General features: G+C 71.1%; 46 protein-coding genes, 2 tRNA genes and 2 rRNA genes (1 of these 50 running past the window's edge). 37 read left to right on the forward strand and 13 right to left on the reverse strand.

Translation table 11 applies throughout. The annotated features are described in order from the left end of the window. From P3T37_RS04590 to P3T37_RS04620, 7 genes are all read left to right on the forward strand, one after another. Positions 1–93 (forward strand): 23S ribosomal RNA (locus P3T37_RS04590); the annotation flags it as partial. Positions 94–183: 90 nt separating this feature from the next. Beyond that, positions 184–300: ribosomal RNA gene (gene rrf, locus P3T37_RS04595) — 5S ribosomal RNA — on the forward strand. 128 nt (positions 301–428) lie between these two features. Then, entirely contained in the window at positions 429–1,130 is a 702-nt protein-coding gene (locus P3T37_RS04600; protein ID WP_280722118.1) for an ABC transporter ATP-binding protein, read from the forward strand. Positions 1,131–1,542: 412 nt separating this feature from the next. Then, positions 1,543–2,583, forward strand: a complete 1,041-nt coding sequence (locus P3T37_RS04605; protein WP_280722119.1) for an ABC transporter substrate-binding protein — start codon at positions 1,543–1,545, stop codon at positions 2,581–2,583. Then, positions 2,580–3,413, forward strand: coding sequence for an ABC transporter ATP-binding protein (locus P3T37_RS04610; protein ID WP_280722120.1), 834 nt, complete (start codon positions 2,580–2,582; stop codon positions 3,411–3,413). Before P3T37_RS04605 ends, P3T37_RS04610 begins: the two co-directional genes overlap by 4 nt. Further along, positions 3,410–4,264: an ABC transporter permease gene (locus tag P3T37_RS04615; RefSeq protein ID WP_280722121.1), complete on the forward strand. Its 855-nt coding sequence runs from the start codon at positions 3,410–3,412 to the stop codon at positions 4,262–4,264. The genes P3T37_RS04610 and P3T37_RS04615 overlap by 4 nt, the downstream gene beginning before the upstream one ends. Positions 4,265–4,292: 28 nt before the next feature. Beyond that, a complete protein-coding gene (locus P3T37_RS04620; RefSeq protein WP_280722122.1) occupies positions 4,293–5,180 on the forward strand; it encodes a TauD/TfdA family dioxygenase in 888 nt (295 codons plus the stop codon). A gap of 60 nt (positions 5,181–5,240) precedes the next feature. On the opposite strand, the gene P3T37_RS04625 is transcribed toward P3T37_RS04620, so the two are convergent. Both P3T37_RS04625 and P3T37_RS04630 read right to left on the reverse strand, forming a co-directional pair. Continuing rightward, positions 5,241–6,563 carry an LLM class flavin-dependent oxidoreductase gene (locus P3T37_RS04625; RefSeq protein WP_280722123.1) on the reverse strand — a complete coding sequence of 441 codons (1,323 nt, stop codon included), beginning with the start codon at positions 6,561–6,563 and terminating at the stop codon, positions 5,241–5,243. A gap of 112 nt (positions 6,564–6,675) precedes the next feature. Beyond that, positions 6,676–7,890, reverse strand: coding sequence for an ROK family protein (locus P3T37_RS04630; protein ID WP_280722124.1), 1,215 nt, complete (start codon positions 7,888–7,890; stop codon positions 6,676–6,678). A 221-nt stretch (positions 7,891–8,111) separates the two neighbouring features. Between P3T37_RS04630 and P3T37_RS04635 the strand changes: the two genes are divergently transcribed. Genes P3T37_RS04635 through P3T37_RS04650 form a run of 4 tightly spaced genes read left to right on the forward strand, consistent with a single transcriptional unit; the run spans position 8,112 to position 12,606 of the window. Beyond that, a complete protein-coding gene (locus tag P3T37_RS04635; protein ID WP_280722125.1) occupies positions 8,112–10,712 on the forward strand; it encodes a sensor histidine kinase KdpD in 2,601 nt (866 codons plus the stop codon). Beyond that, complete coding sequence (locus P3T37_RS04640) at positions 10,709–11,389, forward strand: response regulator (RefSeq protein ID WP_035806260.1); 681 nt, start codon at positions 10,709–10,711, stop codon at positions 11,387–11,389. Before P3T37_RS04635 ends, P3T37_RS04640 begins: the two co-directional genes overlap by 4 nt. Positions 11,390–11,443: 54 nt before the next feature. Next, entirely contained in the window at positions 11,444–11,851 is a 408-nt protein-coding gene (locus P3T37_RS04645; RefSeq protein ID WP_280722126.1) for an OB-fold nucleic acid binding domain-containing protein, read from the forward strand. Further along, the gene (locus P3T37_RS04650) at positions 11,848–12,606 is read left to right on the forward strand and encodes a DUF3159 domain-containing protein (protein ID WP_280722127.1); all 759 of its coding nucleotides are present in this window, start codon (positions 11,848–11,850) and stop codon (positions 12,604–12,606) included. Before P3T37_RS04645 ends, P3T37_RS04650 begins: the two co-directional genes overlap by 4 nt. A 62-nt stretch (positions 12,607–12,668) precedes the next feature. Here the strand turns inward: P3T37_RS04650 and P3T37_RS04655 are convergent, their stop codons facing one another. Together P3T37_RS04655 and P3T37_RS04660 are read right to left on the reverse strand one after the other, a co-directional pair. Then, a complete protein-coding gene (locus tag P3T37_RS04655; protein WP_035806255.1) occupies positions 12,669–13,340 on the reverse strand; it encodes a TrkA family potassium uptake protein in 672 nt (223 codons plus the stop codon). Next, positions 13,340–14,005, reverse strand: coding sequence for a TrkA family potassium uptake protein (locus P3T37_RS04660; RefSeq protein WP_280722128.1), 666 nt, complete (start codon positions 14,003–14,005; stop codon positions 13,340–13,342). The genes P3T37_RS04655 and P3T37_RS04660 overlap by 1 nt, the downstream gene beginning before the upstream one ends. Positions 14,006–14,246: 241 nt before the next feature. Between P3T37_RS04660 and P3T37_RS04665 the strand changes: the two genes are divergently transcribed. From P3T37_RS04665 to P3T37_RS37010, 9 genes are all read left to right on the forward strand, one after another. Next, positions 14,247–16,304 (forward strand): APC family permease, encoded by a 2,058-nt coding sequence (locus P3T37_RS04665; protein ID WP_280722129.1) that lies wholly within the window; start codon positions 14,247–14,249, stop codon positions 16,302–16,304. A gap of 344 nt (positions 16,305–16,648) precedes the next feature. Next, on the forward strand, positions 16,649–17,947 hold the full coding sequence (locus P3T37_RS04670) for a class I SAM-dependent RNA methyltransferase (RefSeq protein WP_280722462.1): 1,299 nt from the start codon (positions 16,649–16,651) through the stop codon (positions 17,945–17,947). A 121-nt stretch (positions 17,948–18,068) separates the two neighbouring features. Further along, a complete protein-coding gene (locus P3T37_RS04675; protein WP_280722130.1) occupies positions 18,069–18,317 on the forward strand; it encodes a toxin-antitoxin system HicB family antitoxin in 249 nt (82 codons plus the stop codon). Further along, the gene (locus tag P3T37_RS04680) at positions 18,314–18,745 is read left to right on the forward strand and encodes a fic family toxin-antitoxin system, toxin component (RefSeq protein ID WP_280722131.1); all 432 of its coding nucleotides are present in this window, start codon (positions 18,314–18,316) and stop codon (positions 18,743–18,745) included. Before P3T37_RS04675 ends, P3T37_RS04680 begins: the two co-directional genes overlap by 4 nt. A 144-nt stretch (positions 18,746–18,889) precedes the next feature. Further along, complete coding sequence (locus tag P3T37_RS04685) at positions 18,890–20,140, forward strand: transposase (RefSeq protein ID WP_280722132.1); 1,251 nt, start codon at positions 18,890–18,892, stop codon at positions 20,138–20,140. A gap of 30 nt (positions 20,141–20,170) precedes the next feature. After that, positions 20,171–20,998, forward strand: coding sequence for a putative RNA methyltransferase (locus tag P3T37_RS04690; protein ID WP_280722133.1), 828 nt, complete (start codon positions 20,171–20,173; stop codon positions 20,996–20,998). 121 nt (positions 20,999–21,119) lie between these two features. Then, positions 21,120–22,439, forward strand: coding sequence for an ATP-binding protein (locus tag P3T37_RS04695; protein ID WP_280722134.1), 1,320 nt, complete (start codon positions 21,120–21,122; stop codon positions 22,437–22,439). Between the two features lie 89 nt (positions 22,440–22,528). Then, complete coding sequence (locus tag P3T37_RS04700; protein ID WP_280722463.1) at positions 22,529–22,840, forward strand: nucleotide pyrophosphohydrolase; 312 nt, start codon at positions 22,529–22,531, stop codon at positions 22,838–22,840. Between the two features lie 140 nt (positions 22,841–22,980). Continuing rightward, a complete protein-coding gene (locus P3T37_RS37010) occupies positions 22,981–23,838 on the forward strand; it encodes a DUF6099 family protein (RefSeq protein ID WP_348533210.1) in 858 nt (285 codons plus the stop codon). Positions 23,839–24,119: 281 nt separating this feature from the next. Here the strand turns inward: P3T37_RS37010 and dapD are convergent, their stop codons facing one another. Then, the gene (gene dapD / locus P3T37_RS04710) at positions 24,120–25,109 is read right to left on the reverse strand and encodes a 2,3,4,5-tetrahydropyridine-2,6-dicarboxylate N-succinyltransferase (protein WP_280722135.1); all 990 of its coding nucleotides are present in this window, start codon (positions 25,107–25,109) and stop codon (positions 24,120–24,122) included. Positions 25,110–25,220: 111 nt separating this feature from the next. On the opposite strand from dapD, the gene P3T37_RS04715 reads away from it, so the two are divergent. The 3 genes from P3T37_RS04715 to argF all read left to right on the forward strand — a co-directional run bounded on the left by P3T37_RS04715 (position 25,221) and on the right by argF (position 30,656). After that, positions 25,221–26,831: a 3' terminal RNA ribose 2'-O-methyltransferase Hen1 gene (locus P3T37_RS04715; RefSeq protein ID WP_280722136.1), complete on the forward strand. Its 1,611-nt coding sequence runs from the start codon at positions 25,221–25,223 to the stop codon at positions 26,829–26,831. Continuing rightward, positions 26,828–29,473, forward strand: coding sequence for a polynucleotide kinase-phosphatase (locus P3T37_RS04720; RefSeq protein ID WP_280722137.1), 2,646 nt, complete (start codon positions 26,828–26,830; stop codon positions 29,471–29,473). Before P3T37_RS04715 ends, P3T37_RS04720 begins: the two co-directional genes overlap by 4 nt. 181 nt (positions 29,474–29,654) lie before the next feature. After that, entirely contained in the window at positions 29,655–30,656 is a 1,002-nt protein-coding gene (gene argF / locus P3T37_RS04725) for an ornithine carbamoyltransferase (RefSeq protein ID WP_280722138.1), read from the forward strand. A 2-nt stretch (positions 30,657–30,658) separates the two neighbouring features. Here the strand turns inward: argF and P3T37_RS04730 are convergent, their stop codons facing one another. Next, positions 30,659–31,066, reverse strand: coding sequence for a type II toxin-antitoxin system VapC family toxin (locus P3T37_RS04730; protein ID WP_280722139.1), 408 nt, complete (start codon positions 31,064–31,066; stop codon positions 30,659–30,661). A gap of 298 nt (positions 31,067–31,364) precedes the next feature. On the opposite strand from P3T37_RS04730, the gene acnA reads away from it, so the two are divergent. From acnA to P3T37_RS04750, 4 genes are all read left to right on the forward strand, one after another. Further along, positions 31,365–34,013, forward strand: a complete 2,649-nt coding sequence (acnA, locus tag P3T37_RS04735) for an aconitate hydratase AcnA (RefSeq protein ID WP_280722140.1) — start codon at positions 31,365–31,367, stop codon at positions 34,011–34,013. 434 nt (positions 34,014–34,447) lie between these two features. After that, on the forward strand, positions 34,448–35,848 hold the full coding sequence (ngcE, locus tag P3T37_RS04740; RefSeq protein WP_280722141.1) for an N-acetylglucosamine/diacetylchitobiose ABC transporter substrate-binding protein: 1,401 nt from the start codon (positions 34,448–34,450) through the stop codon (positions 35,846–35,848). Positions 35,849–35,948: 100 nt separating this feature from the next. After that, a complete protein-coding gene (locus P3T37_RS04745) occupies positions 35,949–36,884 on the forward strand; it encodes a sugar ABC transporter permease (RefSeq protein ID WP_035806227.1) in 936 nt (311 codons plus the stop codon). Positions 36,885–36,897: 13 nt separating this feature from the next. After that, complete coding sequence (locus P3T37_RS04750) at positions 36,898–37,851, forward strand: carbohydrate ABC transporter permease (RefSeq protein WP_280722142.1); 954 nt, start codon at positions 36,898–36,900, stop codon at positions 37,849–37,851. Positions 37,852–37,910: 59 nt separating this feature from the next. Here P3T37_RS04750 and pepN read toward each other — a convergent pair whose 3' ends face one another. Both pepN and P3T37_RS04760 read right to left on the reverse strand, forming a co-directional pair. Further along, on the reverse strand, positions 37,911–40,493 hold the full coding sequence (gene pepN / locus P3T37_RS04755; RefSeq protein WP_280722143.1) for an aminopeptidase N: 2,583 nt from the start codon (positions 40,491–40,493) through the stop codon (positions 37,911–37,913). 107 nt (positions 40,494–40,600) lie between these two features. After that, positions 40,601–41,917: an amino acid permease gene (locus tag P3T37_RS04760; RefSeq protein WP_280722464.1), complete on the reverse strand. Its 1,317-nt coding sequence runs from the start codon at positions 41,915–41,917 to the stop codon at positions 40,601–40,603. 394 nt (positions 41,918–42,311) lie between these two features. Here P3T37_RS04760 and P3T37_RS04765 point away from each other — a divergent pair, with 394 nt between their 5' ends. Next, positions 42,312–42,911 (forward strand): biotin transporter BioY, encoded by a 600-nt coding sequence (locus P3T37_RS04765; RefSeq protein WP_280722144.1) that lies wholly within the window; start codon positions 42,312–42,314, stop codon positions 42,909–42,911. 44 nt (positions 42,912–42,955) lie between these two features. After that, on the forward strand, positions 42,956–43,441 hold the full coding sequence (locus tag P3T37_RS04770; protein WP_280722145.1) for a ribose-5-phosphate isomerase: 486 nt from the start codon (positions 42,956–42,958) through the stop codon (positions 43,439–43,441). Between the two features lie 25 nt (positions 43,442–43,466). On the opposite strand, the gene P3T37_RS04775 is transcribed toward P3T37_RS04770, so the two are convergent. Next, positions 43,467–44,729, reverse strand: a complete 1,263-nt coding sequence (locus tag P3T37_RS04775; RefSeq protein WP_280722146.1) for a GNAT family N-acetyltransferase — start codon at positions 44,727–44,729, stop codon at positions 43,467–43,469. Positions 44,730–45,004: 275 nt separating this feature from the next. On the opposite strand from P3T37_RS04775, the gene P3T37_RS04780 reads away from it, so the two are divergent. After that, a complete protein-coding gene (locus P3T37_RS04780) occupies positions 45,005–46,228 on the forward strand; it encodes a PP2C family protein-serine/threonine phosphatase (RefSeq protein ID WP_280722147.1) in 1,224 nt (407 codons plus the stop codon). A 563-nt stretch (positions 46,229–46,791) separates the two neighbouring features. Next, the gene (locus P3T37_RS04785) at positions 46,792–46,989 is read left to right on the forward strand and encodes a hypothetical protein (RefSeq protein ID WP_035806214.1); all 198 of its coding nucleotides are present in this window, start codon (positions 46,792–46,794) and stop codon (positions 46,987–46,989) included. A gap of 37 nt (positions 46,990–47,026) precedes the next feature. On the opposite strand, the gene P3T37_RS04790 is transcribed toward P3T37_RS04785, so the two are convergent. Continuing rightward, complete coding sequence (locus P3T37_RS04790) at positions 47,027–47,827, reverse strand: DUF6348 family protein (protein ID WP_280722148.1); 801 nt, start codon at positions 47,825–47,827, stop codon at positions 47,027–47,029. A gap of 101 nt (positions 47,828–47,928) precedes the next feature. Beyond that, a tRNA-Gly gene (locus tag P3T37_RS04795) sits at positions 47,929–47,999 on the reverse strand. 167 nt (positions 48,000–48,166) lie between these two features. Between P3T37_RS04795 and P3T37_RS04800 the strand changes: the two genes are divergently transcribed. The 5 genes from P3T37_RS04800 (at position 48,167) to clpX (ending at position 53,202) form a co-directional block, all read left to right on the forward strand. Further along, positions 48,167–48,243: transfer RNA gene (locus tag P3T37_RS04800), tRNA-Pro, on the forward strand. 368 nt (positions 48,244–48,611) lie between these two features. Then, entirely contained in the window at positions 48,612–50,003 is a 1,392-nt protein-coding gene (tig, locus tag P3T37_RS04805; RefSeq protein WP_280722149.1) for a trigger factor, read from the forward strand. A 302-nt stretch (positions 50,004–50,305) separates the two neighbouring features. Next, a complete protein-coding gene (locus P3T37_RS04810; RefSeq protein WP_280722465.1) occupies positions 50,306–50,929 on the forward strand; it encodes an ATP-dependent Clp protease proteolytic subunit in 624 nt (207 codons plus the stop codon). Positions 50,930–50,985: 56 nt separating this feature from the next. After that, positions 50,986–51,642 (forward strand): ATP-dependent Clp protease proteolytic subunit, encoded by a 657-nt coding sequence (locus P3T37_RS04815; RefSeq protein WP_280722150.1) that lies wholly within the window; start codon positions 50,986–50,988, stop codon positions 51,640–51,642. Positions 51,643–51,912: 270 nt separating this feature from the next. Next, entirely contained in the window at positions 51,913–53,202 is a 1,290-nt protein-coding gene (clpX, locus tag P3T37_RS04820; RefSeq protein ID WP_280722151.1) for an ATP-dependent Clp protease ATP-binding subunit ClpX, read from the forward strand. Between the two features lie 81 nt (positions 53,203–53,283). On the opposite strand, the gene P3T37_RS04825 is transcribed toward clpX, so the two are convergent. After that, entirely contained in the window at positions 53,284–54,174 is an 891-nt protein-coding gene (locus P3T37_RS04825; RefSeq protein ID WP_280722152.1) for a hypothetical protein, read from the reverse strand. A gap of 182 nt (positions 54,175–54,356) precedes the next feature. On the opposite strand from P3T37_RS04825, the gene P3T37_RS04830 reads away from it, so the two are divergent. Continuing rightward, positions 54,357–56,999 (forward strand): valine--tRNA ligase, encoded by a 2,643-nt coding sequence (locus P3T37_RS04830; protein ID WP_280722153.1) that lies wholly within the window; start codon positions 54,357–54,359, stop codon positions 56,997–56,999. Between the two features lie 45 nt (positions 57,000–57,044). On the opposite strand, the gene P3T37_RS04835 is transcribed toward P3T37_RS04830, so the two are convergent. Continuing rightward, positions 57,045–57,671 carry the end of a LuxR family transcriptional regulator gene (locus P3T37_RS04835; RefSeq protein WP_280722154.1) on the reverse strand. 2,364 nt of this gene lie beyond the right edge of the window, so 627 of the gene's 2,991 nt are visible here — the last part of the coding sequence; the start codon falls outside the window, past its right edge; it ends in the stop codon at positions 57,045–57,047.

A 57,671-nucleotide genomic window follows, 5' to 3' on the forward strand; every position in this document is an offset into this window, starting at 1 on the left:
GGCTCCCAGTAGACGACTGGGTTGATAGGCCGGATGTGGAAGCCCAGTAATGGGTGGAGCTGACCGGTACTAATAGGCCGAGGGCTTGTCCTCAGTTGCTCGCGTCCACTGTGTTGTTCTGAAACAACGACCCCACGTTTCCCCTTGGCCGGGATCGTGGTGCGGTTGACAGTTTCATAGTGTTTCGGTGGTCATAGCGTGAGGGAAACGCCCGGTTACATTCCGAACCCGGAAGCTAAGCCTCACAGCGCCGATGGTACTGCAGGGGGGACCCTGTGGGAGAGTAGGACGCCGCCGAACAATCATTCCAGATAAGCCCCCTTCCCTTCCGGGAAGGGGGCTTATCTGCATGTTTGGACACTGTCCAACGCATGACCCCGCGGCTACCGTACAGATCGAACAGGTACGTAGCCCGAGGGGGAGACCGTATGACCCAGCAGCAGAGCACCACCACACTCGCGCCCATGATCGAGATCGAGGACGTCTGGCGCAGCTTCGGCAGTGGCGCGACCGCGGTGCACGCGCTGCGTGGGGTCTCGTTCTCGGCCCGGCGCGGTGAACTCACGGCGCTGCGGGGTCGATCGGGATCGGGCAAGACCACGCTCCTCAACCTCGTCGGCGGTCTGGACTCGCCGACTTCGGGGCGGATCACGCTGGACGGTGCGGATCTGGCGGGCCTGGACGAGTCCGGCCGGCTGGCCATCCGGCGGGACCGGATCGGCTTCGTGTTCCAGTCCTTCGGCCTCATCCCGATCCTGACCGCCGCCGAGAACGTCGGTGTGCCGATGCGGCTGCGCAAGGTCGGCGCCGCGCGGCGCGAGGAGCGGGTGCGGACGCTGCTGGCGCTGGTGGGACTGTCGGACCACGCCGAGCAGCGTCCGTCCGAGATGTCCGGCGGCCAGCAGCAGCGGGTCGCGATTGCTCGGGCGCTCGCCAACGAGCCGGCGCTGATCATCGCCGACGAGCCGACCGGTCAGTTGGACTCGGAGACCGGCCGCTCGGTGATGCAGCTGCTGCGTGCGGTGGTGCGCAGCGAGGGAGCGACGGCGCTGGTGGCCACCCACGACCCGCAGTTGATGGTGCTCGCGGACCGGGTCGTCGAGCTGCGTGACGGTCAGATCGTCGAGTAGCACCCACCTCGGCCGATCCCCCCCTTCCGACCCTGAGGCCGGGCCGCCCACAACGGGCGGCCCGGCCTCAGTCGTTTCCGGGGGGCGGCAGTCAGATCCGCGCGCCTCGCGCCAGGTTTCTTGCGGCGCCGGAACATACGTTGACGCCTCCCCGCAGCGCTGGAAGCCTTTGTCAGGTGAGCCACCGAGCCGTTGCCCTGGTTGTTCGCCTGCACGTCGATCTGCGACGGCACGCGAGCGCCATCTGTGCTGCCTGCCGCTGACGCTGCCCGGCTCCCTCCTCTCGCGCAGCTTCCTTGCGCTCCCCTCCCGCTCATCACCTCTCCCCGGTTCGGACGCTGCCCAGCGCTGTCCGTGCGCTGACGCGTACCCGGGTCCGAGCCCTGCCACGCCGCCGCAAAGGACCTCCGCCATGCCCTCCGCCCTGCCCGTTTCGCTGCTGCCTGCCGCCTCCCGTCGTCAGTTCCTGGTCCTGGCCGGCCTCGCCGCCGCAGCCACCGCCTGCGGTACGGCCACCGCGTCGCCCGGCGGTGGAAAGGAGGTCACGAAACTCAGGTACCAAGGTTCGGTCGGGGCGGTAACGCTGCCCGAACTGGCCCAGGATCTGGGCTACTTCGGGAATGTGACGCTGGACTGGGTGGGAAACACGATCAGCGGCCCGCAGGACATCCAGTCCGCCGCGACCGGTCAGACCGACTTCGGCGGGGCGTTCAACGGCTCGGTGGTCAAGCTGATCGCGGCGGGTGCCCCGGTGAAAGCCGTGATCGGGTACTACGGCGTCGACCAGGCGTCGTACGAGGGGTACTACGTGCTGGAGGACAGCCCGATCCGCTCCGCCCGGGATCTGATCGGCAAGAAGGTCGGGGTGAACACGCTGGGGGCGCACTACGAGGCCCTGCTGGACATCTACCTTCAGCGCAACGGTCTTTCGCCGAGCGAGATCGCCAAGGTGGAGCCCCTGGTGCTGCCTCCGGTCAACACCGAGCAGGCGCTGCGGCAGAAGCAGATCGACGTGGCCGTGCTCGGCGGCATCCTGCGCGACAAGGCCGTCGCGGCCGGGGGCATCCGCCCGCTCTTCACCGACTTCGACCTGCTCGGGGCGTTCACCGCGGGCACCTACGTGCTGACCAACCGCTTCCTCAAGGCGAATCCGACCACGTCGCGGATCTTCGTCACGGGCGTGGCCAAGGCGATCGAGTGGGCCAGGACCACCCCGCGCGAGCAGGTGATCGCCCGCAGCGTGGACATCGTCCGCAAGCGCGGCCGCAACGAGGACACCTCGGCCCTGCAGTACTGGAAGTCGGCCGGGGTGGCCGAGACGGGCGGCCGGATCAGCGACGCGGAGTTCCAGCTGTGGATCGACTGGCTGGTCTCGCACGGCGACATCAAGGCCGGCCAGGTCAGGGCGGCCGACGTCTACACCAACAGCTTCAACGAGTTGAGCGCGCGATGACAGCGAGCATCAGCTTCCGCGGTGTCACCAAGACCTTCCCGGTGCGAGGCCCCGGCGGGGCCCGGCAGCGGACCGAGTTCACCGCTGTCGACCGGGTCGACCTGGACGTGGCCGCCGGCGAGTTCGTCGTCCTGGTCGGGCCCAGCGGCTGCGGCAAGTCCACCCTCCTCGACCTGCTCGGCGGGCTCACCAGGCCCACCGCCGGGGAGATCCTGCTGAACGGAACACCCGTCACCGGTCCGGGCCTTGACCGCAGCACGGTCTTCCAGCAGTACGCCCTGCTGCCCTGGCGCACCGCGCAGGGCAACGTCGAGTTCGGCCTGGAATCCATCGGACTGCCACGTCGTCAACGCGCGGCCAGGGCCCGCGAGTACCTGGGTCTGGTCGGCCTGGCGGGCTTCGAGGACCGGCATCCGCACGAGCTCTCCGGCGGCATGAAGCAGCGGGTGGCGATCGCCCGCAGCCTGGCCTACGACCCGGACGTCCTCCTGATGGACGAGCCGTTCGCCGCGCTGGACGCGCAGACCCGCGAGTCCCTCCAGGACGAGTTGCTGCGGATCTGGCGGCGCACCGGCAAGACCGTGCTCTTCATCACCCACGGCATCGAGGAGGCGGTCTACCTGGGCGGGCGGGTCGCCGTGCTGACCTCGCGTCCCGGCAGGGTCAAGGCGGTTCTTCCGATCGACCTGGGCAGCCGCGGCGAGGCCCAGGAGGCCCAGGACCTGCGCTCCAGCCCGGAGTTCGCCCGCCACCGGCACGAGATCTGGAGCCTGCTGCGCGACGAGGTGTCCCGGGCCCAGCAGTTGGAGAAGGAGGCAGCACCGGTATGAGTACCGATCTCAAACCACCCGCCGTTCAGCAGGAGTTGGAGCAGGAGCAGCCGCCCTCCCCGCCGACCCGCGCGCCCGGCCGGGTGCTCGGGCTGCTGCGCGACGGTGTCACCAAGTCGGTCGCGATCCTGGCTCTGCTGGCGCTCTGGGAGGTGGCTCCGCGTGCCGGCCTGGTCGACCGCACGTTCCTGCCGCCCTTCTCCGAGGTGGCCCAGGCCTGGTGGGGCCTGCTGACCAGTGGCCAGCTGGCGAGCAACACCCAGGCCAGCCTGACCCGTTCACTCGTCGGCTTCGGTCTGGCCGTGCTGATCGCGGTGCCGCTGGGCCTGCTGATCGGCTGGTACCGTCCGGTCGCCGACCTGCTCAGCCCGCTGCTGGAGCTGTTCCGCAACACCGCGGCACTCGCTCTGCTGCCGGTCTTCATCCTGATCCTGGGCATCGGCGAGACGTCAAAGATCTCGATCGTGCTCTACGCCTGCGTCTGGCCGATCCTGCTCAACACGATCAGCGCGGTACGCACCGTCGACCCCACCCTGCTGCGGCTGGCCCGTTCGCTGAACCTGCCACCGCTGCGGCTCTTCCAGAAGGTGATCCTGCCGGCCTCCGTACCGGCGGTCTTCACCGGGATCCGGCTGGCCGGATCGGTCTCGATCCTCGTTCTGGTGGCGGCCGAGATGGTCGGAGCCAAGGCCGGTCTGGGCTACCTGATCAACGCCTCGCAGTTCAACTTCGCGATCCCGCAGATGTACGCGGGCATCGTCACCATCTCCGTCCTCGGCCTGCTCTTCAACCAACTGCTGGTCGCGCTGGAACGCCGCTTCACCCGCTGGCGCGCCCCGCTCTCCGCCTGAACAGCCCCTTCCCCGAAAGGACTTCGTCATGACCCTGGAGATTCACAAGATCGGCGGCCGGATCGGCGCCGAGGTCAGCGGCCTCGATCTCTCCGGCGCACTCCAGCCGGAGGTGGTCGCCGAGCTGAACGCCGCGCTGGTGGCGCACAAGGCGCTCTTCTTCCGCGGCCAGACGCTCGACGACGACGGCCAGACCCGGTTCGCCGAGCACTTCGGTCCCCTCACCACCGCCCACCCGACCGTGGCCGCCCTCGACGGGCAGCCCAACGTGCTGGCCGTGGACAGCGCCGAGGGCGGTCGGGCCAACCGCTGGCACACCGACGTCACCTTCGTCCGCACCCCGCCCAAGGCCAGTACGCTGCGCAGCCTGGTCGTCCCGCCCTACGGCGGCAACACGCTGATCGCCGACACGCAGGGCGCCTATCGTGATCTCCCGGACGCCCTGCGCGAGTTGGCCGACCGGCTCTGGGCTGTGCACACCAACGACTACGACTACGCCCAGGGCCGCGAGCTGGACGCCAAGGAGGCCGAGCGCCGCGCGGTCTTCACGGCGAGCAAGTACCGCACCGCTCATCCGGTGGTCCGGGTCCACCCGGAGAGCGGTGAGCGCGGGCTCTTCATCGGGGGCTTCGCGCAGAGCATCATCGGCCTGTCCTCGCACGAGTCGCACGACCTGCTGCGCAGCCTGCAGGCGTACGTCACCCGCCCGGAGAACGTGGTCCGCTGGCGCTGGGCCGTGGGTGACCTGGTGCTCTTCGACAACCGGGCCACCCAGCACTACGCGCCCGACGACTACGACGGTCTGCCGCGCCTGCTGCACCGGGTGACCGTGGCCGGGGACGTCCCGGTGGGCGTCAGCGGCGAGTCGAGCCACGTCCTGGAAGGCGACGAGGCGGCGCACTACACGAGCCTCTGAACCAAAAGGAGCGCCGCGAGGTCCGGGAGGACCTCGCGGCGCTGTCGCGTGTGGGGCGGGTCAGCCCCAGCGGCCCGCCGGCCGCGGCAGTCCGTAGTGCTCGCGCAGCGTGCTGCCCTGGTAGCCGTCGCGGAAGAGCCCGCGGGCGCGGAGCAGCGGGACCACGTGCTCGACGAAGTCCTCGAGTCCGCTCGGCAGCAGCGGCGGCATGACGTTGAAGCCGTCCGCCGCGCCCTGTGTGAACCAGGTCTCGATGTGGTCGGCGAGCTGCTCGGGAGTCCCGACGACCACCTGGTGCCCGCGTCCGCCGCCGAGCCGCCCGACCAGTTGGCGCAGCGTCAGCCGGTCGCGCTCGGCGAGGTCGCGGATCAGCTCGAAGCGGCTCTTCGCGCCGTTGATCGCGGCGAGCGGGGGAAGTGGGGGCAGCGGCTCGTCCAGCGGGTGGTCCGTCAGGTCGACGCCCAGCACGGTGGAGAGCACCCCGACCGCGCGGGCCGGGCTGATCAGCTCGTCCAGTTCGCGGTCCAGCGTCTTGGCCTCCGCCTCGGTCGAGCCGAGCACCGGTACCACGCCGGGCAGGATCTTCAGCTGCGCCGGGTCGCGCCCGGCCGCGGCGGCCCGGCGCTTGAGGTCGGCGTAGAAGGACTGCCCCTCCTCCAGCGTCTGCTGCGCGGTGAAGACCGCCTCGGCCCAGCGGGCGGCGAAGCCCTTGCCGTCCTCCGAGGACCCGGCCTGGACCAACAGCGGGTACCCCTGCGGGCTGCGCGGGATGTTCAGCGGCCCGCGCACCTGGAAGTGCTCACCGACGTGGTCGATGTCGTGCACCTTGCCCGGGTCGGCGAAGGAGCCGCTCGCCCGGTCGAGCAGCAGCGCGTCGTCCTCCCAGCTGTCCCAGAGCGCGGTGGCCACCCGCAGGAACTCGTCGGCCCGCTGGTAGCGCACCGCGTGCTGCTGGTTGGCGCTGCGGTTGAAGTTCTGTGCGGAGCGCTCGCCGGCCGAGGTGACGATGTTCCAGCCGGCCCGGCCGTGGCTGATGTGGTCGAGCGAGGCGAACTGCCGGGCCAGGTTGTACGGCTCGGTGTAGCCGGTGGAGACGGTGCCGATCAGGCCGATCCGGGTCGTCACCGCGGCGATCGCGGCCAGCAGCGTGAAGGGTTCGAAGCTGCTGATCAGACCCCAGCCGCCGTCGGACCGCGCCTCCACGCCGTCGGCCAGGAAGACCGAGTCGAAGGAGGCGGCCTCGGCGGCCTGGGCCAGACGTTGGAAGTGGGCGATGTCGCGGGCCTGGGCGGGATCGGTGCGCGGGTGGCGCCAGGCGGCCTCGTGGTGGCCGACACCCATCAGGAAGAGGTTGAAGTGCAACTGCCGGTCGGCGGTGGGCATGGCGGGACACTCCTCGGGCGAGGGAAGCGGTGGAATTGGTGATATGTCAACAATTCTCGGCCGCTCCCGCCGCCCCGGCCACGATTTCTGACGCGGTGGAAGAAACCCGGCGTCAGCCCGCGGCCCGGGCCGTCCGCAGATCCATCGGCCGCTGGTACGTCGCGTCCAGCACCCCGGCGCAGGCCGCCACCGCCAGGACGTCCCGGCCGAACGAACCGACGGTCACCAGCTGGGTCGGCTCCGACCGGGCCCCGATCTGCTCGGCGAAGTACTCCCGCAGCCCGGGCACGGTCAGCATCCCGACCTCGACCACCACCAGCACCTCCGGATTGAGCATGTCCAGCAGCAGCGAGGCCGCCGGCGCGAGCAGCCGAAGCCGTTCCTCGAAGAGCCGCCGCGCCGCCGGGTCGCCGGCGGCGGCCAGCTCCGCCAGCAGCGTGATGTCGGCGCGCGGGATCAGCCCCTGCGCCCGGGCGCTGCGCGCGAGGGTCCGCTCCGAGACGGTGGCCTGCAGGCAGCCGAGCCGTCCGCACGGGCAGGGCTCGGTCGATCCGGGGACGGGCAGGTGCGCGATGCCCCCGGCCCGCGAGCGGCGCCCGCGCAGGACCGCGCCGCCGGTGGCGATCGCGGCGTCCACCACGTTGCCGACGAAGAGCTCGACCAGCTCGGTGCAGCCGGTGCCCGCGCCGAACAGCAGCTCGGCCTGCGCCAACGCCCGGGCGTGGCCGTCCACATGGGTCGGCAGCCGGCTGATCCGGGCGTCCGGTACGCCGACCAGCAGTTCGCGCAGCGGCACGTCCCGCCAGCCCAGCACGGTGTTCTCCACGACGCTGCCGCGCTCGCTGTCCACCCAGCCGCCGGTCACCACCCCCAGGCCCAGCAGCGAGCGCCCGGCGGCACGTCGCGCCAGGAAGCCCGGCAGGTGGCGGCGCACGGTGGCCAGTACCGCTTCGGCGTCCCCCGTTCGGGGGACCCGCTCGTGCGCCACCACCCGGCCGCGCAGGTCCAGCAGGGCGAAGGTCAGCCACGGCACGCCGATGTGCACGCCGCAGGCCAGGTGATGGCCGGTGTCGATGTCCAGCGGCAGTTGCGGCCGGCCCGCCCGCGGCGGCCCCTCCACCGGCGGCAGCTCGCGCAGCAGCCCGATCCCGATCAGCTCCGAGGTGTGCCGCGACACGGCCGCCGGGCTCTGTCCGGTCGCCCGCCCCAGCGCGGTCCGGGACAGCGGCCCGCCCGCCAGCACCGCGCGCAGCACTGCTCCGGCACCCCCGCCCTCGGTGGGCGGCGGTGTCCTTCCGACCGCGGGCGGAGCAACCAGTGACAGCATGCGCCGATGCTCCCAGCGCGGTGTTGCACCACCATGGCGGGGGCATGAAGCGCTGCCGCGGGCCGCTGCCGGCAGCGGACCGATTTCCGTCAAGATGCCGCTAAATCTGCCGTCTGACCAGCCCGATCGAAGGCAGGGCAGCCGTTACCCCGTAGTCTCGACAGCGCCGAACAGGCGTCCGGGGGTGGCCCTCGGGCTGAGCTCGATCAAGAATGGGTCGCATGGCACGCGGAAGGCTGCGGATCTACCTCGGGGCCGCCCCCGGGGTCGGAAAGACGTACGCCATGCTCTGCGAGGCCCACCGGCGGCTGTCCCGCGGCACGGACGTGGTGATCGGTTTCGTCGAGCACCACAACCGGGAGAACACCGCCGAGTTGCTGCACGGCCTCGAGGCCGTCCCGCGCCGCACCCTGGAGCACCGCGGCGCCGAGTTCACCGAGCTGGACCTGGACGCACTGCTGGCCCGCCGTCCGCAGGTCGCCCTGGTCGACGAGTTGGCGCACACCAACGTCCCCGGCTGCCGCAACGCCAAGCGCTGGCAGGACGTCGAGGAGCTGCTCGCGGCCGGCATCGACGTGATCTCCACCGTCAACATCCAGCACCTGGAGTCGCTCGGCGACGTGGTCGAGGGCATCACGGGTGTGCGCCAGCGCGAGACCGTGCCGGACGAGGTGGTCCGCCGGGCCGACCAGATCGAGCTGGTCGACATGTCCCCGCAGGCGCTGCGCCGCCGGTTGGCGCACGGCAACGTCTATGCGCCGGACAAGATCAACGCCGCGCTCTCCAACTACTTCCGCCCCGGCAACCTCACCGCACTGCGTGAGCTGGCTCTGCTCTGGACGGCCGACCGGGTCGACGAGTACCTCCTGACCTACCGGGCCGAGCAGGGCATAGCCGACACCTGGCAGGCCCGTGAGCGGATCGTGGTGGGCCTGACCGGCGGCCCCGAGGGCGCCACGCTGATCCGCCGGGCCGCCAGGATCGCCGCCAAGGGCTCCGGCAGCGAGCTGCTGGCCGTCCACATCTCGCGCTCGGACGGCCTGGCCGGCGGCGGCTCCCCGCAGTCGCTGATCGAGCAGCGGGTGCTGGTGGAGAGCCTGGGCGGCAGCTTCCACACCGTGCTGGGCGACGACCCGTCGCAGGCGCTGCTGGACTTCGCGCGCGGGGTCAACGCCACCCAGATCGTGCTCGGCTCCAGCCGCCGCAAGGCCTGGCAGTACATCTACGGCCCGGGCGTGGGCAGCACGGTGGCCCGCGACTCCGGCGACATCGACGTCCACATCGTCACCCACGAGCACGTCGCGCACGGGCGCGGCCGGATCCCGGTCCGTCCGATCACCGATCTGGGACGGACCCGCACGATCGCCGGCTGGCTGATCGGGGTGGCCGGACCGCTGCTGCTCAGCGCGGTGCTCACCGGCGTCCGCGGCCCGGGGCTGCCCACCGACATGCTGCTCTTCCTGTCGGTCACGGTCTGCGCGGCGCTGGTCGGCGGGCTGCTCCCGGCGATCGCCGCCGCCCTGGTCGGCTCGACGGCGCTCAACTACTACTTCACGCCCCCCACGCACACCTTCACCATCTCCGATCCCGAGAACATCCTGGCGGTCGCCATCTTCACGGCGGTCGGGATCTCGGTCGCCACCGTGGTCGACACCGCCGCCAAGCGGAGCCACCAGGCCGCCCGCGCCCAGACCGAGGCGCAGACGCTGAGCGCGCTGGCGGGCACCGTGCTGCGCGGCGCGCCCGGCGGCGAGGGCGTCCTGACGGCCCTGCTGGACCAGGTCCGGGAGACCTTCCAGCAGGAGTCCGTCGCCCTCCTGGAGCGCTCCGACGAGCACGCGCCCTGGCAGTGCGCCGCCGCGAGCGGTCCCCACCCGCCGACCCGGCCCGACGAGGCGGACGTGGACGTGCCGGTGGGCGAGAACCTCGCGCTGGTGCTGGACGGCCGGGTGCTGCCCGCCGAGGACCGCCGGCTGCTGGGGGCCTTCGCGGCCCAGGCCGCCGTGGTGCTGGAGCGCCGCCGACTCGCCAAGGAGGCGATCGCCGCCCGCCGGCAGGCCGAGGGCAACCGGATCCGCACCGCCCTGCTGGCCGCCGTCTCGCACGACCTGCGCACGCCGCTGGCCGGGATCAAGGCGGCGGTCTCCTCGCTGCGCGCCGAGGACGTCGAGTGGGACGCGGCCGACGAGGCCGAGCTGCTGGCCGGCATCGAGGCCGGCGCCGACCGTCTCGACCACCTGATCAACAACCTGCTGGACATGAGCCGCCTGCAGACCGGCACGGTCACCCCGCTGATCCAGGAGGTGGACCTGGACGAGGTGGTCCCGTTCGCGCTCGGCGGCGTCCCGCTGGAGTCCGTCCGCCTTGAGGTGCCGGAGACGCTGCCGATGGTCCCGGCCGACGCCGGGCTGCTGGAGCGGGCGCTGGCCAACCTGATCGAGAACGCGGTGAAGTACAGCCCGCCGGGTGAGCGGGTGCTGGTCAAGGCCGACGCCCTGGAGCCGTCGACCGGACCCGGCCGGGTCGAGCTGCGGGTGGTCGACCGCGGGCCGGGCGTCCCGGAGGAGGCCAAGGAGAAGATCTTCGCGCCCTTCCAGCGCTACGGCGACGCGCCCCGCGGCGCCGGCGTCGGTCTCGGCCTCGCGGTGGCCCGCGGCTTCGTGGAGGCGATGGGCGGCACACTGGCCGCCGAGGACACTCCGGGCGGCGGCCTGACCATGGTCGTCGTCCTGCCCGCAGTCGAACGGCCGCCCGAAGCGGCCGTGCCCGACCTGCCCCCGATCACTCCCCCCCTCGCCCCCCGAAAGGCGGAGCACGCATGACCCGGGTCCTCGTAGTGGACGACGAACCGCAGATCGTCCGCGCGCTGGTGATCAACCTCAAGGCGCGCAAGTACGAGGTGGACGCGGCGCACGACGGCGCCAGCGCACTGGAGCTGGCCGCCGCGCGCCACCCCGACGTGGTCGTCCTGGACCTCGGCCTGCCCGACATGGACGGGGTGGAGGTGATCAAGGGCCTGCGCGGCTGGACCAGGGTCCCGATCATCGTGCTCTCCGCCCGGCACGCCTCGGACGAGAAGGTCGAGGCGCTGGACGCGGGCGCCGACGACTACGTCACCAAGCCGTTCGGGATGGACGAGCTGCTGGCCCGGATGCGGGCCGCCGTGCGGCGGGCCGAGCCGGTGGTCGGCGAGGACGACTCGCTGGTGGTCACCGAGGGCTTCACCGTCGACCTCGCGGCGAAGAAGGTCAACCGGGACGGCACCGACGTCCGGCTCACTCCCACCGAGTGGCACCTGCTGGAAGTGCTGGTCCGCAACGCCGGCCGGCTGGTCAGCCAGACCCAGCTGCTCCAGGAGGTCTGGGGCCCGGCCTACCGGACCGAGACCAACTACCTGCGGGTCTACCTGGCCCAGCTGCGCCGCAAGCTGGAGGCGGACCCCTCGCACCCGCGGCACTTCATCACCGAACCGGGCATGGGATACCGCTTCGAGGCGTGAGTTCGGCCTGTTCGAGCACGACATCGGGAGGCACTGAACCGGTACCCTTCCGGCATGAGTGGTAACAGCAGCGACCAGCCGCAGGGCCGCCTGCGCCGGATGTTCAGCCGCCTCACCTCCAGCCAGGAAGAACTCCAGGCGGAGGAGCTGCGCCAGAACTGCGCGGAGTCGGGATGCACCCCGATCGCCAGTTGCGGGGACCGCGAAGTGGTCACGGTGGCGGGCACTCTGCGGACCGTGACCCTCCGCCCCCGGGCCGGTGTGCCGGCCCTGGAGGCCGAGCTGTTCGACGGCACGGAGGCGCTGGACGTGGTCTGGCTCGGCCGTCGCTCGATCGCGGGCATAGAGCCCGGCCGTCGCATGATCGCCAGTGGCCGGCTCGGCCATGCACGCGGGCGCCGCGTGCTGTTCAACCCTCGCTACGAACTGCGTCCGGTGGGACAGGGGAGCGATCACCAGTGACCAATCCGCCCGGCGGCGAACACGACGCCGCCGCTCCGCTCTCCGCTGCGCTCACGCAGGTCGACGAGCCGCCCGCAGCGCCGGAATCGCCCGAGGAGGCCGCGGCCCGTGAGGCAGCCGCCTCCCGGGAGGCCGCCGACACGGTGATCAAGGCCTTCGGCGGCGTCCGCGGCATGATCGACATGACCCTCCCGGGTCTGGTCTTCATCCTCACCTTCAACATCACCCACCAGGTCGCCACGGCGGCCTGGGCGGCGCTGGGCCTCAGCGGGATCTTCGTGGTGCTGCGGCTGCTGCGCCGGGAGACCGTCCAGCACGCCTTCGGCGGCGTCTTCGGCGTGGCGATCGGCGCCTACATCGCCATGAAGACCGGCAAGGCCCAGGACTTCTACCTGCCCGGGCTGCTCTACAACGTCGGCTACTGCATCGTGCTGGCGATCTCCGCGCTGGTGCGCTGGCCGGCGATCGGGGTGACGCTCGGCCCGGTGACCGGCGAGATGTTCACCTGGCGGACGAAGAACCCGGGCCGGCTGGCCGCGTACACCAAGGCCACCTGGGCCTGGGTGGTGATCATGGGCATCAAGCCGGTGATCCTCTTCCCGCTCTACTTCACCGGCAACGTCAACCTGCTGGGCTGGCTCAAGGTCGCGCTGGGCATCCCGCCGATGCTGCTGGCGATGTACGTGACCTGGCGGATCCTGCTCACCGCCCCGCCGCCCATCAAGGCGGAGGAGCCAGCGGAGGACCCCGCCTGACGGAAGGGCCCGTACCCCACGCCGGGGTACGGGCCCTTCTGCCTCTGTTCTGCCTCTGTCGCCTACTGGGCGCCGGAGCCTGCCGAGAGCAGGTCCTCCAGCTCCTCCTCGCGCTCCTGGGCCGCGACGAAGAGCAGCTCGTCGCCGCCCTCCAGGGTGTCGTCCTTGCCCGGCACCAGCACCCGGCCGGCCCGGATGATGGTCACCAGCGCGGTGTCGGTCGGCCAGCTCACGTCGCCGACCCGGGTGCCCACCAGCTCGGTGTCCGCGGCCAGCGTCAGCTCGACGAGGTTGGCGTTGCCCTGGCTGAAGCGCATCAGCCGGACCAGGTCACCGACGCTCACCGCCTCCTCGACCAGCGCGGACATCAGCCGCGGGGTGGAGACGGCCACGTCGACGCCCCAGGACTCGTTGAAGAGCCACTCGTTCTTCGGGTTGTTCACCCGGGCGACCACCCGCGGCACGCCGTACTCGGTCTTCGCCAGCAGCGAGACCACCAGGTTGACCTTGTCGTCACCCGTGGCGGCGATCACCACGTGGCAGTGCTGCAGCGCCGCCTCGTCCAGCGAGGTGATCTCGCAGGCGTCGGCCAGCAGCCACTCCGCCATCGGGACCCGCTCGACCGAGATCGAGTTCGGGTTCTTGTCCACGAGCAGTACCTCGTGGCCGTTCTCCAGCAGCTCGGCCGCGATCGATCGGCCGACCGCGCCTGCTCCGGCAATTGCGACTCGCATCAGTGACCCTCCTCCGGGCCCTTGGCGAACGCCGCCTCGACCGTCGCCATGTCCGCCCGGCGCAGCATCACCTGCACCAGATCGCCTTCCTGCAGCACCATCTGCGGTGCCGGCAGCACACCCTCGCCCAGCCGGGTGATGAACGCCACCCTGGTCCCGGAGGCCTCCTCCAGCTCGAGCACCCGGCGACCGATCCAGGCCGCGGCGAACGGCACCTCGGCGAGCTGGACGGTCCCGCTCGGGTCCTGCCAGAGCGGCTCGGCGCCGCTGGGCAGCAGCCGGCGCAGCATCTGGTCGGCGGTCCAGCGGACGGTGGCCACGGTCGGGATGCCCAGGCGCTGGTAGACCTCGGCGCGGCGGGGGTCGTAGATCCGGGCCGCGACGTGCTCGACGCCGAAGTTCTCCCGGGCCACCCGGGCCGCGATGATGTTCGAGTTGTCGCCGCTGCTGACCGCGGCGAAGGCGCCGGCCTCCTCGATGCCGGCCTCCCGCAGGGTGTCCTGGTCGAAACCGACGCCGGTCACCCGCCGACCGTTGAACCCGGCCCCGAGGCGACGGAAGGCCGTCGGGTCCTGATCGACCACGGCCACCGAGTGGCCCTGCTTCTCCAGTGCTCTGGCGAGGGCGGAACCCACCCGGCCGCAGCCCATGATGACGATGTGCACGGTGTTACGACCTCACCCGATCCGTTGCGGCCTTGACCTGGATAGACACCGTTCATCATCCTTCCGTGCCCCCGGCGCCGGGGGTTCCTTCGCGCCGCCTCCCAGGCGGGCTGCGGCTCGGCAACTGGAGTGTTGCCCGCAAGCTCATCATCCGACACGCTAGCGGGTCTTTCGAACGGGGGATCGGCAGACCCGGGGCCTGTTGTCACCCCGTATGCGAGAACCCTTACGCTTTCTTAACGTGCCCAACTTGACGGACGTCCCCAAACGCCTCCTCATCGGTCGCGCGCTGCACAACGACCAGCTCGGCGAGACCTTGCTGCCCAAGCGCATCGCCCTGCCGGTCTTCGCCTCCGACGCACTCTCCTCGGTCGCCTACGCCCCGGAGGAGATCCTCCTCACCCTGTCGATCGCCGGTGTCTCGGCGATCCACTTCTCGTGGCAGATCGGCGTCGTGGTCGCCGTCGTGATGCTCGCGGTGGTGGCCTCCTACCGGCAGAACGTGCACGCCTACCCCAGCGGCGGCGGCGACTACGAGGTCGCCACCGTCAACCACGGACCCGACTCGGGCCTGGTGGTCGCCAGCGCCCTGATGGTCGACTACGTGCTGACCGTGGCGGTGTCGACGACCTCCGGCGTGGCGAACGTGGTTTCCGCGGTGCCCGCGCTGCGCGGCCACGAGATGGGGATCAGCGTCCTGCTGGTCCTCGTCCTGATGGGGATGAACCTGCGCGGCGTCCGCGAGTCCGGATCCGCCTTCGCCGTCCCGACCTACGCCTTCATGGCCGGTGTGATCGGGATGGTGCTCTACGGCCTGGTCCGCCACCTGGTCTTCGGCACGGCCCTGCACGCCGAGAGCGCCGGCTTCCACCTCCAGCCGACCCCGGGCAACTCCGCTGTCACCGGGTTCGCGCTGGTGTTCCTGCTGCTCAGGGCATTCTCCTCGGGCTGCGCGGCGCTCACCGGCGTCGAGGCGATCAGCAACGGCGTGCCGGCCTTCCGCAAGCCGAAGAGCAGGAACGCCGCGACCACCCTGCTGCTGATGGCGAGCATCGCGGTCACCATGTTCATGGGGATCATCTACCTGGCCCACCTGACGGGCACCCAGATGGCCGAGAATCCCGCCCAGCAGCTGCTCGGCGCGCCCGCCGACTACCACCAGAAGACGGCGCTGGCGCAGATCAGCGAGGCGGTCTTCTCCAACTTCACGCCGGGCTTCTACTTCATCGCGGCCGTCACCGGCCTGATCCTGGTGCTGGCCGCCAACACCGCCTTCAACGGCTTCCCGGTGCTCGGCTCGATCCTCGCCCAGGACCGCTACCTGCCGCGCCAGCTGCACACCCGCGGCGACCGGCTGGCCTTCTCCAACGGCATCATCCTGCTGGCGGGCGCCGCGATCCTGTTCATCGTGGCCTTCGGCGCCGACCCCAACCGGCTGATCCAGCTCTACATCGTCGGCGTCTTCGTCTCCTTCAACATGAGCCAGTCCGGCATGATCCGGCACTGGACCCGGCTGCTGCGCACCGAGACAGACGCCAAGGAGCGCCGCCGGATGCAGCGCTCGCGGGCGATCAACACCTTCGGCCTGGTGATGACCGCGGCCGTGCTGATCGTCGTCCTGGTCACCAAGATCGGCCACGCCTGGATCGCCATCGCGACCATGTGCGTGCTCTTCGTGATGATGAAGGCGATCCGCCGCCACTACGAGACCGTCTCCCGGGAGCTGGTCGCGGCCGAGGAGCCGGACGACACCGTCCTGCCGACCCGGGTGCACGCCATCGTGCTGGTCTCCCGGCTGCACAAGCCCGCGCTGCGGGCACTGGCGTACGCGCGGCTGGCACGGGCGGACGTCCTGGAGGCGATCACCGTCAACGTGGACCCGCAGGACACCCGGGCGCTGCGCGAGGACTGGGACGGCCGCGGCATCGAGGTGCCGCTCAAGGTACTGGACTCGCCGTACCGCGAGATCAGCGGGCCGGTCCTGGAGTACGTCAAGAACCTGCGCCGCAGCAGCCCGCGCGAAGTGGTCAGCGTCTACATCCCCGAGTACGTGGTCGGCCACTGGTACGAACACCTGCTGCACAACCAGAGCGCGCTGCGGCTCAAGGGGCGGCTGCTCTTCAAGCCCGGCGTGATGGTGACCTCCGTCCCGTGGCAGCTGGAATCGTCCGAGCGGCGCCGCACCCAGCGGGCCTGGTCGGCTCCCGGAGCCGTTCGACGCGGCGAACCGCGGCACGGCACGGTACCGTCGGGTTCCGTCGAGAACGCCGCCGATGCCAGCAAGGACGCCACTTCGTGAGTCGCAACACCCCGCCCCGTTCGTCGGGCAAGTCCGGACAGCCCAAAAAGGGGGGCAAGGGTGCCTCGACCGGCAAGGTCGGGCAGGTAGCCCGGCCGCGCTGGTCGAACAAGCCCGCCCGGCCCTCGGCCACCGACCGGGACGGCCTCTCGGTCGAGACCGCCCCGGTGGTCCCCGCCGAGCCGACGCCCGCCGAGCGGCCCGCAGCCCAGCCGCGCACCCCGCGCGAGCCCCGCACGCCGCGGACCCCGCGCACCCCGCGCACGCCCCGCACCCAGGGCGACGCGCCGCGCACCGCCCGTCCCACCCGCGCCGCCGCGCCCAAGGGCCCCGGCGGCGAGCCGCTGGTCGGTGAGCGCTACGAGGTCGAGATCGGCGCCGTCGCGCACGGCGGCGGGCACTGCGTGGCCCGGCACGAGGGCCGGGTGCTCTTCGTGCGGCACGCGCTGCCGGGCGAGCGGGTGATCGCCCAGGTCACCGAGGGCACCACCAACTCCCGCTTCCTGCGCGCGGACGCCGTGGAGATCCTGGAGGCGTCCAAGGACCGGATCGAGCCGCCGTGCCCGTTCTCCGGCCCCGGCAAGTGCGGCGGCTGCGACTGGCAGCACGTCAGCCCCGGAGGCCAGCGCAAGCTCAAGGGGAGCGTGCTCACCGAGCAGCTCGCCAAGCTGGCCGGCCTCACCCCCGCCGAGGCGGGCTGGGACGGCAGCGTCGAGCCGGTCGGCGGCAAGCTGCCGCCCGGCGAGGTGCCGGCCTGGCGCACCCGCGTGCAGTACACGGTGGACGCCGAGACCGGCGAGGTCGGCCTGCGCAAGCACCGCTCGCACGACGTCCAGATCATCGACCGCTGCCTGATCGCCTCGCCCGGCGTGACGGAGCTGGGCATCGAGTCGCGGGACTGGACCGGCCTCGGCTCGGTCGAGGCGATCGCCGCCAGCGGCTCCTCGGACCGGCAGCTGATCCTGCGTCCGCTGCCCGGCGAGCAGCTGCCGCTGGTCGAGCTGGACAAGCCCGTCTCGCTCTCCCGGGTCGACGAGCAGGACCTGTTCCACCGGGTGCACGGGCGCAACTTCGTGCGCGAGCGGGCGGCCGGGCGCACCTGGCGGGTCAGCAACGGCGGCTTCTGGCAGATCCACCCCGAGGCCCCGGACACCCTGGTGGGCGCGGTGCTCGACGGGCTCGACCCGCAGTACGGCGAGAACGCGCTGGACCTCTACTGCGGCGTCGGCCTGTTCGCCGGCGCGCTGGCCGACCGGGTCGGCGAGGAGGGCGCGGTGCTCGGCATCGAGTCCTCCAAGCAGGCCGTCCAGGATGCCAAGCACAACCTGGCCGAGCTGGAGAACGTCCAGATCGAGTGCGACCGGGTGGAGACCCTGCTGCCGCGTACCGGCATCACCTCCACCGACCTGGTCGTCCTGGACCCGCCGCGCGCCGGGGCCGGTCGCGAGACGGTGGCCCACCTGGTCGCCCTCACGCCGCGCCGGATCGCCTACGTCGCCTGCGACCCGGCCGCGCTCGCCCGTGACCTGGCCTTCTTCCGCGCGGGCGGCTATCGGCCGGTCTCGCTGCGGGCCTTCGACCTCTTCCCGATGACCCACCACTTCGAGTGCGTGGCCATCCTGGAGCCGATCGCGGGCAGCTGATCGTTGCCGGTCGATGGGGCGTGTGGACCTGGTCCGCACGCCCCATCTGCATGTTGTGCGCGGGTCGCGGGTCTCTGCGCGCGCCCTTGTTGTGCTAGCACATCAGCGCTAGCTTCGATGCATGGGTAAGAAGCAGCTCAACGTGCGGGTGGACGCCACCACCGCTGAGATGGCCCGCGAGCGGGCGGAACAGCAGGGGATCAGCATGAACCAGTACATCGAGAGACTCGTCCAACAGGACATGGGCGAGGCCGGGCTGCGCTTCGTGGACGCGGCGGCCCAGTTCATGAAGGAGTTCGAGAGCGAGTTCCTGGCGGAGTTCGGCGAGGGCGCCGTCGCCGGGGACGACCGGCAGGGCGTGCGTCGTTGAAGCTGGAGGTCGACCTCTCCTGGCTGCTCATGACAGCCGAGCAGTACACCCCCGGTGACCCCCAGGTCGTCGACTACGGCTCGCTCCTCGCCGCCGTCGCACGCCACCAGGCGGAGATCTTCGACATCGCCGTCTACCCCGAACCACAGGACCGCGCCGCCGCCCTGATCCACCAGCTGATCCGGGTACCGGCCCTGGAACGCACCAACGAGCTGTTCGCCACCGCCGTCGCGTACGCGTACCTGGTGGCCAGCGGCTGCAACATCGCCACCACCGCGCGCGAGGTGCGCAGCCTCGCCCGGGCGATCCGCGAGGGGAAGATCGGCGTGGACGGCGTCGCCGAACGCCTGAACGGGTGGGTGGTGGACGAGGCCGCCGAGGAGGGCGTCACCGGCGAGGACGGTGACGACGACTCCGACGCGGAGTGATCCGGCAGTGATCAGGTAACTCTCCGCTGCAAACCCCGGCCTTCGGGCCGGGGACAAGGCGATCCGTGGCTCGGAGCCGCGCAGGTCGCTGTGTTGTCAGTGACGTGCCCTATGTTGATCGCATAGCCGGAGGGGGGTGTTCCCATGCTGTCGGGTCGTAGGTATCGGCTTGAACTGACTGACGATCAGGTCGTGTTGTGCGAGACGTTCGGCGACATCTGCCGCAGCGTGTGGAACACCGCTCTGGAGCAGCGCCGGGAGTACCGGCGGCGCGGCGGGTGGATGAATTACGTGCCGCAGGCCGCCGAACTGGCCGAGGCGAAGCGGGACTTCCCGTGGCTCTCCGACGCTCCGTCGCACGTGTTGCAGCAGACCCTGCGGGATCTGGACCGGGCATGCCGGGAGCACGGCACGTTCACAGTGCGGTGGCGGTCGAAGGCCCGCTGGTGTCCGACGTTCCGGTTCCCGGCCGGGAAGCTCATCGCGGTCGAGCGCCTTGGCCGCAAGTGGGGCCGGGCGAAGTTACCGAAGCTGGGGTGGGTCCGGTTCCGCTGGTCCCGTCCGCTCGGGGGCCAGATCCGCTCCGCGACCGTCACCCGCCGGGGCAGGCACTGGTTCGTTTCCTTTCTGGTGGACGACGCCAGGACCACACCCGAGAAGCACGCGATGCCGAACACGGCCGTGGGCGTGGACCGGGGCGTCAAGGTCGCCGCGACCACCAGCGATGGTGTTTTCCACGGCCGACCGTTCGCCACGCCGGGCGAGGTGGCGCGGCTGCGCCGGTTGCAGCAGAAGCTCTCGCGGTGCAAGCGGGGCAGCAACCGCCGTAAGGCGGTGGTGGCGTCGATCAACGCGATCACCGGTCGGGTCCGCAACCGGCGTGCGGACTTCTGCGCGCAGACCGCAGCCGAGCTGACCACCCGCAACGCGGTGGTGGTCCTGGAAGACCTCCGGATTCGCAACATGACCGCTTCGGCGGCCGGAACCGTGGACGCCCCCGGCCGCCAGGTCCGGCAGAAGGCCGGACTGAACCGGGCCATCCTGGACAAGGGTTGGCACCTGCTCGAACTCGCGCTGCGCAACGCGGCGCGTACCACCGGAACCAGTGTGGTGCTGGTGCCGGCGGCGTACACCTCCCAGACGTGCAACGAGTGCAGGCACGTGGACCCGAAGTCGCGCGAGAGCCAAGCGTCCTTCCGGTGCACTGCCTGCGGACATACCGCGCACGCGGACGTGAACGCCGCGAAGAACATCCTCAACGCCGCAGGGCATGCGGTGTCAGGGCGTGGAGACCTCGGCATCGGCCGGTCCGTGAAGCGCCAACCACCGGCTACGCGCACACGCACGGGGCGAAGCCCCCGCGCGGCACGGGCGGCCGGAATCCCCGTCCGTTAGGGCGGGGAGGAAGTCAACTAGGGTGGTGCGGTGCTCCAGGACATCGAGCGGTACCTGACCTGCCCCCACTGCGGCCTCGGGCTCGCCCTCGGCGCGGACGGGCGCGGGCTGCGGTGCGCGCAGGGGCACGTGTTCGACCTCGCCAAGCAGGGGTACGTGAGCCTGCTGCCGGGTGACGCGCACACCGGTACGGGCGACACCGCCGCCATGGTGACCGCCCGTGCCGACTTCCTCGCGGCCGGGCACTACCGGCCGATCGCGCAGGCGCTGGCGGCCGCCGCCGCGGGGACGGACGGCCTGGTCGCGGACCTCGGGGCCGGGACCGGGTACTACCTCGCGCACGTGCTCGACGCGGTGCCGGACGCCTGCGGCGCGGCCCTGGACATCTCCAAGTTCGCGCTGCGCCGGGCGGCCCGGGCGCACCCCCGGATCGGCGCGGTGGTCTGCGACGCCTGGCGCCCGCTGCCGCTGGCCGACGGCAGCGCGGAGCTCGTGCTGAACGTCTTCGCGCCGCGCAACGGCCCCGAGATCCGCCGGGTGCTGCGTCCCGGCGGCAGGCTGCTGCTCGTCTCGCCCACCTCCCGCCACCTGCGGGAGCTGGTCGGCGCGCTGGGCCTGCTCTCGGTGGACGAGGAGAAGGAGCGGCGGATCGACGAGAAGCTCAGCCCCTGGCTGGACCTGGTCGAGCGGACCGAGCTGGAGTTTCCGCTGCGGCTCTCGCACGTGGACGCCGGTGCGGTGGTGGGGATGGGGCCGAACGCCTGGCACACCGACGCGGCGCGGGTGGCGGCCGGACTGGCGGGGTTGCCGGAGCCGGTCGAGGTGACGGGGTCGGTGCAGCTCTCGGTGTACCGCTGACGTGTGCTGCTGACTGGGACGTCGGCCGGTCCGACTTCTCGCGCTTTCCGGACTCCTCGTTGGGATGAATCGCCGTGGCAGGCACGTTTCTGCAGGTCGGCCCGTCAGTAGCGTCGGAGCGGTGACCAGCGAAGCCGTCCCCGTATCCGTTCCAGCGCCTGTCCCCGCGCCAGTTTCCGCGCCCGCGGTCCGTCCAGCGGTCCGCCCCACCGTCGAGGAGGTCCGCCTCACCTCCTTCAAGTCCTTTCGGCGCGCCGCCCTGCCGCTCTCGCCCATCACCGTGCTCCACGGGCCGTCGGGCGTCGGCAAGTCGAACGCGCTGGACGCCGTCGCTGTGCTCTCCCGGCTGGCCCTCGGCGAGGAGATCGGCCCGTCGCTGGACGGCATCGGCGGCGCGTCCGGCCCGCTGGCCGGGGCGGTCCGCGGCGGTCTGCTGGGCTGCGTGCCGCACGGCCGCAACGCGATCATCCTCGGCTGCACCGTGCGCTCCTGCGCGGGGCCGATCCGGCTGGAGCTGGTGATCCGGACCGACGGCCGGGTGCGGGTGGCCCGCGAGTGGCTCGCGCTGGACGGCCGGACCCTGGTGGAGACCGGCGAACAGGACGTCGGCAACGGCCGGATCAACGTCACCTGGCACAACGACACCCGGCAGGGTGACATCCGGGCGCCGTTCCCGAGCAGCAGTCTGATCGTCACACAGATCCCCCTGCGGGTGGCCGGCTCCTCGCCCGGCGAACGCCTGGTCCTCGCCGCCGCCGAGCAGCTGCTCACCGCGCTGCGGGAGATCTTTCCCGTGCACCCGGTGCCCGCGTTGATGCGCGGCTGGGCCCGACCGGAGGCCGAGGCCAGGCTGCTGCCCACCGCGGCCAACATGTCGGCGGTGCTGGCCCGGCTGCAGGGGGAGTGCCCGCGCCGCTACGGACGCCTGCTGAAGGCGGTGCAGTCGGCCGCCCCCTACCCGCTGCTCGGACTGGACGTGGCCAGGCGCGGGACGCAGGCCCAGGAACGGCTGCTCGCGGTGTTCGACGAGGGGGTGCTCGGCCGGACCGGGGCCGACCAGGCCTCGGACGGCATGCTGCGGCTGCTCGCCTTCGCGGCCGTGCTGCTGACCGGCGCCGAGGTGCTGGACGTCGACCCGGCGGTGGAGGTGCCGTGGGCCCGCCGCCAGCTCACCGTCCTCGCGGAGGACCTCGGCGCCGGGCTGTCGGCGGACCAGACGGCCGGACTGCTCCGGCTGGCGCGGGAGATGTGCGGCAAGGAGCACGTCCGGCTGCTGGCGGCGGTGCAGGACGCCGCGGTGGCGCGGCCGGTCGCGGGGGTGGAGCTGGTGGAGTGCCGACGGGATCCGAGGAGCGGGCACAGCGTGCTGCGGCCGGAGAACGCGTGCGTACCGCCCCAGCCGACGCGCGGGACCTCCGATGCGGTAGACCTGGAACGGTGACCGAGTACCCCACCCAGCAGCCCCGCCGGCACCAGCCCGAGGACCAGCACCAGCACGCCCCGGGTGCCGAGCGGCAGTCCGCCGTCGATCTGGACGCGCTCAGCCGGCGCTTGACGGACTTCGCGGCGGCGCGCCGCTGGCAGCCGTTCCACACGCCGAAGAACCTGGCCGCGGCGCTCAGCGTGGAGGCGGGCGAGCTGCTGGAGATCTTCCAGTGGCTCACCCCCGAGCAGGCGGACGCGGTGATGGAGGACCCGGGCAGTGCGCACCGGGTCCGCGACGAGGTGGCCGACGTGCTGGCGTACCTGCTGCAGTTCTGCACGTCGGTGGGGGTGGATCCGCTGGCGGCGCTCTCCGAGAAGATCGACCGCAACGAGCTGCGCTTCCCGCGGCCGAGCTGACTACTGGGCCGTGTGGGGGACAGCGGTTGTCCACAGCCCCCCGGTTGTCCACAGCTTTGAAGTAGGGGGCTGCGCGCCGCGAGATCCGCGCGCACTCTCGTCTCCTGACGGGCCGACCGACGGTCCGTCAGGAGACGAGAGTGAAGGGAGCGCACACCATGGAGGCGCTGCGACTCATCAGGACCGCCCGGCACGCGCTGGCCGAGGCCCGGAGCGTCCAGGACGTCGTGCAGGAGGCCTGGCAGGCGGCGATGCTCACCGAGGCGCTGGCCGGACAGCTCGGTGAGCACCCGGTGGCGGAGGTGGCCGCGCTCGCGCACCTGCTGGCGGAGGCCGGTGGCCATGCCGGCGGTTGTCTGGAGGTGCCGAGCGACCCGCCGGAGCCGGGGGAGCAAGGGGAGTGGGCGCCCACCGGCCGGGCGGCCCGGCTGAGCGAGGTCGGCGATCCGGAGCCGGTGCTGTGGCAGCTCCGGCAGTTGCTCAACGAGGCGTCCGAGGCGCTGATCATCGTGGCCTGCGGTGCCGAGACGGAGAGCGTCTACTGGCAGTGCATCGACGGGGTGGACGCCAACGCCGAATGCCGGGACCTGCTGGCCGAGTTGCTGCGAGTGCTGCGCCAACTCGATCCCGGGCAGGAGCCGGAGGCCGGTGCTCAGGCACCGCCGGAGCCGGGCACCCCCTCGGCCGAGGCGGCGGCGACGCTGCTGCTGCCGCTCGGTCCCCCCGCTGCGCCGCTCGCGTGGCGCTACCAGGACGCGGAGTCGGCCGAGGCCTCGGCGGAGGCCCGCAGCTCGGCGTCCAGACCGGCCAGGTCGGCGTTCACCGAGGCGAGCAGCTCCTGCATCTGCTCCAGCAGGGTCCTCGGTGCGGCCGTGGGCGCGGCGGCCGGCGGGCGGGCCTGCGCCGGGGCGGTGGGGTGCTGTGTCTGCGGGGCGGCGGGTGCCTCGTACCTGGGCTCGGACATGAGGGGAACCCTCCAGCTCGGTGGTGCGATGTGATGCGGTGGATGCCGGTGCCGCCGGTCACGGCAGTACCCGGGGGCGTGCGGCCCCGCCGGTCCAACGACCTCTCACCTCAGCGGGTCACCTGGGACCACTCGATGAGGTCCAACCCTCGGCGCGGGTCAGTCCCGCGAGTGATCCGGGCTTGCGGTCCGCCCGGCGCCTCGGGTACGGCGCCGACGCCGAACCCCCGGGGTACGCCGAACCCCGGCCGCGCGGGGTGCGGGGCCGGGGTTCGGGGCGGACGGCCGGACGGGCCGCCCGGCGTTCGTCGGAGCTCAGTTGTGCGTGTGCAGCTCCGCGTTCAGACCGCCCCAGGAGCCGGAGCGGGCGATCACCTCGACCGCACCGGACTGCGAGTTCCGGCGGAACAGCAGGTTGTCCTGGCCGGAGAGCTCGACGGCCTTGGCGATCTTGCCGTCCGGCAGGGTCACCCGGGTGCCGGCCGTGACGTACAGGCCCGCCTCGACGACGCAGTCGTTGCCCAGCGAGATGCCGATGCCCGCGTTGGCGCCCAGCAGGCAGCGCTCGCCGACCGACACGACCTGCTTGCCACCGCCCGAGAGGGTGCCCATGATCGACGAGCCGCCACCGATGTCGCTGTGGTCGCCGACCACGACGCCCGCGCTGATCCGGCCCTCCACCATGGAGGTGCCCAGGGTGCCGGCGTTGAAGTTGACGAAGCCCTCGTGCATCACGGTGGTGCCCACCGCGAGGTGCGCCCCGAGGCGCACCCGGTCGGCGTGCGCGATGCGGACGCCGGACGGCGCGACGTAGTCGGTCATCCGGGGGAACTTGTCGATGCCGTACACGGCCAGCTGGCCGCCCTCGGCGCGGACGGCCAACCGGGCCTGCTCGACCAGGTCCACGGGCACCGGGCCGATGCTGGTCCAGGCGACGTTGGCCAGCAGGCCGAACATGCCGTCCAGGCTCAGGCCGTGCGGCTGGACCAGCCGGTGGCTCAGCAGGTGCAGGCGCAGGTAGGCGTCATGGGCGTCGAGCGGCTTCTCGTCGAGCGAGGCGATGGTGGTGCGCACCGCCACCACCTCGACTCCGCGGCGGGAGTCCGAGCGCAGCGCGCCGGTGGCGCCCGCGCCGAGCTCGGCCTCGGCCTGCTCGGCCGTCAGCCGGACGGTGCCGGCCGGGCCCGGTTCGGCGACCAGGGCGGGAGCGGGGAACCAGGTGTCGAGGACAGTGCCGTCGGCAGCGATGGTCGCCAGACCTGCGGCGACGGCGCCACGTGCGAGGGGGGTGGATTCAGCAGTCACATCGAGCACGGTAACGAATTCCGGCCGGGACTGCCGAACCCGCCCAGCGGGCGGACGGCCGCGCCGCAAAACCAAGTGCCCTGGTGGCGGGGCCCGACGATACTCAGCAGGGTGTTCATCTCGATCTCCACCACCGGCACGGCCGAACGTCCGGCCACAGACCTGGGCTACCTGCTGCACAAGCACCCGGGCAAGGCGCAGCGCTTCACCACCTCGCACGGTGAGGCCCACGTCTTCTATCCCGAGGCGAGCGAGGAGGTCTGCACAGCGGCGCTGCTGCTGGACATCGACCCCATCGCTCTGGTCCGGCGCGGTCGCGGCAGGAGCCGCGGCGGCTCCTCCGGCGCGCCCTCCGGAGCCGCAGCGCTCGGCCAGTACGTCAACGACCGCCCCTACGCCGCCTCCTCGCTGCTCGCGGTGGCCCTGCGCACCGTCTTCCGGACGGCGATGAAGGGCAGCTGCGAGCTGCGACCCGGTCTCGCCGAGCAGCCCAGGCCGCTGCGGATCGTGCTGCCGGCCGTCGCGACGGGCAGCGCCGAGAAGCGCTCGCACGACCATCGGTCGTCCGAGGAGCGCGGGCACGACGAGCGGCCGCTGGTGGACCGGCTCTTCGAGCCGCTCGGCTGGACGGTCGCGGCGGAGCCGATCGCGCTGGACACGTCCTTCCCCGAGTGGGGCGACTCGCGCTACGTCCGGCTCGAACTGAGCGGATCGCTGCGGCTGGCCGACGCCTTGCAGCAGCTCTATGTGCTGCTGCCGGTTCTGGACGGGTCCAAGCACTACTGGGTCGCACCCGACGAGGTGGACAAGCTGCTCGACGCGGGGGAGGGCTGGCTCGCGGACCACCCGGAGCGCACGCTGATCATCCGTCGCTACCTGCACCGGCGTTGGTCGCTGGCGAACGAGGCGATGCGCCGTCTGGAGCTGACCCGGCTCGCGGAGGCGGACGACCAGGAGGCAGAGGAAATCGACAACGCTGTCGACATCTCCGTCGACTCCTCGGCTTCTCCCGAGCCCGAGCCCGAGGCCGAGCCCGAGGCCGAGGCAGAGTCCGAGGCGGAGCCCAAGCCCGTGTCGCTCGCCCAGCAGCGCCGCACGGCGATCCTCGACGCCCTGCGTGCGGTCGGCGCCACCCGGGTGCTCGATCTCGGTTGCGGGCAGGGCGAGTTGGTCGGGGCCATGCTCAAGGAGCCGCGGTTCACCGAGATCCTGGGTGTGGACGTCTCGTCCAGCGCGCTGTCGACCGCCGAGCGCAAGCTGCGCCTGGACCGGCTGTCGGAGCGCCAGGCGGCCCGGGTGAAGCTCGTCCAGGGTGCGCTGACTTACACCGACGCCCGGCTCAAGGGCTATGACGCCGCAGTGCTCTGCGAGGTCATCGAGCACCTGGACCTGCCCAGGCTTCCGGCACTGGAGCACGCGGTCCTGGGGTCGGCCCGGCCGGCGACGGTCATCGTCACCACGCCGAACGCCGAGTACAACGTCCGCTGGGAGACCCTCCCGGCAGGCCACGTCCGGCACGCCGACCACCGCTTCGAGTGGAGTCGCGCCGAGTTCCGGGCCTGGGCGGAGCGCGTCGCCGCCCAGTACGGCTACACCGTCAGCATCCGCCCGGTCGGACCGGACGACCCCGAGGTCGGCCCGCCGACCCAGCTCGCCCTGTTCCACATCTCTGCCGCGATACCCGCCCCGACCGCCTCTCCCGAAGGGAGCGTGACCCGATGACCGACGAGACCCAGGCCACCCCGCACGCCCCGAAGCCCCGCCAGCTCCCGGTCACCGACCTCTCGCTGGTCGTGCTGATCGGTACCAGCGGAGCGGGCAAGTCCAGCTTCGCCCGCAAGCACTTCGCGCCGACCCAGGTGATCTCCTCCGACTACTGCCGCGGCCTGGTCTCGGACGACGAGAACGACCAGTCCGCCTCCGCGGCCGCCTTCGAGCTGCTCCACTACATCGTCGGCAAGCGGCTCGCCGCCGGTCGGCTCACCGTGGTGGACGCCACCAACGTCCAGCCCGAGTCGCGCAAGCAGCTGATCAGGATCGCCCGCGAGCACGACGTGCTGCCGATCGCGATCGTCCTGGACGTCCCGCCGGGCGTCTGCGCCGAGCGCAACCGCTCCCGTCCCGACCGGGACATGGGTGCGCACGTGATCCCCCGCCAGCACCGCGAGCTGCGCCGCTCGCTGGGCAGCCTGGAGCGCGAGGGCTTCCGCAAGGTGCACCACCTGCGCGGAGCGGACGAGGTGGACGCCGCCGAGATCGTCACCGAGAAGCGCTGGAACGACCTGCGCCACCTCACCGGACCCTTCGACATCGTCGGTGACATCCACGGCTGCCGTTCCGAGCTGGAGACCCTGCTCGTGCGCCTGGGCTACACGCTGGCCCGGGACGAGCAGGGCCGGCCGGTCGACGCCGTCCACCCCGCGGGCCGGACGGCCGTCTTCGTCGGCGACCTGGTCGACCGCGGCCCGGACACCCCGGGCGTGCTGCGCCTGGTGATGGGCATGGTGCGCGCGGGGCACGCCGTCTGCGTCCCGGGCAACCACGAGAACAAGCTCGGCCGGGCGATGGGCGGCCGCCAGGTCACCGTCTCGCACGGGTTGAAGGAGTCCCTGGACCAGCTGGCCGGCGAGTCCGAGGAGTTCCGCGCCGAGGTCCGCGCCTTCATGCGCGACCTGGTCAGCCACTACCTGCTCGACGGCGGCAACCTGGTGGTCTGCCACGCCGGCCTGCCGGAGAAGTACCACGGCCGCAACTCCGGCCGGGTCCGCTCGCACGCGCTCTACGGGGACACCACCGGCGAGACCGACGAGTACGGCCTGCCGGTGCGCTACCCGTGGGCCGAGGAGTACCGCGGCAAGGCGCTGGTGGTCTACGGCCACACCCCGGTCCCGGTGGCGAGCTTCCTCAACAACACCATCTGCCTCGACACCGGCTGCGTCTTCGGCGGCTCGCTCACCGCGCTGCGCTACCCGGAGCGCGAACTGGTCTCCGTCCCGGCCGAGCAGGAGTGGTACGCGCCGGTCCGGCCGATGGCCTCCGACGCCCCGGGCGCCCGGGAGGGCCGTCCGCTGGACCTTGCCGACGTGGCCGGCCGCCGGGTCGTCGAGACGTCCCTGCACGGGCGGATCTCCATCCGGGAGGAGAACGCGGCGGCCGCGCTGGAGGTGATGAGCCGCTTCGCGCTCGACCCGCGACTGCTTCCGTACCTGCCGCCGACCATGGCGCCGAGCGCGACCTCCCGTCGGGAGGGATACCTCGAACACCCGGAGGAGGCCTTCTTCGCCTACCGGGCGGACGGCGTCCGCCAGGTGGTCTGCGAGGAGAAGCACATGGGCTCGCGGGCCGTCGTGCTGGTCGCCAGGGAGGCGGCTGGGCTGGAGCGGCGCTTCGGCATCGAGTCCTCCGGTGCCGTCTGGACCAGGACGGGCCGGGCGTTCCTCGGGGATCAGCAGCTGACCGGTGCGATCCTCGACCGGCTGCGTGCGGCGGCGCAGGCGGCCGGGCTCTTCGAGGAGCTGGCCACCGACTGGCTGCTGCTGGACGCCGAGTTGATGCCCTGGTCCCTGAAGGCGATGGATCTGCTGCGGCGCCAGTACGCCTCCGTCGGCGCGGCGGCCGGCGCGGCACTGCCCGAGGTGCTGTCGGCGCTCGACCGGGCGACGGAGCGCGGGATCGACGGGCTGGCCGAGCTGACGGCGCGCCACCGCCTGCGGGCGGCGGACGCGGCGGCGTTCACCGAGGCCTACCGGCGGTACTGCTGGCCCACCGAGGGGCTCAGCGGGATCCGGCTGGCGCCGTTCCAGGTGCTGGCCGCCGAGGGCGCCAACCTCGCCGTACGCCCGCACGACCAGCACCTCGCCTGGATCGACCGCCTGGTCGCCGCAGACGAGGCCTTCGCGGCGGGCTCGGTGAGCGATGCGGGCGCGGCAGACCCGGTCGAGCCGCTGCTGCGCGCGACGGGTCGGCTGCTGGTGGACACCGAGGACGAGGCCTCGGTCGCCGAGGGCATCGCCTGGTGGGAGGAGCTCACCAAGGCCGGCGGCGAGGGCATGGTGGTCAAGCCGCTCGCCTCGCTCGTCCGCGGCAGCGCGGGTGAGGGGCGACCGGGAGGCCTGATCCAGCCGGGCTTGAAGGTGCGCGGTCGCGAGTACCTGCGGATCATCTACGGTCCGGACTACACCGGGCACCTGGACCAGCTGCGGCTGCGTTCGCTGGGGCACAAGCGCTCGCTCGCGCTGCGCGAGTACGCGCTCGGCCTGGAGGGGCTGGACCGGCTGGCGACCGGCGAGCCGCTCTGGCGCGTGCACGAGCCGGTGTTCGCCGTCCTGGCGATGGAGTCGGAGCCGGTGGATCCGAGGCTGTAGCCGCCGGGCCCGGGCCCCGTACTGTCGGTACGGGGACCGGGCCGTCCTCGCGCTGCATACAAATTCCAACTATCGTATACACTTCCCCTGCTGGCGTACCCATGACGCCGTCCTGCGCCCCTGCTTCGGGCGCGATCCGTCCGCGTCGGGTCCGACGCACCGTCACCCCCAGGAGCTCGGCATGGCATCGAACCTCCGGAACCGGCACTTCCTCAAGGAGCTCGACTTCACGGCTCAGGAGTTCCGCTTCCTGCTCGACCTCGCCGCCCAGCTGAAGGCCGCCAAGTCCGCGGGCACCGAGCAGCCCCGGCTGCGCGGCAAGAACATCGCGTTGATCTTCGAGAAGACCTCGACCCGGACGCGCTGCGCGTTCGAGGTGGCCGCCCATGACCAGGGCGCCTCCACCACCTACCTGGACCCGTCCGGTTCGCAGATCGGCCACAAGGAGTCGATCAAGGACTCGGCGCGGGTGCTCGGGCGGATGTTCGACGGGATCGAGTACCGCGGGCACGGGCAGGAGCTGATCGAGGAGCTGGCCGAGTACGCCGGGGTCCCGGTCTGGAACGGTCTCACCGACGAGTGGCACCCCACCCAGATGCTGGCCGACATGCTGACCGTCCAGGAGCACTCGACCAAGCCGCTCTCCGAGGTCTCGCTCGCCTACCTGGGCGACGCGCGCAACAACATGGGCAACTCGCTGCTGGTGACCGGCGCCCTGCTCGGCCTGGACATCCGGATCGTCGCACCCCAGCAGCTCTGGCCGACCGACGAGGTCCGCAAGGCCGCCGAGGAGCTGGCCCGCTCCAGCGGCGCGCGGATCACCCTCACCGAGGACATCGCCGAGGGCGTGGCCGGCGCGGACTTCCTCTACACCGATGTCTGGGTCTCGATGGGGGAGCCCAAGGAGGTCTGGGTCGAGCGGGTGGAGCAGCTGAAGAGCTACCAGGTCTCCATGGACACCGTCCGGGCCACCGGAAACCCCGACGTCAAGTTCCTGCACTGCCTGCCGGCCTTCCACGACCTGGGCACCGTGCTCGGTCGACAGCTCTTCGAGATGACCGGCATGTCCGAGCTGGAGTGCACCGACGAGCTCTTCGAGTCCGCCCACTCCATCGTCTTCGACCAGGCCGAGAACCGCCTGCACACCATCAAGGCGGTGCTGGTCGCCACCCTGGGAGAGTGAGATCAGGCCGACGGGAGGCCGATCCCGCGGATCTCGCAGCGCGGCCCACTGGCCCGCATCAGTCGTAGGTCCGCGGTGACCAGCGGCGCGTCCAGCAGCTCGGCCACCGCGACGTAGGCGGCGTCGTCCGGGGTCAGGTTGTCCTTCAACGCCCAGACCCGGCCGAGCAGCGGGGCCAGTTCGACCTTGCGGAAGGCGATCGCGGGCAGTTCGGCGGCGATGGAGGCGACCTGCTCGGCTGAGTTCTCCTTCGCCAGGTAGCGCCCGCGCAGCGACTGCATCACCTCGATCAGCAGGTGCTCCGGCGCGGCCCAGTCGGCGTCGGCTGCCAGGGCGGTCCGGGCCTCGTCCCCGCGGGGGCCCTGGTCGGCCAGCGCGAGCACCAGCGCTGAGGCGTCGACGACGATCATGGGCTGGGGCTCCTCGCACTCACCGGCACCACGCTCGCGCGCCCGCGGCGGGTTCGGCGCCACCGTAACCGGTCCGGGGGCGACATGGACCGGCGGGTCGGGGCCCTGGCGGTCGGGGCGCGCCACAAGGTGCCTGACGTCACTCGACAGCGACCCATGCACTATGGTTTATCTCGACATCGAGATAACTCCACGCTATGATTTATCTCGATATCAAGATACTTCGACGTCATTCGGGTGGACCCTTGTGGGCCCCGCGTCCAGACGTACCGCACGAAGCACCTAGAAGGAGTCAGTCGTGTCCGCGAACAGCTTCGACGCCCGCAGCTCGCTGCAGGTGGGCGACGAGTCGTACGAGATCTTCAAGCTCTCCGCCGTCGAGGGTTCCGAGCGGCTGCCGTACAGCCTCAAGGTGCTGCTGGAGAACCTGCTCCGCACCGAGGACGGCGCGAACATCACCGCCGCCCACATCAGTGCGCTCGGCAACTGGGACGCCACCGCCGAGCCGAGCGAGGAGATCCAGTTCACGCCGGCCCGCGTGATCATGCAGGACTTCACCGGCGTCCCGTGCGTCGTGGACCTCGCCACCATGCGCGAGGCCGTCAAGGAGCTGGGCGGCGACCCGGCGAAGATCAACCCGCTGGCCCCGGCCGAGCTGGTCATCGACCACTCGGTCATCGCCGACAAGTTCGGCACCAAGGACGCGTTCACCCAGAACGTCGAGATCGAGTACGGCCGCAACAAGGAGCGCTACCAGTTCCTGCGCTGGGGCCAGACCGCGTTCGACGAGTTCAAGGTCGTCCCCCCGGGCACCGGCATCGTCCACCAGGTGAACATCGAGCACCTGGCCCGCACCATCATGGTCCGCGGCGGCCAGGCCTACCCCGACACCTGCGTGGGCACCGACTCGCACACCACCATGGTCAACGGCCTGGGCGTGCTGGGCTGGGGCGTCGGCGGCATCGAGGCCGAGGCGGCCATGCTCGGCCAGCCGGTCTCCATGCTGATCCCGCGCGTGGTCGGCTTCAAGCTGAACGGTGAGCTCCCGGCCGGCGCCACCGCCACCGACCTGGTGCTCACCATCACCGAGATGCTGCGCAAGCACGGTGTGGTCGGCAAGTTCGTCGAGTTCTACGGCGCCGGCGTCACCGCCATCCCGCTGGCCAACCGCGCCACCATCGGCAACATGTCGCCGGAGTTCGGTTCGACCTGCGCGATCTTCCCGATCGACCAGGAGACCATCCACTACCTGCGGCTCACCGGCCGGAGCGAGCAGCAGCTCGCGCTGGTCGAGGCGTACGCCAAGGAGCAGGGCCTGTGGCACGACCCGTCGGTCGAGCCGGTCTACTCCGAGTACCTGGAGCTGGACGTCTCCACCGTCGTCCCGTCGATCGCCGGCCCCAAGCGCCCGCAGGACCGCGTGATCCTCGCCGAGGCCGCCGCGAAGTTCGCCGAGGTGCTGCCCTCCTACGCCGCCCAGGCGTCGAAGCCGACCGCGGTCACCGCCGCTGACGGCACCACGTACGAGATCGACAACGGCGCGGTCGTGATCGCCTCGATCACCTCCTGCACCAACACCTCCAACCCCTCCGTCATGCTGGGCGCCGCCCTGCTGGCGAAGAAGGCCGTGGAGCGTGGCCTGCACGTCAAGCCGTGGGTCAAGACCACCCTGGCCCCCGGGTCCAAGGTCGTCATGGACTACTACGAGAAGGCCGGCCTCGTCCCCTACATGGAGAAGCTCGGCTTCAACCTGGTGGGCTACGGCTGCGTGACCTGCATCGGCAACTCGGGCCCGCTGCCCGAGGAGGTCTCCGCCGCGGTCAACGAGGCCGACCTCGCCGTGGTGTCGGTGCTCTCCGGCAACCGCAACTTCGAGGGCCGGATCAACCCGGACGTCAAGATGAACTACCTGGCCTCCCCGCCGCTGGTGGTCGCCTACGCCCTGGCCGGCAACATGAACATCGACATCACCCGGGACGCCCTGGGCACCGACACCGAGGGCAAGCCGGTCTACCTCGCGGACATCTGGCCGTCCGAGCAGGAGGTCGCCGAGACCGTTGCCAGCTCGATCGACCAGGACATGTTCGCCAAGGACTACGCGGACGTCTTCGCCGGCGACCACCGCTGGCAGTCGCTGCCGATCCCGACCGGCAACACCTTCGAGTGGGACGCCGAGTCCACCTACGTCCGTAAGCCCCCGTACTTCGAGGGCATGACGATGGAGACCACCCCGGTCACCGACATCGCCGGCGCCCGCGTGCTGGCCAAGCTCGGCGACTCGGTCACCACCGACCACATCTCCCCGGCCGGCAACATCAAGGCCGGTACGCCCGCCGCCCAGTACCTCACCGAGCACGGTGTGGAGAAGCGCGACTTCAACTCGTACGGCTCGCGCCGTGGCAACCACGAGGTGATGATCCGCGGCACCTTCGCCAACATCCGCCTGCGCAACCAGATCGCGCCGGGCACCGAGGGCGGCTACACCCGCGACTTCACCCAGGCGGACGGCCCGGTGTCGTTCATCTACGACGCCGCGCAGAACTACCAGGCCGTCGGCACCCCGCTGGTCATCCTGGCGGGCAAGGAGTACGGCTCGGGCTCGTCCCGTGACTGGGCCGCCAAGGGCACCGCGCTGCTGGGCGTCAAGGCCGTCGTCGCCGAGTCCTACGAGCGCATCCACCGCTCGAACCTGATCGGCATGGGCGTGCTGCCGCTGCAGTTCCCCGAGGGCCAGACGGCCGACTCGCTGGGCCTGACCGGCGAGGAGACCTTCTCGATCTCCGGTGTCGTCGCGCTCAACGAGGGCGGCATCCCGCAGACCGTCAAGGTCACCGCGGGTAGCGTCGAGTTCGACGCCAAGGTGCGCATCGACACCCCCGGCGAGGCGGACTACTACCGCAACGGCGGCATCCTGCAGTACGTGCTGCGCAGCCTGATCAACGGCTGACGGTAACCAGGCACCGCGACGGGCCGTACCCCTCACCGAGGGGTGCGGCCCGTTCGCATGTCCGCCCTCGTTTCGATTGCTGCGCGAAGGTGCACGTTTCTATGGCCAGACGTGCAATGCGGCGCTAGATTCTGGGAACCAACGCGCAGGGTCACGAAATATGCAGGCTTCCTGCACATTGCACATGCTGCACCGCCGACAACGCTTTGACCCCGGCAAGGCGTTACCGACGGGGAGACTATTGCCGCCGGATGAACAAAGGACTATACCTTTGCCCATCGACGAAACCGCCCCTGACCGGCGCCTTCGCCGCGAGGCACGGTGAAGGCGCGGTCAGGGCAGGGCAGTTGACGGACCGTCAAGGCACTGCGACGGACGCGCCTCAGCAGCACGGAATCCGATCCATACATTGAGGGCGAGGGGTTAGGGCACTCATGGGCTCTGCAATCGAGTACAACCGCCGCGACATCTTCAAGCGCGCAGCCGCGATCACCGTCCTTGCGGCAGGCGGCGGTTCGCTGCTCGCGGCCTGCGCCGGCGGTACCGGCAGCAGCAGCGGCGGCGGGAGCGCGAGCCCGGGCGGCGGCAGCGCGGGAAACCCCTTCGGCGTCAAGGCGAGCGACCCGCTCGACGTGGTCATCTTCAAGGGCGGCTACGGCGACGACTACGCCAAGGACTTCGAGGCCATCTACGTCAAGGACTACCCCGGGGCCAAGATCAGCCACCTGGGTACCACCGACATCGCAGGTAAGCTCCAGCCGCGCTTCAACGCGGGCAGCCCGCCCGACATCGTGGACAACTCCGGTGCCTCGCAGCTCAAGCTGGACGTCCTGGCGAAGAACAACCAGCTCACCGAGCTGACCCCGCTGCTGGATGCGCCCTACCTGGACGACCCGACCAAGAAGGTCCGCGACGTCCTGCTCCCGGGCACCCTGGACGCCGGCACCATCGACGGCAAGGTCTGGTCGCTCAACTACGTCTACACGGTCTTCGGCCTCTGGTACTCCAACAAGCTCTTCCAGGAGAAGGGTTGGACGCCGCCCAAGACCTGGGACGACTTCATGACGCTGTGCGCCACCATCAAGGCGGCCGGCATCGCCCCCTTCGCCCACCAGGGCAAGTACCCGTACTACGCCAACTACACGCTGATGGACCTGATCGCCAAGCAGGGCGGCCCGGACCTCTTCAAGCGCCTGGACGCCTGCGACCCGACCGCCTACGACGACCCGGCGGTCAAGGCGGGCGTCACGGCGTTCTACGAGATCATGGACAAGGACTACCTGCTCCCGGGCACCAACGGCATGACGCACACCGAGTCGCAGACCGCCTGGTGCCAGGGCAAGGCCGCCTTCATCCCGTGCGGGTCCTGGCTCGAGAACGAGATGATCAAGATCACGCCGGCGGACTTCGACATGGCGTTCCTGCCGGTCCCCTCGCTGGCCGGCGACAAGATGCCCCCGAACACGCTGCGAGCCGGTGCGGGCGAGCCGTTCATCGTCCCCAAGCAGGCCAAGAACAACGCGGGCGGCCTGGAGTTCCTGCGGATCATGCTCACCAAGGAGGCCTCCGGCAAGTTCGCCGCGGCGGCCAACTCGCTGACCGTGCTGAAGGACGGCGTGGGCGCGGACGTGGTGCTGAAGCCGGGGACGAAGTCCTCCTCGACGGCGCTCACCGCAGCGGGCACCAACACCTTCTACTACACCTACCCGGACGTCCAGACCGAGTTCGACACCGCGCTGCAGGCGGCCACCGCCGACCTCTGCGCCAAGCGGATCGGCCCGGACCAGTGGATCGCGGCGGCCAAGGCCGCCGCGAGCAAGGTCAAGCCGGCCTGACGATCAGTCGCCGGCCAGTGACAACAGGCACCGGAGACCGCCGCGCGGTCTCCGGTGCTCCCGCGCCCGCGGCAGGCTGTGGCGGACAGGAGCATTCTTCATGCGTCATCGTAAGTACCCATTCATCGTGGGCTTCCTCTTCCTCCCGGTGCTGCTCTACACAGTGCTGGTGATCTGGCCCTACATCCAGACCTTCGGCTACTCGCTGACGGACTGGTCGGGCGTCTCGCCGTCGATGAACTTCGTCGGCTTCAAGAACTACACCGCACTGCTGCACGACGACATCTTCATGACGGCACTGGGCCACAACCTGCTGCTGATCGTCCTGCTGCCGGTGGTCACCATCGTGCTCGCGCTCTTCTTCGCCTTCATGCTCAACGTCGGCGGGCGCGGCGGGACCGGCGGCATCCAGGGGGTGCGCGGGGCCGGCTTCTACAAGGTGGTCTTCTTCTTCCCGCAGGTGCTCTCGGTGGCGATCCTGGCGGTGCTGTTCGAGGCGGTCTACCGCAGCGACGGCGGCGGCCTGCTGAACGGCGTGCTGATCAAGCTCGGCCTGGAGAACGCGCAGCAGCCGATCCTCTGGCTCTCCGACCCCGACCTGGTCTTCTGGTGCATCCTCGCGGTGCTGATCTGGTCCGGCGTCGGCTTCTACCTGGTGATGTTCTCGGCCGCGATGCAGTCCATCCCCAAGGACATCTACGAGGCCGCGCTGCTGGACGGCTCGGGCCGCGGGCAGACCTTCTTCAAGATCACCATCCCGCTGCTCTGGGACACCATCCAGACCGCCTGGGTCTACCTGGCGATCGCCGCGATGGACGCCTTCGCCCTGGTCTCCACGATGACTCCGCCCGCGGGCATCTACGGCGGCGGCCCGAACCACCGCAGCGAGGTGCTGGCCACCTACCTGATGCGCAACTTCCTGCCGTTCGGCAAGGCCGGCTACGCCTGTGCCATGGGTGTTGTGATCTTCTTCATCACCCTCATCCTGTCCGTCGTCTCGCTGCGGGTCACCCGGCGCGAGCGGATCGAGTACTGAGCGGGGCCGAGGTATGAGTACCAAGACTGACAAGACGAGCACGATCCCGGCCCAGAACTCCCCGGTCGCGCCGGCCCGCCGCCCGCTCAAGGAGGAGCGGTTCGCGGACCGCGGCGGCGTCATCAACGTCTTCTCGCACGGCTTTCTCGCCGTGTGGGCGATCATGATCATCCTGCCGCTGGTCTGGGTGGTGCTGGGCTCCTTCAAGGACAACGCCGAGATCGGCGGCAGCGCCTGGTCCTGGCCCTCGCACTGGAGCTTCAGCGCCTTCGGCCGGGCCTGGAGCAAGGGCGGCATCGGCGGCTACTTCACCAACACGCTGATCGTGCTGGCCGGTTCGCTCACCCTGACGATGCTGCTGGGCGCGATGGCGGCCTACGTGCTGGCCCGCTACGAGTTCCGCGGCAACCGGATCATCTTCTACATGTTCGTCGCGGGCGCGATGTTCCCGGTCTACCTGGCGCTGGTGCCGCTGTTCTTCATGGTGAAGAACCTCGGCTCGATATCCCCGCTGCTCGGCCTCAACAGCTACCTGGGGCTGATCCTGGTGTACGTCGCGTACTCGCTGCCGTTCACCGTCTTCTTCCTGCACTCGTTCTTCCGCACGCTGCCCACCGCGGTGCACGAGGCGGCGATGATGGACGGCTGCTCGCACGCCCGGGCGTTCTTCCAGGTGATGCTGCCGATGGCGAAGTCCGGCCTGATCAGCGTCGGCATCTTCAACGTGCTGGGGCAGTGGAACCAGTACCTGCTGCCGGTCACCCTGATGCAGCAGCAGGGCGGCAGCGACCCGGACCGCTCGATGCTGGCCCAGGGCCTGGTCAACCTGGCCTCGACCTCGGGCTACGCGAGCGACTTCCCCGGCCTCTTCGCGGGCATGACCATCGCGATGCTGCCGGTGCTGGTGGTCTACCTCTCGTTCCAGAAGCAGGTGCAGTCCGGCCTGACCTCCGCCACGCTCAAGTAGCGGCCGCAGCAAGAAGAAACGGCCCGCCCCCAGTGAAGGGGCGGGCCGTTCCGCGTTGTTCAGACCCGGTCGGCGGTCTGCGCCCGCAGGGCGCGGGCCAGGTCGTCGCGGCACTCCAGGACCAGTCGGCGCAGCGCCGGCGCCGCGTCCCGGTGGTCCGCAAGCCAGGCGTCGGTGGCGTCCAGCGTCGGCTGGTCGGTCTGCAGCCGGGGGAAGAACCCGCCGACGAAGCGCATCGCGATCTCGATGCTGCGCTCCGCCCAGATCTTCTCCAGCAGCTCGAAGTAGCGCGGCGTGTACGGCGCGGTCAGCTCCCGCTGCCCGGCCTGGGCGAAGCCCGCCGTCTGCGCGCTGACCAGCGCGTTGGGCAGCTCGTCGGAGTCGACCACGGCGGACCAGGCGGCGGCCTTGGCCTCGGCGGTGGGCCGGGCGGCCATCGCCTGGACGGCCTTCTGATTGCCGCCGGCGGTGTTGTCCCGCTTCAGCTCGGCGTCGATCTGCTCGACGGTGGCCCGGCCCTCGGCGGACAGCGCCAGCCAGAACGCCCAGCGCAGATCCTGGTCGACCTCCAGCCCGTCGATCTTCGCGTGCCCGGCCAACAGGCTCTCGATCAGCTGGAGTTGCTCGTCACTGTGCGCCGTCTCGGCCAGGAACCGGGCCCAGGCGAGCTGGTGGTCGCTGCCGGGGGCGGCCAGCCGCAGTTCGCGCAGCGCACCCTCGGCCAGCAGCTGCCCGCCCTCCGTGCGCCAGGCCGGGTCGGCGTACAGACTCAGCGCGCCCAGTGCCTGGAGGTGCAGGCTCTGCAGCACGCCGATCTCGGACTCGCGTCCGGCGAACCGCAGCACCAGCGCCAGGTAGTCGCGGGCCGGCATCAGGCCGTCCCGGGTGAGGTTCCAGCAGGCCGACCAGGCCAGTGCCCGGGCCAGCGGCTCGCGGATCTCGCCCAGCGAACTGCCCACGGTGGCCAGCGAGTCGGCGTCGAAGCGGATCTTGCAGTAGGTCAGGTCGTCGTCGTTGACCAGGATCAGCGCCGGGCGCGGACGGCCGGCCAGCTCCTCGACGACGGTGCGCGGCCCGGTCACGTCCAGCTCGACCCGGGTGGTGCGGACCAGCGACCCGTCCGCCTCGCGGTTGTAGAGGCCGATCGCGATCCGGTGGGTCCGCAGCGTCGGCTGCTCGGCGGTCGCGTCCTGCAGGACGGCGAGCTCGGTGATCCGGCCCTCGGCGTCCACGGTCAGCTGCGGGGTGAGCGAGTTGACGCCCGCGGTCTGCAGCCAGGACGCCGACCAGTCGGCCATCGCCTGCTCTCCGCGGCCGGAGGTCACCGCGAGAACCTCCAGCAGGTCGCCGAGCACGGTGTTGCCGAAGGCGTGCCGCTTGAAGTACTGCCGGGCGCCCTCGAAGAAGGCGTCCCGCCCGGCGTAGGCGACCAGCTGCTTGAGCACCGCCGCGCCCTTGGCGTAGGTGATGCCGTCGAAGTTGAGCTTGGCGTCCTCGACGTCGCGGATGTCGGCGGTGATCGGGTGGGTGGTGGGGTACTGGTCCTGCTTGTACGCCCACGCCTTGCGCTGGTTGGCGAAGGTGACCCAGGCCGACTGGAAGCCGGTGGCGGCCTGCTGGGAGAAGGCCCCCATGAAATCGGCGAACGACTCCTTCAGCCAGAGGTCGTCCCACCAGCGCATGGTGACCAGGTCGCCGAACCACATGTGCGCCATCTCGTGCAGGATGACGTTGGCCCGGGCCTCGTACGCGGCCGCGGTGACCCGGGAGCGGAAGACGTACTCCTCGCGGAAGGTCACGCAGCCCGGATTCTCCATCGCACCGATGTTGTACTCGGGCACGAAGCACTGGTCGTACTTGCCGAACGGGTACGGGTAGTCGAACTCGTCGTGGAAGAAGTCCAGGCCCTGCTTGGTGACGGTGAAGATCTCCTCGGCGTCGAAGTGCGCGGCCAGCGACTTGCGGCAGGTGGCCGCCAGCGGGATCTCCAGCCGCGTGCCGTCCGGCAGTTCGCGGCTCCAGTGGTCGCGCGCCACGTGGTACGGGCCGGCCACCACGGCGGTCAGGTAGGTAGAGATCGGCCGGGTGGGCAGGAAGCGCCAGACCCGGGCACCGTCCTGCTCCTCGACGCTCTCCTGCGCGGAGTTGGCGTAGACGTCCCAGGCGGCCGGCGCCGTCACGGTGAAGACGTAGGGCGCCTTGAGGTCGGGCTGCTCGAAGTTGGCGAACACCCGGCGGGCCTCGGCGGGCTCGTAGTGGGTGTAGAGGTACGTCTCGCCGTCGGCCGGGTCGGTGAACCGGTGCAGGCCCTCGCCGGTACGGCTGTACGCGCAGTCCGCGTCCACCACCAGGACGTTGGCGGCGGCCAGGCCGTCGACGCCGATCCGCACGCCGTCGAAGGCGGTGGCCGGATCCAGCGGGCTCCCGTTCAGGGTGATCGAGCGGACGCCCGCGGCGAGCAGGTCCACGAAGGTGGAGCTGCCCGGCGCGTCGCAGCGGAAGCGGATGGTCGTGGTGGAACGGAAGGTGGCGACGGAGGCGTCGGGCGCACTGGTGACGTCGAGGTGCACCTCGTAGCCGTCCACGCTCAGGATTCCGGCGCGCTGCTGTGCTTCGTCCCGGCTGAGGTTCTTCCCCGGCACTGCGGTACTCCTTTGTCCGACTCGCACGGTGCTGTGCAGATGTTGGGGGCAGGTCTTGCCCTTCGGCATCTTTTCACGGGTACGGGACGGTTCAGGGGTTCATTTCCTTAGCTGAGAGCCACCTGTGAGTCGCGTCGCTGCTTGGCGTAACCGGCTGCCGCGAGCAGCGTCACCAGGACGCCCGCGGCGTAGAGCTGCGCGCGGTCGCCGGGGGTGGTGGTCATCAGCCCCAGGATGCCGACCACCCCGGCCAGTGCGACCCAGGTCAGGTACGGGAAGCCCCACATCCGGACGGTCAGCAGCTCGGGCGCCTCGCGCTCCAGCCGGCGGCGCATCCGCAGCTGGGAGACGGCGATGAAGATCCAGACCACCAGGATGGCCACGCCGGTGGTGTTCATCAGCCAGCTGAAGACGGTGTCCGGCCACCAGTAGCCGGCCAGCACCGCGGCGAAGCCGAAGGCGCAGGAGGCCAGCACGGCGAGCCTCGGCACCCCGCCGCTGACCCGCGCCAGCGCCTTCGGACCCTGGCCGCGGGCGACCAGCGAGAAGGCCATCCGGGAGGCGCCGTAGATGTTGGCGTTCATCGCCGACAGCAGCGCGATCAGCACCACCGCCTGCATGACCATGGCCGCCCCCGGCACGTCCAGCAGGCGCAGCACGGTGACGTACGGGCCCTCCTTGACCACGGCCGGGTCGTTCCACGGCACCAGCGTGACGATCAGGGCCATCGAGCCGATGTAGAAGACGGCGATCCGCCAGACCGCGGTGCGCACCGCGTTGGCGACGTTGCGCCGGGGATCGGCGGACTCCGCGGCGGCGATGGTGACCGTCTCCAGGCCGCCGTACGCGAAGACCGAGGCGAGCAGGCCCGCGATCAGTCCGCTGGTGCCGTTGGGCAGGAAGCCGCCGTGGCCGGTCAGGTTGGCGGTGCCGGGCGCGCCGCCCGAGCCCAGCACGCCGCAGACGCCCAGCGTGCCGAGCACCAGGAAGGCCACGATCGCGCTGATCTTGACGGCGGCGAACCAGAACTCGAACTCGCCGAAGTTCTTCACGGCGGTCAGGTTGCTGGCGCAGAAGAACGCCATGAAGACGCCGACCCAGGCCCAGCCGGGCACGCCCGGGAGCCAGGAGTTCATGATGGTCCCGGCGGCGGTCGCCTCGGCGGCCACGCCGCAGCAGAGCATCACCCAGTACATCCAGCCGGCGGTCACCCCGGCCCACGGGCCGATCTCCTGCTCCGCGTGCACCGAGAACGAGCCGGTGGCGGGGCGGGCGGCCGACATCTCGCCGAGCATCCGCATGATCAGCATGACCAGCAGCCCGGAGAGCGTGAAGGCCAGGATGATCGCCGGACCGGCGGCGGCGATGCCCGCGCCGGAGCCGACGAAGAGGCCGGCGCCGATCACTCCGCCGAGCGCGATCATCGACAGGTGCCGCGGCTTGAGGCCGTGCGCGAGCTGCGGTCCCTCGCTGCCGGTCGGGGCGAGCGTCGGCGCGGTGGGCGCCGGCGGGGCGGAGGTGGGGGCCATGAAATGGATCCAGACGTTCGGAAAGCGGACTTGCCGTCTCACTATCCGGTGCCCCGGCTGAGACCGCCAAGGGCCCGGCCCGACGGCCCAGATGGCGGACGGTGCGATCGCACACCGTGACGACCTCTGCACAGTGAGGCGCGGGGTGGAGCGGAACCCCACAAGCAGGGGACCTGACGCTTTGTCGGATCGCCGCTCGAAACCGGGTGGTTCGGACGCGTAGGTTCACACCTGTGCACCCGTACGGCTGGGGCCCGCCCGCAGTCGCCGACCCAGAGTGGAGACCCCGATGGCCATCGCCTCGTCGATACCGTCCCGTGCCGTGCTGGCCGATCTGCTGCCCGCCGCCGGCAGCCGGCTCGGCGGCCAGCTGCGCGAGCTGGCCCTGGTGGGCGGCGGCGCGGCGCTGACCGGCCTGGCCGCGCAGTTCTCGGTGAACGTGCCCGGCTCGCCGGTCCCGGTCACCGGCCAGACCTTCGCCGCGCTGCTGGTCGGCACCGCGCTCGGCGCCCGGCGCGGCGCGGCCTCGCTGGCCCTCTACCTGCTGGCCGGGATGGCCGGGCTGCCCTGGTTCGCGGCCGGCAGTTCCGGCTGGGCGGCGCCGAGCCTGGGCTACGTGCTCGGCTTCGTGCTGGCCGGCAGCCTCACCGGGCTGCTGGCCCGGCGCGGCGCGGACCGCAGCCCGCTGCGGACCGCGGTGGCGATGGTGCTCGGCAACCTGGCGATCTACGCGGTCGGCGTCCCGTACCTGGCCGCCGCGCTGCACGTCCCGCTCGCCCGGGCCGCGCAGCTGGGGCTCTACCCGTACCTGATCGGCGACGGGCTCAAGGTGCTGCTGGCGACCGGCGCGCTGCCGCTGGCCTGGAAGCTGGTCGGCCGCCGCGCCTGACCCGTGCTCGGAATCGGGTGCACGCGCATGCCAGACTCATCCGCATGCGCGTTTACTTGGGTTCCGACCATGCCGGATATGAGCTTAAGAACCACCTCGTCGAGTGGCTGACGGCGGCCGGCCACGAGCCGATCGACTGCGGCCCGCACATCTACGACGCCGAGGACGACTACCCGCCGTTCTGCCTGCGGGCCGCCGAGCGCACCGCCGCCGACCCCGAGGCGCTGGGCATCGTGATCGGCGGCTCGGGCAACGGCGAGCAGATCGCCGCCAACAAGGTCAAGGGCGTGCGGGCCGCGCTCGCCTGGAGCGAGCAGACCGCCGCCCTGGGCCGTGAGCACAACAACGCCAACGTGATCAGCGTCGGCGGGCGGATGCACACCCAGGAGGAGGCGACGAAGTTCGTCGAGATCTTCCTGGCCACCCCGTACAGCGGCGAGGCCCGGCACACCCGCCGGATCGAGATGCTCTCGGCCTACGAGGCCACCGGTGAGCTCCCGCCGATCCCCGCCCACCACCCGCAGGGCTGACCCTGCCGTCGCCGCCTTGGCTGTCTCAGAATCCGTGCGGCAGCCAGGGCGCGACGTCCCAGCCGAAGGCCCGGGAGGCCTCGGCCAGCGCGCCGGTGCGCAGCTCCTGCACCAGCCCGGCCCCGGCCAGCGCCGCCAGTGACCGGCCGCCGAGGTAGGCCGAGCCCAACTCGCGTGCCGACAGCGCCAGTTCGGCCCGGTCGGTGGTGGGTTCGCAGTTCGCCCCCTTGCCCGGTCCCGCGCTGTGCAGCCGCCAGCGCCCGGTGTTCCACGGGCAGAACTCGTCCGTCACGTCCAGCACCACGTCCAGCGGGGCCTGGTAGTCGCGCGAGCAGAGCGCGTCGCCGACGTCGACCAGCCGCAGGAAGAGCGCGTCGGTGAGCTTCGGCATCAGCCGGCGCGGGTCGGAGACCAGGTGCAGCAGCGGGTCGTCCACCGGCAGGTTCTCGCCGAGGACGGTGTCGGTGAGGTCGAGGTCCAGCAGGAACCCCCAGAGCGCCGCGTACGCCTGCGGCGAGGCCGCCATCGTGTCGCGCACCCGCACCACGCCGGCCGGGCCGCCGTGCTGCCAGTCGCCCTTGGCGCTGTACCGGGCGTAGCCCAGCAGCTCGCCGCTGGTGCGGTCCTCGGCCAGCACGCACTGGAGCGGTGAGCGGCCCCCGCGGTCCTCCGGCGGGTCGATCACCGGCAGCTGCTCCCAGCCGGGGCGCCGGGCCAGCATGCCCGGCCGCAGCGGTACCAGCTCCGCGTACAGCCGTTCGCAGGCGGCCGAGGTCTCGACCGGATCGGCCAGCCGCAGCCGGATCGTGTCGCCCTCGGGCCGGCGCACCTGCACCCGGGCGCGGGCGATCTCCACGCCCATCTTCCAGGTGGCCAGGCCGTAGCCGTAGCGCCCGTAGATCGCCGGCTCGGAGGCGGTCAGCGCGGCGAGCGACTCGCCGCGCTCGTGGATGTCGTCCAGCTGGTGGCGCATCAGCGCGGTGAGCACGCCGCGCCGCCGGTGGGTGGGCAGCACGCCGACGTTGGCCACTCCGGCGGTGGGCAGCACGGCGCCGCCGGGCACGGCCATCCGGAACGAGTAGGCGGCGGCCGCGCCGACCGGGGCGGGACCGTCCCAGACGGCCAGCGAGCGGTCGAACTCGGTCAACCCGCGCCAGAGCTCTCGCCGCGGTGGCGACTCGCTCTCGCCGCCGAAGGCGATCTCCACGCAGCGGTACCAGGCCTCCCAGTCGGACTCGGCAAGGGTGCGCAGATCCAGGGTGTCGGGATGCCCGCCAGGCTGTGTCATATGACACAGGTACCATCCACGGCCGTGCCGTGCGAGCCCATTGCGCCCTTGTCCTGCGGGTTCCCGCGCGGGAGTGGGGAGGTGGGCGGCAGCACGGGCGGCGCGCGCCGGCCCGAACCGGCGCGCGGGGCTGCCGCGCGCCTCAACTCGCCTCCTGAGACTGCCCGGTGAGCCCCGGGTGTGGATTCTCTGCCCGGCTGAAATCAGCTGGACATTCGGTCAGTGCGTGACAGCCCGTCGACGTGGACCGGTCCTGGTGGATAGGGTCAGCCCCCATGGCTGGCAGCACGCCGGGCACACCGCCCCGGACGACCACGACGGGAACCGCCGCCGCGGACCCCGTGAAGGCCCGGTTGCGCAAGCGGCTCTACCGGGCCCGCCGAACGCTGCGCCGAACCGGAGTGGACTACTTCCGCGGCGACGCCGCGGACTGGCTCGCCTTCGCCGTCCTGCTGCTGATGGTCCCGCTGCTGGTGGCCCTGAACGTCTGGATCCCCGCCTGGATCCCGCCGACCGCGCTGGTGCTGCCGATCCTGGCCGGCGCCCTGCTGCTGCGCCCGGGCTCGCTGGTGCTGCTCTACGCGGCCGCGGCGCTGGGCCTCTCCGCGGAGTCGGTGATCCACACCGGCGAGCGGGTGGCCAGCAGCCGCCCCGAGGCGTACGTGTTCGGCGTCACCCCGGGCGCCGCCCTGGTGGTCGGCGCGGTCGGGGTGGCCGGACTGCTGGTCGCCCAGTTCCGCAGCCGGGTCGGGGTGCCCTGGCGCGGCGGCGGCTCGATGCTCTTCGACCTGCGCGAACGCCTGCGGGTGCAGAGCCGGGTGCCCGACCTGCCGCAGGGCTGGCACGCCGACATGGCGCTGCGCCCGGCCGGCGGGCAGTCCTTCTCCGGAGACTTCGTGGTGGCCGCCCGCACCGGTCCCGGCCGCCGGGTGCTGGAAGCGGTGCTGGCTGACGTCTCGGGCAAGGGGATGGACGCCGGATCCCGGGCGCTGCTGCTCTCCGGCGCCTTCGGCGGCCTGCTCGGCTCGCTGCCGCCGCACGACTTCCTGCCCGCCGCCAACGGCTACCTGCTGCGCCAGGAGTGGGAGGAGGGCTTCGCCACCGCGGTGCACCTCGCGCTCGACCTGGACACGGGGGAGTACGAGCTGCTCTCGGCCGGGCACCTGCCCGGCATGCAGCGGCTGGCCGGGGCCGGGCGCTGGGAGATCAAGGAGTCCCAGGAGGGCCCGCTGCTGGGCATCTACGACGGCGCCAAGTTCGAGGGGGTGCGCGGGCGGCTCGGCCCCGGCGACGTGCTGATGCTCTGCACCGACGGCATGGTCGAGGCGCCGGGCCGGGACCTCTCGGAGGGGATGGACCGGCTGATGGGCGAGGCCGACCGCCTGGTGGCCGGCGCCCACCTGGGCGCCGGCAGCCGCGGCGCCGCCGGCCGGCTGATCGAGACGGTGGCCAAGGACATCAACGACGACCGCGCGGTACTCCTGCTTTGGCGCGACTAAGACCGTCCGTCGCTTGGGGGGCGGCGTCGCGACGCCCGGGCTCTCGCCTGGACGGCTTCTCCTCAGTCGCCAATGCTCCGCAGTGGCTCCTTCGTCGGCACCGCCCAGACTCGGCCCGGACCCCGCTCCTTCACCCACCCCCCAAGCGACGGACGGTCTAGCTGTCAAGTCCCAGCGTTGATCTTCAGCCAAACCCACTCAGGCGCCCAGACGGCTCGGCAGACCCCCGGCAGACCCCCGGCGACCTTGGTGATCGCCCCCGCCGACGGTGCGTCAGCAGCCCTCCGCTATCGTCTCGGGCGGCGGAAATTCGTCTCACATCGCAAATCCTTGGCACAGGTCAGCGGCAAGTCCTTTACGCAGTCCGCATGGTCGACCACACTGAGTCCGGGCGGGACTGACCGGGACTCAGGGGAGCGGGGGCATCACGTGCGGCGTTGCCAGGCTCCCCAGGGGGCCGGCCGTACGACTCCCGGGCTGCGGGCGTGGTCGGCGTTTCCGCTTCGGGACCGTCGGAAAGGCCGGGGTCCGCTTCGCCATGACATGAGGAAGTGAGTCTCCGGGTGGCACTCTCCGTCTCCGCGCTGGTTCTGTTCGGTGTCGTCCTGCTGATCTTCATCCGCAACAAGCAGATCAAGGTTCCGCACGCGATCCTCGCCGCGCTCTTCGGTTTCATGCTCAACCAGTCCACGGCCGCCAAGCCGATCCAGGACTTCCTGAGCGAGCTCGCCAAGTCCATCGGCCACCTCGGCGGCAGCTGACGTCTCCGTACCGGCGCGTCAGCGGGCACCGAGCTCGTTACTGACCGGCGCGCCGGGCCTGCCACCAGCGCCGCAGCGGGCCGCGCCGGACCGTCGCCGGATCGGCGGCGACCAGCGCAGGCTGTGCCGTGCGCGCCGGATGCTCGGCGGCCCGAGCGGTCTCCAGCACTGCCTGGTCGGCGGTCAGCAGGATGAACAGCCGTGCCCAGCAGAAGCGTTCGCTGCGCGGCCAGTCCAGCGCGCCGAGCGCCTGCGAGGCGGCCTGCGCCACCGTGCCGTTCACCCGGACCTCGGCCACCTCGTCCCCCGCGCGTCCGCCGAGGAAGACCTTCACGCCGTTCAGCAGCGGGTCCGTCAGCTCCGGGGCCAGCGAGGCGGCCAGCGCGGGCAGCAGTTCGTGTTCGCCGAGCCAGTCGGAGAGGTCGGCGCTGCCGAAGCCGAAGACGGTGGCCGGCCCCTGCACCGCGTACCAGCCGGGCAGTTCGTCGGGTTGCCGGTGGTCCCCGTAGCGGCCCTGGTGGTCGAGGAGTTCGACCACGGTCGCCGCGGTGGTGGCGGCCCACATCCGGACCGCGCTGTCGAGCTTCTCCTCCTCGGTGGTGCCCAGGCCCGCCGCGCAGTCCCAGACCACGGGGGTCTCGCCGCTGCCCAGTCGCAGCACGAAGCCGAGGTCCACGTGACCGGCCGAGCCGTCCGCGGACGGGTGCTCGCGGACCGCCACGGCGGTCGTGCCGGGGCCGCGCAGGACGGCTCCGTCGACGGTGAACTCCCGTCCGTAACGAGCCATTTCCCGGATCACTCCGCGCTGGATCACCGCCAGCCGCTGCTCGGGACCCACGTCGCTCTCCCCCTCCGAGCCGAGAAACCCCCGGCGACCCTGTCGGACCGTCCGAACACGCGAACGGCCCCGGCTCGGGGAGCCGGGGCCGACGCAATCGGAGCGGGCGACGAGAATCGAACTCGCGTGGCTAGTTTGGAAGACTAGGGCTCTACCATTGAGCTACGCCCGCACACACTGCCCTCCCGGCCGTCACCGGTCAGGAAGACGGGGATCAGCCTACCTGGTCCGACGGCCGCCGCGCACACCGCTTTCGCGCCCGCGGTCGGGCGGTGCGCAGCAGGGGGAAATTCGGCGAGCGGCCGATGCCCGGCGTGTACGCTTCCTCTCGCGACAGTGCGGGGTGTGGCGCAGTTTGGTAGCGCGTCCGCTTTGGGAGCGGAAGGCCGTCGGTTCGAATCCGGTCACCCCGACCACGATCGTTGCAGGGTCTCGTCCGGACTGGGCGGGGCCCTGTTGTTGTTTTCCGCCCCGCGAGGGCCCGATTCCCGGTCACGGCGAGTGGTCCGGCGGACCGGCACGGTGGTGCCCTGGCGTGCGCCTTTCGTGGTACCGGTAGGATGGGCCGCTGGCGGTAGTCCCTGTGGCATGCACGCAGGCCCACCGCCCGGGTGACAGAGCCACGGCCCCTCCTCGCACCGTCGGGGGTGAGCCGCTCGCCGTCCACCCCAATACGGGAGATGCCGCACCAGGTGGCTCATCACCCGTCTGCCCGGTCCGCGGCCCTCAGGGGAGGCGGTCCGGATCAGACAAGCCGACCGCAAGCCCCATAGGAGACCCCACCGTGAAGAGCGCCGTCGAGACTCTGAACCCGACTCGGGTTCGACTCACCGTCGAGGTGCCCTTCGAGGAGCTCAAGCCCAGCCTCGACGCGGCGTACAAGAAGATCAACCAGCAGGTCTCGGTCCCGGGCTTCCGTAAGGGCAAGATCCCGAACCGCGTCATCGACCAGCGCTTCGGCCGTGCCGCCGTGCTGGAAGAGGCGGTCAACGACGCCCTGCCGCGCTTCTACACGCAGGCCGTCGACGAGGGCAAGATCGAGGTCCTCGGCCAGCCCGACATCACCGACATCGAGGGTGTCGAGCGGCTCACCGACGGCGGTGACCTCAAGTTCGTCGCCGAGGTCGACGTCCGTCCGGAGATCACCCTGCCGGAGTTCAGCGAGATCGAGGTGACCGTCGACCCGATCGTGGTCGAGGACGCCGACGTCGACAAGTCCCTGGAGCAGCTGCGCGAGCGCTTCTCCTCGGTCAAGGACGTCGAGCGCGCCGCGGCCGAGGGCGACATCGTCGTCGTCGACCTGGAGGCCAAGGTCGACGGTGAGGTGCCGGACGACGGCACCGCCACCGGCGTGAGCTACGAGATCGGCTCCGGCCGCCTGCTCGACGGCATCGACGAGGCCGTCATCGGCCTCGAGGCCGGCGGCACGAAGACCTTCACCACCGAGCTCAAGGGCGGCACCCAGGCCGGCCAGAGCTCCGAGGTGACCGTCACCGTTACCGCCGTCCAGGAGAAGGAGCTCCCCGAGCTGGACGACGAGTTCGCCCAGCTGGCGAGCGAGTTCGACACCCTGGAGGCGCTGCGCGCCGACTCCCGCACGCGCCTCGAGCGCATGAAGGAGTTCGACCAGGCCACCCAGGCCCAGGAGCGCGTGCTGGACGCCCTGCTGGAGAAGGTCGAGATCGAGTACCCGGAGAAGCTTCTCAAGGACGAGGTCGAGACCCGCAAGCACAACCTGACGCACCACCAGCTGGAGCCGATGGGGATGACCCTGGAGGTCTACCTGGCCAGCCAGGACAAGACCGTCGAGGACTTCGAGCAGGAGACCGCGGACCAGGCGAAGAAGGGCATCAAGACCCAGTTCGTGCTGGACGAGATCGTCGCCAAGCACGAGGTCGGCGTCAACCAGGAGGAGCTCACCGAGCACCTCATCCGCCGTGCCGCCGGCTCGGGCATGACGCCCGACCAGTTCGCGCAGCAGATCGTCCAGGGTGGCCAGGTGCCGCTGCTGGTCGGCGAGGTCGCCCGCGGCAAGGCGCTGGCCCTGGTCGTCGAGGAGGCCAAGGTCGTCGACACCAACGGCCTGGAGATCAACTTCGACGAGGACGAGACGGACGAGCCGGCCGACGCCGCCGAGTCCGCCGCCGACGAGACCGCTGAGGTCACCGAGGCCTGATCGGTCCGCGGGTAGCACACACCCCTCGGGGCCCGGACGCCGTTGCGGCGTCCGGGCCCTGCGTGCTCTCCCGACCCGGTGGGTACCTGCGCTCACAGCGAACAGTTCTGCGTGGGGGATGGTGGCGCCCTGCCTGCGCGTTAGGGTCAACGAAAGCAAGCTTTCAACAGCGCGGGCAGGGCGGCCCGACGCGGCCCCGCGCCCGGGATGCCCGCCCCAGTCCCCGTACATGACGTAGTGACGGTCGAACAAGACGGACCGTCCGAATCGACTGAGCAGGTGGCTAAGTGACGTTCCCGCAGATGCAGATGCCTGGCCTGATGACGCCGCGCGCCGCCGGTGGTGACGTGCTCGGAGGCCTGGGCGACCAGGTCTACAACCGGCTGCTCAACGAGCGGATCATCTTCCTCGGCCAGCAGGTCGACGACGACATCGCCAACAAGATCACCGCGCAGCTGCTGCTCCTGGCCGCGGAGCCCGAGCGCGACATCTACCTCTACATCAACTCCCCGGGCGGCTCGATCACCGCCGGCATGGCGATCTACGACACCATGCAGTACATCAAGAACGACGTGGTCACCATCGCGATGGGCATGGCCGCCTCGATGGGGCAGTTCCTGCTCACCGCCGGCACCCCGGGCAAGCGCTTCTCGCTGCCGAACGCCGAGATCCTGATGCACCAGCCCTCCGCCGGCCTCGGCGGCTCGGCCACCGACATCCGGATCCAGGCCGAGCAGCTCCTGCGCACCAAGCGCCGGATGTCCGAGCTCATCGCGCAGCACACCGGCCAGACCTTCGAGCAGATCACCAAGGACTCCGACCGGGACCGCTGGTTCAGCGCCGAGCAGGCCAAGGAGTACGGCCTGATCGACGACATCATGCACAGCGCCGCGGACGTCCCCGGCGGCGGCGGCACGGGCGCCTGAGCGCCCACGCCCCGCAACCCAAGACACGTCGGAACGCATCCGGAGGACAGACCGCAATGAACCTTCCCATCAGCCCCAGCGGCGAGTACCTCGGCGCCCGTGCCGAGGGTCGCTACATCGTCCCGCGCTTCGTCGAGCGCACCTCGCAGGGCGTCCGCGAGTACGACCCGTACGCCAAGCTGTTCGAGGAGCGCATCATCTTCCTCGGCTCGCAGGTGGACGACGTCTCGGCGAACGACATCATGGCCCAGCTGCTCTGCCTGGAGTCGATGGACCCGGACCGCGAGATCCAGATGTACATCAACTCGCCCGGCGGCTCCTTCACCGCGCTGACCGCGATCTACGACACCATGCAGTTCGTCAAGCCCGACATCCAGACGGTCTGCATGGGCCAGGCCGCCTCGGCCGCCGCGGTGCTGCTCGCGGCCGGCACCCCCGGCAAGCGGATGGCGCTGCCGAACGCCCGGATCCTGATCCACCAGCCGTACACCGAGACCGGCCGCGGCCAGGTCTCCGACCTGGAGATCCAGGCCAAGGAGATCTTCCGGATGCGCGAGCAGCTGGAGGAGATGCTCTCCAAGCACTCGAACAAGCCGGTCGAGGTGGTCCGCGAGGACATCGAGCGTGACAAGATCCTGACGGCCGAGGAGGCCCTGGAGTACGGCCTGATCGACCAGATCGTCTCCACCCGCAAGACCTCGCTCCTCGGCTGAGACCGACGGCGACCGGTTCCGAGCGGCCCGGGGCGGGGCGTACCACGGTGCGCCCCGCCCCGCGACTGCGCGGCCCTGGTCACACCTCTCGGCGGCATCTGTTCGGTATCAATTCGCCCAGGGCGTACGGCATAGCTGCCGAAGACAGCGGATTCACCGGCTTGGCAGAGTACCGTCGGATACCGAGACCTAACCGCCGAGTTGGCGGGGCAGGTCCACAGCACCAGGCCCCGGACCCCCGCGGGGCCCCTGGCGAAGGGGAAGCACCTCGTGGCACGCATCGGAGACGGTGGCGACCTGCTCAAGTGCTCGTTCTGCGGCAAGTCGCAGAAGCAGGTGAAGAAGCTGATCGCCGGTCCAGGCGTGTACATCTGTGACGAGTGCATCGACCTGTGCAACGAGATCATCGAGGAGGAACTCGCGGAGACCTCCGAGGTCCGCTTCGAGGAGCTTCCGAAGCCTCGCGAGATCTACGAGTTCCTCGACCAGTACGTGGTCGGCCAGGACCTCGCCAAGAAGGCGCTGGCGGTGGCGGTCTACAACCACTACAAGCGCGTCCAGGCGGGCGAGGCGGGGCGCAGCGGCGGCAACGGCCGCGAGGACGCCATCGAGCTGGCGAAGTCGAACATCCTGCTGCTCGGCCCGACCGGTTCGGGCAAGACGCTGCTGGCGCAGACCCTGGCCCGGATGCTGAACGTGCCGTTCGCGATCGCGGACGCCACGGCGCTGACCGAGGCCGGCTACGTCGGCGAGGACGTCGAGAACATCCTGCTCAAGCTGATCCAGGCGGCGGACTACGACGTCAAGAAGGCCGAGACCGGGATCATCTACATCGACGAGATCGACAAGGTCGCTCGTAAGAGTGAGAACCCGTCGATCACCCGGGACGTCTCCGGTGAGGGCGTGCAGCAGGCCCTGCTGAAGATCCTGGAGGGCACCACCGCCTCGGTCCCGCCGCAGGGCGGCCGCAAGCACCCGCACCAGGAGTTCATCCAGATCGACACCACCAACGTGCTGTTCATCGTGGGCGGTGCGTTCTCGGGTCTGGAGCGGATCATCGAGGGCCGGGCGGGCGCCAAGGGCATCGGCTTCGGCGCGACCATCCGCTCCAAGCGGGAGACCGACGCCGCCGACCAGTTCCGTTCGGTGATGCCGGAGGACCTGGTGAAGTTCGGGATGATCCCCGAGTTCATCGGCCGGCTGCCGGTGATCACCAGCGTGCACAACCTCGACCGCGAGGCGCTGCTGCAGATCCTCACCGAGCCGAAGAACGCGCTCATCAAGCAGTACCGCAAGCTCTTCGAACTCGACGGTGTCGAGCTGGAGTTCAGCCAGGACGCGCTGGAGGCGATCGCCGACCAGGCGATCCTGCGCGGCACCGGCGCGCGCGGGCTGCGGGCCATCATGGAGGAGGTGCTGATGTCCGTGATGTACGAGGTCCCGTCGCGTCAGGACGTCGCCCGCGTGGTGGTCACCGAGGACGTGGTCTCCAAGCACGCGATCCCGACCCTGGTCCCGCGGGACATGATCAAGCGTGAGCGGCGCGACAAGAGCGCCTGACCTTGCGCGGGTCGGACACGGCCGCAACAACGATGAGGGGCCCGCGCCGAGTGCGCGGGCCCCTTCGTCGTCTGCCCGCCGTTACTTCGAGACCACCGCGGCGTCGCGGATGGCGCGGGTCTGCGCCGCGGCCTGGTCGAGCGAGATCGGGCTGCTGCCGCCGGTCAGCGAGATCTTGGCGAAGTCCACCGACCCGGCGGTCGAGTGGTTGGCCCAGATGCAGAGCGGCACGGTGATGCCGCTCGAACCGATCTCACCGCACTCCATCAGGCCGCCCGCGTCGTGCGGGTCCTTGGCGTCGACGCTGGCCAGCGGCTTGCTCCAGGTCATGTCCCCGGACTTGGTGCTGCTCGCCTTGATCGCGGTCATCACCGCGTTCGGGTCGCTGATGGTGCCCCACGACCCGCCGAGGTTGATCGCGTCGGTCGCGTCGCCGCCCTTGTTGTAGGCCGCCGACAGGCTGCCGTCGATCGAGTCGAAGCCGCTGATCTTGTCCGTGGAGGTCGGCGGCTTGGACTGCGCCGACTTCTGCGTGTAGCCGCCGGAGAGCGACTGCGGGGCGACCAGCTTGTACTGGCCGGCGGTCGCGCTGCCGCTGCTCTTGCCCAGCACCTTGTAGGCCGCGAAACCGCCGCCGCCCAGCACCAGGGCGCCGATGATCAGGCCGACCACCAGGCCGCCCTTGCCCTTCTGAGGCGGGGCCACCGGCTGGTAGCCGCCGAACTGGGCCTGCTGCTGCGGCGCGCCGTACTGCGGTGCGGGCGGCTGGCCGTAGCCGGCCTGCGGCGCGCCGTACTGCGGCGGCGGGGGCTGCTGCCCGTACGCCGGCTGGCCGTAGCCCTGCTGCGGAGCCCCGTACTGCGGGGGCGGCTGCGGCGCGCCGTACTGCGGCGCCGGCGGCTGGCCGTAGGGCGGCTGGCCCTGCGGCGGGTACTGCTGCGGATTCTGCGGCTGCTGGCCCTGGCCGTACATCTCTGCTTTGCTCCCCCGCCGCCTCGCGCGGCATGTGACTGGACTGCCCTTGCCCGTCCGCCCCTGCGCACGAGTAACGGGCACGCTACCGTACGGCCCGGACGACTGTCCCGAGCGGTTCGGGGGAGGTCGCGGGCACAAATGGGGAAGAGCGCAGCCTTCGGTTACGTAAACTGTGTGCCGTGACCGACAAGACGAACCAGCGCCCCGCCGACCACGCGTCCGGGGACAACGTGGCAGCACTCCCCACCGCCTACGCCCCGGCGGAGGTAGAGGGCGAGCTGTACGAGCGCTGGGTGGAGCGCGGTTACTTCACCGCCGACGCGAAGAGCGACAAGCCCGCGTACACCATCGTCATCCCGCCGCCGAACGTGACGGGTGCTCTGCACCTGGGCCACGCCTTCCAGCACACCCTGATGGACGCCCTGACGCGCCGTAAGCGCATGCAGGGCTTCGAGGTGCTCTGGCTGCCGGGCATGGACCACGCCGGCATCGCCACCCAGAACCGGGTCGAGCAGCAGCTCGCCGAGTCCGGCCTCTCCCGCCACGACCTGGGCCGCGAGGCCTTCGTCGAGAAGGTCTGGGAGTGGAAGGAGAACTACGGCGGCCAGATCCTCGGCCAGATGCGCCGCCTCGGCGACGGCGTCGACTGGTCGCGCGAGCGCTTCACCATGGACGAGGGCCTCTCGCAGGCCGTCCAGACCATCTTCAAGAAGCTCTTCGACGACGGCCTGATCTACCGCGCCGAGCGCATCATCAACTGGTGCCCGCGCTGCCTGACCGCGCTCTCGGACATCGAGGTCGAGCACGAGGACGAGGCCGGTGAGCTGGTCTCGATCCGCTACGGCGACGGCGAAGAGTCGATCGTGGTGGCCACCACCCGGGCCGAGACGATGCTCGGCGACACCGCCGTGGCCGTCCACCCGGACGACGAGCGCTACGCCCACCTGGTCGGCCGCACCATCGCCCTGCCGCTGACGGACCGTCGCATCCCGGTGGTCGCCGACACCCACGTGGACCCGGAGTTCGGCACCGGCGCGGTCAAGGTGACGCCCGCGCACGACCCGAACGACTTCGCCATCGGCCAGCGCCACGGCCTGCCCAACCTGACGGTGATGGACGAGCGCGGCGCGATCACCGTGCACGGCCCGTTCCTCGGCCTGGACCGCCACGACGCCCGCGCGGCCGTCGTCGGCGCGCTGCGCGAGCAGGGCCGGATCGTCGAGGAGAAGCGCCCGTACATGCACGCGGTGGGCCACTGCTCGCGCTGCCACACCATCGTCGAGCCGCGGCTCTCGCTCCAGTGGTGGGTCAACGTCGCGCCGCTGGCCGAGAAGGCCGGCGACGCGGTGCGCGACGGCCGGGTGCAGATCCACCCGAAGGAGCTGGAGGGCCGCTACTTCAGCTGGGTCGACAACATGCACGACTGGTGCATCTCGCGCCAGCTCTGGTGGGGCCACCGGATCCCGGTCTGGTACGGCCCGGACGGCGAGGTCGTCTGCGTCGGCCCCGACGAGCAGCCGCCGACCGGCGAGGGCTGGCACCAGGACCCGGACGTGCTGGACACCTGGTTCTCCAGCGGCCTGTGGCCCTTCTCCACGCTGGGCTGGCCCGAGCAGACCTCGGACCTGGCGAAGTTCTACCCGACCGACGTGCTGCTCACCGGGCACGACATCATCTTCTTCTGGGTCGCCCGGATGATGATGTTCGGCCTCTACGCGATGGACGGCCAGGCGCCGTTCCACACCATCGCGCTGACCGGCCTGGTCCGCGACCAGTTCGGCAAGAAGATGTCCAAGTCCTCCGGCACCGCCGTGGACCCGCTGGACTGGATGGACGCCTACGGCGCCGACGCGGTCCGCTTCACGCTGGCCCGCGGTGCCAACCCCGGCGCGGACGTGCCGATCGGCGAGGACTGGGTCCAGGGCGCGGGCAAGTTCTGCAACAAGATCTGGAACGCCACCCGCTTCGCCCTGATGAACGGCGCCACCGTCGAGGGCCCGCTGCCGGCCCCCGAGGAGCTGACCGCCGCGGACCGCTGGATCCTCAGCCGGCTCAACGCCACCATCGCCGAGGTCGACGCGCTGTACGACGACTACCAGTTCGCCAAGCTCTCCGACAGCCTCTACCACTTCGCCTGGGACGAGGTCTGCGACTGGTACGTCGAGCTCTCCAAGACCGCGCTGGCCAAGGGCGGTGCGCAGGCCGACGCCGCGCGCCGGGTGCTGGGCGAGGTGCTGGACCTGACGCTGCGCCTGCTGCACCCGGTGGTCCCGTTCGTCACCGAGACGCTCTGGACCACGCTCACCGGCGCCGAGTCCCTGGTGGTCGCCGACTGGCCGGTCGCCGACCCGTCCCGCCGGGACGCGGCCGCCGAGGCGGAGATCGCCACGCTCCGGCAGGTGGTCACCGAGGTCCGCCGGTTCCGCACGGACCAGGGCCTCAGCCCGAACCAGAAGGTCCCCGCCGTCCTGGAGCTGGCCGGCACGGTGCTGGTCGCCCACGAGGACGAGATCCGCTCGCTGGCGCGACTGTCCGCTCCCGAGGACGGCTTCGCGGCCACCGCCTCGCTCCCGGTGGCCGGCGTCACGGTCTCGCTCGACCTGTCCGGCACCATCGACATCCCGGCCGAGCGCAAGCGCCTGCAGAAGGACCTCGCGGTCGCCGAGAAGGAGAAGGTCCAGACGGCCGCCAAGCTCGGCAACGAGGGCTTCCTGGCGAAGGCCCCGGAGGACGTGGTCGTGAAGATCCGCGCCCGCCAGGCCGCCGCCGAGGCGGACATCGAGCGGATCACCGCCCAGCTGGCCGCGCTGCCGCAGGGCTGAGCAACACCTGCCAGAGGGCCCCGGGAGCAGTTTCCCGGGGCCCTCTCAGTGCGCCTCGGCGGCGGTCGCCTCCACCGCGTAGTCGTACAGCGCGGCCCGGTTGGCGCGCCCGGTCTTGGCCAGCAGGCTCGCCACGTGCTTCTCCACGGTCCGCGGCGAGATGTACAGGCAGCCGGCGATCTCCTGGTTGCCCAGGCGCGAGGCGAGCAGCAGGAACACCTCGTACTCCCGCACGGTCAGCCCCTGCCGGCGCAGCCCGGCGGGCACCCCCTCGGAGCCGCTGCGCCGCTGCGGCACGCTCGCCCCGGCCCGGCGCAGCAGGTCCCGGCAGGCGCTCGCGACGGCCGGTACGGCGGCGCCGTGGAAGTACTCCTCGGCGGTGCGCAGCCACGGCACGGGGTCGCCCCAGCCGTCCGCCAGCGCGGCCTCGGCCACCAGCCGCAGGCCCAGGTGGCGGGCCATCAGGAACGGCTCGGCGGCCTCCCCGGCCTCCTGCACGGCCCGAAGCGCCTGCTCGGGCCGTCCGGCCCGGCCCTCGTGCACCGCGTGCGCCAGCCGCTCGAACTGCCGGTTCCAGAGCAGCCCGGCGGCCGGATCCGCGGTGATCGCCGCGTGCTCGTCCGGGTCCGAGCGGCCCTCGACCGCGCGCAGCAGCGGGCGCAGCCCGTAGCG

This window comes from Kitasatospora sp. MAA4 (assembly GCF_029893355.1).
Taxonomy (GTDB): Bacteria; Actinomycetota; Actinomycetes; order Streptomycetales; family Streptomycetaceae; genus Kitasatospora.

Coding starts and splice junctions, on each gene's coding strand:
- P3T37_RS04685 (WP_280722132.1), top strand. CDS start 18,890: ATGCTGTCGGGTCGTAGGTATCGGCTTGAACTGACTGACGATCAGGTC.
- P3T37_RS04750 (WP_280722142.1), top strand. CDS start 36,898: ATGAGTACCAAGACTGACAAGACGAGCACGATCCCGGCCCAGAACTCC.
- P3T37_RS04655 (WP_035806255.1), bottom strand. CDS start 13,340: ATGCGAGTCGCAATTGCCGGAGCAGGCGCGGTCGGCCGATCGATCGCG.
- P3T37_RS04610 (WP_280722120.1), top strand. CDS start 2,580: ATGACAGCGAGCATCAGCTTCCGCGGTGTCACCAAGACCTTCCCGGTG.
- P3T37_RS04605 (WP_280722119.1), top strand. CDS start 1,543: ATGCCCTCCGCCCTGCCCGTTTCGCTGCTGCCTGCCGCCTCCCGTCGT.
- P3T37_RS04630 (WP_280722124.1), bottom strand. CDS start 7,890: ATGCTGTCACTGGTTGCTCCGCCCGCGGTCGGAAGGACACCGCCGCCC.
- P3T37_RS04815 (WP_280722150.1), top strand. CDS start 50,986: ATGAACCTTCCCATCAGCCCCAGCGGCGAGTACCTCGGCGCCCGTGCC.
- P3T37_RS04825 (WP_280722152.1), bottom strand. CDS start 54,174: ATGTACGGCCAGGGCCAGCAGCCGCAGAATCCGCAGCAGTACCCGCCG.
- P3T37_RS04625 (WP_280722123.1), bottom strand. CDS start 6,563: ATGCCCACCGCCGACCGGCAGTTGCACTTCAACCTCTTCCTGATGGGT.
- P3T37_RS04620 (WP_280722122.1), top strand. CDS start 4,293: ATGACCCTGGAGATTCACAAGATCGGCGGCCGGATCGGCGCCGAGGTC.
- P3T37_RS04600 (WP_280722118.1), top strand. CDS start 429: ATGACCCAGCAGCAGAGCACCACCACACTCGCGCCCATGATCGAGATC.
- argF (WP_280722138.1), top strand. CDS start 29,655: ATGGCATCGAACCTCCGGAACCGGCACTTCCTCAAGGAGCTCGACTTC.
- P3T37_RS04760 (WP_280722464.1), bottom strand. CDS start 41,917: ATGATCGCGCTCGGCGGAGTGATCGGCGCCGGCCTCTTCGTCGGCTCC.
- P3T37_RS04675 (WP_280722130.1), top strand. CDS start 18,069: ATGGGTAAGAAGCAGCTCAACGTGCGGGTGGACGCCACCACCGCTGAG.
- P3T37_RS04775 (WP_280722146.1), bottom strand. CDS start 44,729: ATGACACAGCCTGGCGGGCATCCCGACACCCTGGATCTGCGCACCCTT.
- P3T37_RS04730 (WP_280722139.1), bottom strand. CDS start 31,066: ATGATCGTCGTCGACGCCTCAGCGCTGGTGCTCGCGCTGGCCGACCAG.
- P3T37_RS04635 (WP_280722125.1), top strand. CDS start 8,112: ATGGCACGCGGAAGGCTGCGGATCTACCTCGGGGCCGCCCCCGGGGTC.
- P3T37_RS04640 (WP_035806260.1), top strand. CDS start 10,709: ATGACCCGGGTCCTCGTAGTGGACGACGAACCGCAGATCGTCCGCGCG.
- P3T37_RS04645 (WP_280722126.1), top strand. CDS start 11,444: ATGAGTGGTAACAGCAGCGACCAGCCGCAGGGCCGCCTGCGCCGGATG.
- P3T37_RS04810 (WP_280722465.1), top strand. CDS start 50,306: ATGCAGATGCCTGGCCTGATGACGCCGCGCGCCGCCGGTGGTGACGTG.
- P3T37_RS04780 (WP_280722147.1), top strand. CDS start 45,005: ATGGCTGGCAGCACGCCGGGCACACCGCCCCGGACGACCACGACGGGA.
- ngcE (WP_280722141.1), top strand. CDS start 34,448: ATGGGCTCTGCAATCGAGTACAACCGCCGCGACATCTTCAAGCGCGCA.
- P3T37_RS04770 (WP_280722145.1), top strand. CDS start 42,956: ATGCGCGTTTACTTGGGTTCCGACCATGCCGGATATGAGCTTAAGAAC.
- P3T37_RS04745 (WP_035806227.1), top strand. CDS start 35,949: ATGCGTCATCGTAAGTACCCATTCATCGTGGGCTTCCTCTTCCTCCCG.
- P3T37_RS04765 (WP_280722144.1), top strand. CDS start 42,312: ATGGCCATCGCCTCGTCGATACCGTCCCGTGCCGTGCTGGCCGATCTG.
- P3T37_RS04615 (WP_280722121.1), top strand. CDS start 3,410: ATGAGTACCGATCTCAAACCACCCGCCGTTCAGCAGGAGTTGGAGCAG.
- P3T37_RS04720 (WP_280722137.1), top strand. CDS start 26,828: ATGACCGACGAGACCCAGGCCACCCCGCACGCCCCGAAGCCCCGCCAG.